Source organism: Flavobacterium anhuiense (genome assembly GCF_004151235.1).
Taxonomy (GTDB): domain Bacteria; phylum Bacteroidota; class Bacteroidia; order Flavobacteriales; family Flavobacteriaceae; genus Flavobacterium; species Flavobacterium anhuiense_A.
Map to the genome: position 1 here is coordinate 1 of NZ_JUIV01000005.1, position 57671 is coordinate 57671.

Here is a 57671-nt window from a genome sequence, read left to right on the forward strand (position 1 = left end):
TTTTGTTACCGAATTATCTAACCTTTACAGAAATGACAAAAAATGAGAATAAAAAACTTTGCGCCTCCGTGACTTTGCGAGATTAAAAACAATCTGCGTGAAATAAAAAACTAAGCTCTCTTAACTCCCAAAATAGCACCTGAATTCATATCTTGAACAAACCCAATAATTTCAAAATCTTGTGCATTATAATTTTTTGGAAGATGAATTGCCGCTGTTCCTTTTTTGGTTTTGTTTAAATCTACAGATTGCAGATTACGAACAATTTGATAATGCGATAAAACCCGATTCGCATTTTCGCCTCTTTTTACGTTGCTTTTAGCTTCTTTCTGAACAATTGCAATCAATAAACGGCTATTTTTTGAAGTGCCTTCTACATTATAATTTACAGAAAGCGAATTAGCATTTTGACTTGACTCTAGATTTAAACTAGCTAGAGCTGGTTTTGAAAGTGCCGATTTGATTCCGTTTCGCACACTCGTTTCTTGAGAACCGATAAAATCTGTTTTTCCGTTAATGATTACCTGAGGCGTATAAATTGGTTCTTTGCCCATAAATTGAGCGTAATCATATTGTCTTTTAGTAAAATCGGCATTGCTGAAAATATCTTTCCAGCCTTGTTTGTCCCAATAATCGACATGATACGCCAATACATAAACGTTTTTATCACGGTATTCGTTCTGAATTTTCCCTAACAATTCATCTGCCGGCGGACAACTCGAACAGCCTTCTGAAGTATATAATTCTAAAAGCGCAAAACCTTTTGAATTGTTTTGGCTGAATATGCTATTTCCAATCAGAAGAAACAGCATTATAAAGCCACTTAATAATTTTATCTTTTTCATAATTCTAATTTGTTAAACCTAACAGGTTTTAAAAACCTGTTAGGTTTGTTAAGAATGGAGTTTTCGCTTCAACTCATAACTCATAATTTATAATTTAAAACTCTTTTTAAAGAATATTAATCTCAACGTTTATATTTCCTCTAGTTGCTTTAGAATACGGACAAGTCTGATGCGCTTGAGCCGCCAAAGCTTCTGCTGTTTGGATATCAATTCCTGGAAGGCTAATGTTTAATCTTGCCTGAAGAGAATATTCGCCTTCGGTTACACATAAATCAACCTCAGCGTCTACCGCAGTTTCAGCTGGAAGTCTAACTCCCAGTTTAGAAGCCGCAATTCCAAGTGCTCCAATAAAACAAGCCGACCATCCCGCTGCAAATAATTGCTCTGGATTTGTTCCCGGACGCGAAGATCCCGGTGCGCTTAATTTGATATTCAATTGTTCATCTGAACTTTGAGAAGCTCCTTCTCTACCGCCTGTTGTGTGTGTTTTTCCTGTGTATAAAATTTTTGTGCTCATGATTTTTTGTGTGAAATGTTATTTATAAAATGTGATATGTTTATTGGTATTGCAATTCAATTTGGAATTTGGAATTTGGAATTTTAAAAAATTGGAATTTATTTAGAAACATCAATTATCGCTTGTGCAAACGCCTTTGGATCTTCTTGCGGAACGTTGTGTCCGATTCCTTTTAAAATTCTGTGTTCGTATTTTCCTGTGAATTTGTTTGCGTACGCTTTTCCATCCGCGAAAGCGCCATCAAAATCACTTCCTATTGTAATAGTCGGAACTTTAATTTCTGGTTTTGCCGCCAAACGCTTTTCTAGATTATCGTATTTTGCTTCTCCCGCCTCAAGAGACTGTCTCCATCTGTAATTATGAATCACAATTGCTACGTGATCTGGATTATCAAAAGACTGAGCTGTTTGATCGTAAGTTGCTTTGTCGAAGTTCCATAATGGAGAAGCGATTTTCCAGATTAGTTTATTAAAATCGTACGTGTTTTGCGTGTAACCTTGTTTTCCTCTTTCGGTTGCGAAATAATATTGATACCACCATCCTAACTCAGCTGTCGGAGGAAGCGGTTTTAAATTTGCTTCTAAATTCACCACCAAATAACCACTTACAGAAACCAAACCTTTTACGCGTTCTGGCCAAAGTGCCGATACTACAACTGCTGTTCTAGCTCCCCAATCGAAACCGCCAATTACAGCTTTATCTATTTTCAATGCATCCATGAAAGCGATAATATCACTAGCCAAAGCCGCTTGCTGACCGTTTCTAAAAGTGTCTTTTGAGAGGAAAGTCGTTGTTCCGAATCCACGCAAATAAGGTGTGAAAACGTGATATCCTTTTGCTACTAAAATCGGAACAACTTCGTTATAACTATGAATATCGTACGGCCAGCCGTGAAGCAAGATTACTGGCGTTCCGTTTGACGGACCTGCTTCAGTATAGCCCACGTTTAATAATCCGGCGTTGATTTGTTTTAAAGTTCCTAAAGAACTATTTACTTCAATTATTTTTTTCTGTGAAGTCTGTGCTTGAGTGAAAGCTGCATTCATAAAAAGAATAGCGATTAGAATATTTGATAGTGTTTTCATAATTTTTATTATTTGATTAGTTGATTATCAGTTAATTTCTTCGTCAAAGGTATCTTGACAATGCTTGTTTTAAAAGGTAAAAAAAGGTGAAGTGGACAAAGTTGCGGGTGAAATGGACAAGCTTTGTTTTTGCATCGCAAAGTGCGCAGAGGTTTTTCGCAAAGAGCACAAAGATTTTTGAGTTGAAACTAAGTTTTTTTTAAGTTCACAAAGATTTATCTTCTAAACTTTACTTTTTTTGCCACAGATTAAAGGATTAAAATGATTAAAATCTGTGAAAATCAATTTAATCTGTGGCTAAAATTTCAACACAAAACTTTGCGAGCTTAATGTCTACTGACATTCTCCTTAAACAGAACTTCGCGTCCTTTGCGAAAATCCCTTGCGCACTTTGCGTTAAAAAACTACCAGCATTTCAACTTGAAACTATTTCTTCATCGTCAAAATAGGTTTCCCTTTTTCTACGATATAAGTTGCTAGTTCTGATGCTTTGGCATTTGTATTGTTTTTAGCAGAATGAACTACTCCTGCCGGAATAAAAAGCACTTCTCCTGCTTTTAGTGTCACTGGTTTTTCACCTTCAATTTGATATTCTAGTGAACCTTCAACAACGTAAATGACTTCTTCGCCTGGGTGAGAATGTTTTCCAAATGCAGAATGTCCGTCAAAATCGATTCTTGCTTGTACCATTTCTTTTCCTGGAGTGCTAAGATCATGTTTTTGCAAATCGATGCGTTTTACTCCTTGTGCTGTAATCTGATTCGGAACTAAAAAGGCAATGATTCCTAAAACAATAATTGCGATTATAACCCATGTTTTTTGTTTTTTCGTTTCCATAACTTCTGATTTAAATTATTTGTTTTTCTGTTAATTTCTTCGTCAAAAGTATTTCGATAACCCTTCGTACGAAATCAGAAAATAGGTGAAACGGACAAACTTCAGGGTGAAATGGACAGGCTGTAAGTTGTGAATTGTGAGATGTAAAATGAGAGGGATTTTTACCGCAAAGGGCGCAAGGATTTTTAATTATAGGACTTTGTAAAAGCACAAAGAACGCAAAGCTTTGCCTTTATTTCTTTTTGCCACTGATTAAAAGGATTAAAAAGGATTTGATAACCTATATTAACCGAAGCTTTATGAACATTGTGTAAATCTGAGCGCTCTTTAAGGTTAAAATAAAAAATCAGGTATAGTATGTTATTACTATCCTGATTTATATAATTGTTCTGTGGCTAATTCTAATTCTCTAATTTCAAATAATTACCATCAAAACTAATCACGACTTTTTCAAATTGGCCGAGAACATCCTGACCGATATTCCCATAGTTTACTTCGCCATAAACGCCATAATCCTTTGGAGCAATTTCCATTTTTGGAAGCTGAATTGTTTTATTTCCGAGTGATATTGGCTGATCTTTTAAAACCAAAACTTCAGTCGAAACAACTTCTGCACCAGCGCTGGAAGATTTTGTCGTTTCTAAAGTACCTATAGAATCAAGATCGGTTTTGAATGTTTCATAAAACGCTTTATTAAACAAACTTACTTTTGCACCGCTGTCAAAATTAAATGGCAGGGTTTTGCTTTTATACTTCAACATTACAATCGCTCTGAGTTCGTCTACAAACAAGTTTTTTTCGTTGGCACTTGATTCTAATTCTTTAGAAAACGTCAATTTATCTTTTTCAAAAGTAATTGTTCCTAACTCTTTTATTATCGGAAAACCAATAATTCCGTTAATCACATACGCTCCATCTGCAAAAGTAAAAGCCTTATCTGGATATACTAAAAACACTGCGTTATGAATTTTCAATTCTCCTAAATTAATCTCCGACGCAACACCAATACGGACTTTATTTTTCTGTCCTGTAAAACTCTCCACCGAAATATTATGGTCTGGAAGTATTTTAACTCCCATTTTTTTCGCTATGCTTTCTGTAATACAGCTAATTCCTGCCCCAGTATCAAAAACAAAATGAGAGACAGTGTCCTTTGCTTTAACTTCCGTTGTAATCAAACCCGCTTTGTCTTTTACAGCGGCAACAGTAATTTTAGTAAACTTATCTATAGATTGTCGTCTAGTACCTCTAAGCGTCTTCCAAATTTGCTGCGTATTTATTTCATCCTGAAGTTCTTCTTTGGTAAAACGCTGCTGAAATTTCATCGTTAAAACTTTAGAAGCCATATAAGCCGAATTGTAACTAAAGAGTTTGATGTAGTTATCATCTTTCAACTTGGCAAATTCATAAGTATTTATAAGTTCATTGTTTTTTAAACTATCTAAATACTGATTTGATAACTTCGGCTTGTTACACACATTGGCATATAATCCCTTATAGAAATAATAATCTTTACCCTTTTCTTTGCTATTAAAACTGTCCATTTTAGCAAACTGATGCTGTTTACTAAGCTGTTTTAAAATAGAATCCGATTTTGTCTGCCCAAATACTATTTGCACCGCAAACAAAAGACCAAGTAAAAGTTTATTAGAATTCATTTATCTGATTTTTGAATGTTAAATATAAGGAAAATCCGAAAAAAAATTAAAGTTTCAAATTCCAATTCTTTGTCTTGAAATTTGAGTTTTCAAAAATTGAAATTTTCAAAAAAAAATCAGGTTTAGCATTTCTGCCATTCCTGATTTTTTTTGAATTAATTAACCTTCACTTATTTATCTTCTTCCTCTAAAACCTCCACCGCCTCTAAAGCCACCACCGCCAAAGCCTCCGCCATTAAATCCGCCACCACTTCTTTGGATATTCTGAAAGTTTCGAGTTTGCATTTCGCCGCGATCTCTTGAAAAAGCTGAGCGGTCTAGATCTCGTGTAACATCAGGATGACCTGCCTCACCAAGCGGTTTATTTGGTTGTCCAAGCGTTTGATCTGCTTTAGGGAAATTATCACGTTGCATTCCGTCTCCCATTCGGGTTTCACCTCCTAAATTTTGACCAGTTTTTGGCAGATTATCACGCTGAATTCTTTCTCCTGCACCATTGGCACCAAGTCCTTGATTATCTCGCTGAATCCTTTCGCCAGCGCCATTTGCGCCAAGTCCTTGATTAGCTCTATTCTGAATTCCTTCACCCCCTTTTTTAGACGAACCCAAAGTTCCTGCCTGCGTCCAGCCACCGTTTCCATTATTATAATGGCTCCAATTTCCGTTGGCATCTCTTTTATAGACGTGACCGTCGTGACCAGCATAAACATTATTATTGGTATGAATCGTAGTTCCTCCGCCTCTTCTATGTGTAATTACACCTTTATTTCCGCTCGAAGTTTCATAACCAATTGCAGTTCCGCGTCGGGTTGTAATATGACCCGTCTGCGCCCACTGATTTCCGTTTGTAGCTGCAGAATGTCCCCATTGCGCATACGCGTTATGCCCTTGATTGGTTCTCGCATAATTACCCGTCCACGGATTATAAGTGCTTGCAGCCGTGCGTCCGCCATACCAGCCTTGTACGCTTGCAGAACGACCATATCTTCCTGTTGCAGGATTATACCAAGCCGAAGTTCCAGCTGCTCCATAAGGTCCATAAACGCGTCTTCCAGCGGCATAACCTCCCGTCCACGGATTGTAAACCGCTCCTCCTCCATACGCATAAGGCCACGGACGATAAATCGGATACAGTCCGCCGTAATACATATAAGGCGGATAATACCATCCTGTGCCATAAGTTAAGATAGCGCCGAATGTTGCACCAATAATAAAAGCGCCTAAATAACCCGCTGTTGCACTGCTTTCAACCGTTGTATCGGTTGTGGTTTGCGTTACGTACGTAACATTATATACTGGCGAACTTGGCGGAATCGTATAAATTTCTTTCGGAACAGAATCGCATGTTTTCCAAGGTCCGTTAGGACTTGTTGACATAAACCAAACCGCTTGAAAACACAAATAATACAAATCACCCACTTTTATAATCTTCTCTTGCGTATTGCTTGCATATTGCATTTTTGTTCCGTCAATAGGTTTAAACTGAGGCGTTCCGCCATCATACGATACTTTTACTTTTGCCTCAGCATCCGATTTCTTTAAAATAGCCGTTGTCGGAACTTGCGATAACATTACCGCATCATTCGCTTCCTGCGTTCCAGGCACAGAGGACAATACATTCGCACGCGGAGAATCCTTAGGAATTTTAGCAAAATCAGCAGGAAGACTATTACTAGCATAACTCCATGGTCCAGTTAATTCTTTAGACTTAAACCATCTTCCAGACAACAATACATAGTACTGGCCTTTGTTTTCATCGGCAAAAACATCATTCTCGGTATTGTCAATATATAACAATTTAGTTCCTGGGATTTTAACAAACTTCGGACTTCCGTTTATGGCAATCAATTCTGCAGGTTTATTGCTGTAGAAAACCTCTGGTGCTCCACCAGATGAAGGCGGCGGAATCATTTTCTTAACATCATCAAAATTCTGTCCCGAAGGCAGATTGCTCAAACCCGAAGGCAATTGGGTTGTTTTAGTCCATTTGCCCGCTAAATTTTTCGAAGTCAGCCAAATATTCTCCACCAATAAATAATAATCCTTTGTGGTTTTATCAAAAAACAAATCCCAATTGGTATTCACCACATATTGAATATCTGTTTTTTCGACAGGCACCAAAACCGGTTCGCCTTGCACAATAAGCAAAATCGACGGATTGGTACTGTAAAAAATAGTTGGAGGATCGTTTTTAGCTGCAATTCCCTTTGGCGGACTTTTAGTATGACTTAAATCAGCCAAAATGCGATCTACCGAAATAGGATCTCCACTCTGAGGCAGCGTTTCTTTAAACAGCTTTTCCATTTCAGGAACTTTCTTTTTGTCCAGAGCAGGAAAACGTATATCGGTTACTTGAAGATTTTTAATAAAAGCGCTTCGATTGTCTTTGTCTACCAATGTTTCAGCTTTCAAAGAAGCCACGCCCAAAACCTGTTTTCCATCTTTTGGAGTCAGCGAAAAAGCCACTCGCGCTGTAAGTTCTTTAAAATCTTTCCAGTCGTCTACCTGAGGCTGATAATAAACCAATTTCGTCCCGTTGTTTTCAGCTTCACGAGGCCAGCCACGATCGGCAATTAATGTAGAGTCGGCAGTTTCAGACTTTCCAGTTTCAGAACTTGACTGCTCAACATCTTTATCTTTTTTGCAGGAGAACAAAACTGCACTCAAACAAACTCCAAATATTAGAAAAGCATTTCTCATAAATTTAAAAGTTAGATTATTCATTGAAAACTTATTTTCTCGATCGTCTTATAAAATTCTTTCGTATAAAATTAAATTCACCGCATAAATAAAACTACAAATCAGCCACTTACTTTGTTTCACATTATAATTTGAAACCAAATAAGCACCTAAATGCTCGTTCTTTTCTCTAACTGAGATTTTAAATCTGTTTCTAAATAAGTATTATAAAGTCAAGCATTGATATTAATTAGGAGCTGTTTCCTGCTATCCGCTATATCTTTTCCTTGCTAAAGAAGCAAGAAAAAGGATGCCGCTCCTATCAGGGCTAGGGCACTCATTTTCATAAGGAAGTTTTCGAAAAATTATTATTTAAAGTCTTTTGCGTTCTAACCTCAATCAAACCAATACTTATAAATTATTTTTATAAATACTAAAAATTATTAATTTGATTAATAAACACCTTCCCTATACCTTTGTCTCATCAAAATCAAAGAAATGATTTGAACATCTTAAAAAATAACTTAAAAAAATAGAAATCATGAAATTTACAAGAAGAGCAAACGCAAACTGGAAAGGTACAGGAATGGAAGGAAAAGGAACCATCAGTACACAAAGCACCACTTTAGATAATGCACAATTATCATTCAAAACTCGTTTTGAGCAAGGTGTTGGAACCAATCCTGAAGAATTAATCGCAGCGGCACATTCTGGATGTTTTACTATGCAATTAAGCTTTTTATTATCTGAAGCGGGTTTTGTTCCAGAAGATTTAGACACAACGGCTAAAGTAACTTTTGAGGACGGAACTATCACTTTAATTCAGTTAGAATTGACTGGAAAAGTACCTGGAATTTCTGCAGAAGAGTTTCAGCAAACCGCACAAAAAGCAAAAGAAATTTGTCCAATTTCTAAATTGCTGAATACTGAGATTACTTTATCAATCACTTTACTTTAAATAAATCCCAATACAAAAATTCCAAATTCCAAGTACCCACAATCTTGTCATTTCGACGGAGGAGAAATCTCCACAAGATGCTCCACAAAGATTGGCGAATTTCCAGACGTAGTTACTCGCGGAGATTCCTCGTTCCTCGGAATGACAAAACTGTGAGGAAACGGAATTTCAACAAATAATCTAAAATCAACAATCTAAAAATTTATAAAAATGAAAACAATATTTAAAAGCTTTTTAGCATTCGCAGTACTAATTTTTAGTTTAGCATTCACAAACGTAAACGCACAAACTACTCCTAAAATTAAAAATGTCGTATTAGTTCACGGTGCCTTTGCAGATGGCTCTGGATGGCAAGGTTTATACAAGGTTTTGACTAAAAAAGGTTATAATGTAACCATCGTTCAGAATCCGTTGAGTTCTTTGGAAGATGATGTTAAAGCCACAAATTTAGCTTTAGACAAACAAGACGGACCAACAATTTTGGTTGGACATTCTTGGGGCGGAACGGTAATTACAGAAGCTGGAAATCACCCAAAAGTAGCGGCTTTGGTTTACGTAGCGGCTTTACAGCCTGATAATGGCGAAAATTCTGTTCAATGGTTGCAAACTGCTCCTCCAGCCCCTGAAAATGGTGTATTGCCTCCAGACGAAAAAGGAATTGCGTATTATGACAAAGCTAAATTTCACGCTGGTTTTGCAGGAGATTTGAGCAAAGAACAAGCCGATTTTATGTATGCTTCGCAAGGTGCTTTTCATGCGCAAGGTTTTTTAACACCAATTACTAAAGCCGCTTGGAGAACTAAACCTTCTTACGGAATCGTAGCGACTGAAGACAAAAGTATTGTTCCGAGTATTCAGTACGCGATGTACAAACGCTCTAACACAAAAATCACTGAAATTAAAGGTAGCCACGTGGTATTTATTTCTCAGCCAGAGAAAGTGGCGAATGTGATTATTGAAGCGAGTAAATAATTATGAATTATGAGTTATGAATGATTAGTCGCTAGTTTACAACGCCCAGTTTGTCATTTCGAGGAACGAGAAATCTTCGCAAGAAACTCTACAAAGATTGGCGACATTCTACACGGAGCTACTTGCGTGTTCTTCGACTTCGCTCAGAAGGACAAAAACTATAATATTTGTCATTTCGACCGAAGGGAGAAATCTCCGCAAGTAACTCTACAAAGATTGGCGACATTCTACACGGAGCTACTTGTGGAGATTTCTCCCTTCGGTCGAAATGACAAACTGGACGTAAAAATTCCAATTGATTAGGACGAAATTCCAAATAAAAAATTCCAAATTCCAATTACTGTATAGCTTGGAATTTGGAATTTTTTTATTGAAAATTTTTAAAGCTTGCTAATCGCTTTAATAAAATAAGGCGAATCGTTCCAGCGGATTTTCTTATACGAGAAATCTTTTTTTAATGACTCAGGAAGGCAATTCCAGATGGCTTCATTCATTTTCTCTAGTAATAATTTCTTGGAGAAAGAATCGGAAACTACAAGACTTATTTCTCTTACTGGAACAGGTTCTTTGAAAGGTTTAAAAAGTGCGCCTGATTCATTTAAGGTCGAAAGTTTAGGGATAATTGCAAATCCTAAATGAGCTCGAACTAGATTTTTTAAGGTTTCGATCGAATTAATATCGTACGTAAATTGTTCCTTTATTTTATCTGATGTTTTTAGTCCGCAGATGTCTAATAATTGGGCGTTGTAGCAATATTCGTGATGCAGTAATAACAATTCGGTTTTGTCGCCGGGCTGCATTTCGTAAAATTCATCATTCGCCATAGGATGCGTCTGATTTAAATAAGCAACAAACGGTTCTTTAAAAACAACATGTTCGATTAAATTCGGATTTCCTGTTGGCGTAGCCATAATCGCAACATCAATTGCACCCGTTTCCAAATCGCGCATTAAATGCCCCGTATAGCCTTCTTTAATAATAAAATGCACATTTGGCGCCACTTCTTTCATGGCCTGAATAAACAGCGGAATCAAGTAAGGCGATAAAGTGGAAATAATGCCAAGTTTCAACTCTCCTTCCAGCAGATTTTTTTCGTTGATCACAAAATCACGAATTTCATCGACTTCGCGAAGTATCTTTTTGGCTTTATTAATAATTTCAATTCCTAAAACGGTTGGTGTCAACGGCACTTTATTTCGATCAAAAATCTTAATTCCGATTTCTTCTTCCAGATTTTTTAACTGAATAGTAAGTCCGGGCTGCGTTACCATACAAACTTCGGCAGCTCTTGCAAAATGCCGTTCTTCGTCTAAGGCAACAATATATTTTAACTGCTGAATGGTCATGTTTTCTAGTTTCTAAGGTACTGAGATGCTAAGATACTAAGTTGCTGCGTTTTTCTTTTTAGTTTCTAATGAAAAACTTTGTGTTGGTTATTTCTGAATTATGTTTTTTAAAATAGACTAGAATAACAAAAGCGATCATAAACGGATCGCTTTTGTTGTTTAATGATAAGGATTTCTCAAAATACCCTATTCTATTACTTTTTTGTCTTTTAGAGGTCTTTGTTATTATTTCTCCCTGTCTATATTTACCATAATACCGCACTAAAAATACTGCGCATATACCAGCAGTAAATCCAACTACATTTTAGAAATCCCATTATTCTCCTCTATATCAAAATAAAGGATCGCAAAACTATTGCATCAAATTAACCTAAAACAAACATAATGAGCTTCCTAGCAAACTATAAATCAACAAAGAAAATGTAACAGCACGATCAAATTCAAACGCTATTATCAATAGAACTTACTGCCAAACAATTGGCTTTTGACGATGTCAAATTCTTAAAAAATAGATTTCAATTTAACCAATCAATACCTTATTTAAATTTCTAAAAAATGTCAAAATTCACAGAACAAGTACATATCACTATAGAAGGCTTTACCCAAAATGTTATCTATTACAATCTTGAGCTTTCTCAAAAAATGGCAGCCCATCACCATTTTTCTTTCTTTTGGCAATACACAGGAAAACCTATTATTGCCCCACAAGATCAGGAGAAAGCTTTTAGCAATTACATTGGCAGCGAGGTAATTTTCACCTTCAAAGTAAACGGAATACGCTTAATGTCTAAAGGCAGAATTACAAAATTAGGTTCTATCGATCTGCACGGAAGCCCTGCTGGATTACATGTAACAGGAACAAGTCATACCATTGCTCTTGATGATATGCCAAAATCCAGAATCTTTCGCGAGAAGAACCTCCAACAGATTGGACTTGAGATTTTTGCAGAAGAAAATTCAGGAGAATTTTATCAGAGAGAAGCCATTGTGCCTACTTATACAAAAGAATTCAGTTTTAAAACGCAATACAACGAAACAAGTTTTAATTTCCTTAAACGCCTTTCTGCACGTTATGCCCAATGGTTTTATTTTGACGGAATGCGTATGCAGTTTGGTCAAATTAAAAACACCGAAATAAAACTTATAAACGAATCTTCGCTGCATAACTTTAGCATCGAAGCTAATTTGGTTTCACATAAAACTTCGTTCAGCAGTTATGACTACAATAGCGCTTCTAGTATAAAAAATGGCGCAGAAAAAACCTCTGAAGGAAGCCGAGACCGATTTGCCACGCTAGCTGTTTTTAAACAGCCTTATATTGTAAGACCCGGACTCGAAAACGGCGCATATACCAGCAATGCTCAAAACAAGGACGAGATTGACGAAATGGTGAAAATGCAGACCGCAGGACGCGATGCCAACAGCATATTCTACAGTGGCACCTCCTATTTGCCTATAGGTTTGGGACAGACTTTTTCTATTGAAAATAAAAACGTAGAACACCATTTACTAGCAGTTGAAATTATTCACTGCTCTGAAGTAAACGGAAATTATACGTGCAAATTTAAGGCAATTCCTGCCGATGTTGCAGCACCGCACTACACAGACGTAAATGCATTTGCTTCTGCCGAAAGCCAGCCCGCAATAGTAATTGACAATAATGATCCCGAAAAAATGGGACGCATAAAAGTGGAATTCTTCTGGAATGGCTGGGCAACTAAAAGCGATTGGATGCGTGTCGTTCAACCTTATGGAGGCTCAGACAAAGGACTTTATTTCAGACCCGAAATTGGCGAAGAGGTTCAAGTAAGTTTTGAAGCCAACAATGCGGAACGCCCGTATGTTTCTGGCACCTATTATAACGGAAAAGAAATGCCCGATTTCTTTGATACCGAAAACCGAATTAAAGGCTGGAAACTCCGTTTTGGACAGCTTTTCAAGTTTATTGAAAAAGTGGGCATCTGGCTTTCTGACCCGAGTGGGAATGAAATTCATTTAAATGAGGAAACTAAAAGCACAACAATCACTGTACCTGAAACACTAACGCTTAACTGTAAAAATCTAATTATAAATGCTTCCGAGAGTATTACAACTACTGCGGGAATGAATATTTCTGAAAATGCTACAGTAGATAAATCTACAATGGTTGGCGGAATGCTACATACTAATGTTACTGGCAATAGTATGTTTTATGTTGGCGGTAATCATGATGAAAATATAGAAGGTAATTTAAATTCAGATGTCAAGAAGGACAAAAATTATATTGTTGCTGGAAAAGATACTTCAAATAGTGAAAATGGACATGAGTTTCATTCCGATAAAACTATAAAAAATAATAGTGCTGAAGATACGAGACAAAATTAATTGACAGAATTAGTAACTAAAAATTATGACTAAAACTAGACGTGTCGGTGGTAATGCCACTTATAATGTAAGGGGAACTACAAGAATTTTTGCCAACGAAATAGAAATAAACTCCAATGGGCGCATCGATTATTATGCGCCCGAATATACTTATGGAGAACCTGAACCAAGACCAGTTAAAGAAGAACCTGAAATTGCTTTTGCAGGCTGTTGGACATCGGATTATGAGGGAATGAGAAATTTGGAAAAGGATGCCACTAAGTCTAGGTCAAATCTCGGAGAAACGGTATACTATCAATTAACTGTAAGTAATGATATACCAATTGGTACAAATATAACATTTAAGCTTTGGGATGAAGATTATGGAGATAGCTTAAAATGGCTTTTGTCCGACGATGATACATTTGACGGTAAAAAAGTTTATCGAAATGCCGTTGTAAGAGAAGTAAACGGAACTCATAAAATGACAGTTAAATTATTTCTCAATCCAAAATGGTATGATGATTTAGTGGCTGACCTTGGACGCTTTAAGAATGGCTGTCTAGACTTTTATTGGACCTGGGAATATAATGGTAAACCCTGGACTTCAAATACAAATATACTTAATGTATATCCTTCAAAAACTACTTTGTTTATAAAGCCAGCTTATGAAGGTTATGGTTTTCCAGAAATTAGAACTGCAGACGGAGAGCTTATTGTTTTCTCTGCAGGAATCGTAGCGACTGTAGAACCATCTAAAGAATTAGAAAAAATAATGGATACTATTCTGGATGACATTCAAAATAATGCCATTACAGATGTTCGCGAAAAAATGGTCAAATACAGCGATAAACTGAGGTATTCTATAGCGGTTAATAAACTTAAAAAAGGATATCTAGTTAACAATTTGGGCAAAATAGAATTTAGTAAAAGGCTTTATACCAAACCGGTATTTGATAACAGCGGTCAACTTTATGAAATTACCCAAGCAGTCAATTTTGGTTATAGAAAAGAAGGAAAACTTATAACAACTAAAGGAATAAGTCAATTGGATTATTTTAAACAAGTTGGGGTTCGTAATGCTGTTTTAAAAAATGTAGAAAAACTAGATTATGTCTTGCAAACTTTAGATCTATTAAGTTTTGCAATGGATGAAAAAAAAGTAGAGACCATCACTACCATGTTTGCTCCTTTAGACTTTTTAAATGCTATTGTTTATCCAAGCATAAGCAAACCTATTGAAAAAGTTTGGGATGGAATGGTTGTAGACGCTGTTGAACAAGCTAAAGACAATGGTCTTAGAGGCATATCTGATCTAGCAGTAGCAAAATGGTTTAGCAGAGATACATACGGTGATTATCAATATATTAAAATAAACCAAGATATGTTAAATAATTTATTGAAAGGAAAATATAAGACACTAAAAGATTTAGAAAATAATCTAGAAAATTTTAGAAAATCAATTAATAATTATGATTATCAAACTAGTTTAATTTATACTGTTTTTTATTATACAAAAAAAAACGTGGAAATAGATGAAAAGATAGCATATATAGAGACCATTTTTATAAACTAATTCAATTATGAAACATACCTATATCATTATTATAATTTCTCTATTATTTTTTTCATGTGAATCTAAAAAGCCAATTGAGATTAAACAAACTACTTCTAAGGAAATGGTAACATTTGAAGATAATTTTATGGATCGTAGACAAATAAAAGATAGTATTCGGATTAGTTTTCCGATAGAATTTAAAATAGAAATTAATTCTTCAATTGAATATATTGCATGGATTTATCGAGTTAATAATAAAACTCTTGAAAAAGATTATTTCGATTATGAAGTTTATAATAAACATAACAAGACAAAGTCAATACGCCAATTAGATTTTGATAAACCAGTCAATAGTGCATCAATAGATATCATTGTAAAAGAAAGAAATCATTTAATTTCCAAAAAAGATGCTCAACAAGTATTGAAAAAATACCACATAAATAAATCACTAGATAATTTAAAACCTACTGACACGATAAAATTGGTAGCTTATGATAAGTTTAGAGAAGAAAACAAACTAATCATTCAAGAGCTTAATAAGATTAGTGATTCCATTCATTTTAGAGCTATGAAAAAGGATGGAAGTTTTTTCTATGTAAGCAAAAAAATCAATTGGTAAAAATCAAAATAATGAGTAAGTCTACTTGATTGTATTGTGCAGGTTGGAGCTGTTAATGCGCTATTAAAAAATGCAGAAAAACTAGATTATGTCTTGCAAGCTTTAGATCTATTAAGTTTTGCAATGGATGAAAAAAAAATAGAAACAATCACTACTATGTTTGCTCCTCTAGATTTTTTAAATGCAATTGTTTATCCAAGCATTAGTAAACCTATTGAAAAAGTATGGGATGGTATTGTGGTACATGATGTTGAACGGGCAAAAGACATAGGAATTCGAGGTATTTATGAGTTAGCGCGTTCTGAAATGTTTAATACAGATAGATATGGGGACTATAAGTGTTTAGAAATTGACCAAAAAATATTAGATAAATTATTAAAGGGTGAAATCAAAACTTTAAAAGAGTTGACCGATTTAAAAGAGAAACATTATATAGAAAGTAATTATGACAAAAGTAAATTTATATTCACCTTATTGCATTACACAAAAGAAGATGAAAACACCCATAAATATTTAACATACGTAGATACTATTTTTATAAACTAATAAACAAACAGAACCATGAAAACAAGATATAGATTTTCACTTTTAATTCTCTTGGCATTATTAGTCTCTTGTCAAACTAAAAAACCTATAGAAATCAAACAAATAGATTCAAAAGAAATGGTAACACTTATACCAAGTTTGAAAAATCCTTCAATGAAAGACAGTGTAGTTTTAAGTATTCCTACTGAATTTAGAATTATTATAAATTCTTCGAATGTGGGTTACATAGTTTGGCGTTATCGTGCAAATGGGAAAGTTTTTCTAGACGACATTACTGATTATCAGGTTTGCAATAAAAAAAACAAATTAAAACTAATTTATAATTTAAATTTTGATGAAATTCCAAAGGACAATTTTATCGATATAATTATTAAAGAAAGAAATCGTCTAATTTCCAAAGCTGAAGCTTATAATTTACTTAAAAAGTATAAAATTAATAAATCAATTGATCATTTAAAAATTGGTGACACTGTAAAATTAGTAACGTATGATAAATTTAGAATTGAAAACAAGGATATAATAAATAGTTTAAATAAAGTTCAAGATTCAATTGATTTTAAGGCAATGAGAGGTAAGGATGAGAATTTTTATACTTCAAAAAAAATTAATTGGTAAAAAGCTACGTAAAATTTATCATGCTACTAAGCAGAATTAACAACAATTCGGCAAAATATCGTAACACATTTTGCAAAATAAATTAAAGACTAAAAAATATGAAATTTATAATTGTATTCGTGTTTTTAACACAACAGTTCGTTTTCTCTCAACAAAAAGATATTGATTTCTCACCCTTAAATAAAGAGAATTTTCAAGTTAGACTTAACTCAGTAACTTATAAGTTTTCTGTTCTGGCTAGTAAATATAAAAACCGTTATGATCTCGCTCGAGACACAATATTAAAAGAAGGAAATTACATAATTAAATACGACGATTTTTTTACAAAATTTTCAATAAATAAAGCTGGCAAAATTGACGGAAAACTTGATGAAAAGTTTATGAAGAGTGGTGAAACATATACGATTAAATACATAGTGACAGATGGTTTTGTAGATAAAGCTACTTTATATGATTTTAAGAATAGTTTGATTCATGACAGTGATGTTTATTATTGCGGAGACATTATTGAAATAGTTAGAATTACAGCAAATGGTGAGAAAACAATAACAATTGAAACTCCCCACACTACGGAAATTAGAAAATATGATAAAAATGGCGCTTTTTTAGATGAAGAAATATGGAATAAAGCAGGGATAGGTGGTCCTAATAAATAAATTCCCAAGATTAATAATAAACAAAAACACTTAAATTCCAGTTTGATAACCCGTTGTGCTAGTAGATTAAAATAATGATGTACTTGTGAACATGATGTTCACGCAAATGATATTAATAAAAACAATGATTACAGAGAGAGAAATTGACATATTGAAAAAATCTATTCTACTTATTAATAGTTTCGAAGACAATGTTAATAATATAAATTCGGGAAAAGAATTTATTTTTATTCACAATCGCAATGTAGAAACAATTGAAAAGATAGCCACTGATCGTAACTCAGAATATCTAACAACAAGACTAGAAGAATATCCAAACATAACGGCTGCACAAATAGATGAATATATTAAAATTCAGAAAAACGAATTTAGCCTATTAAATTTTTTGCTAGTCTTTCTGTTTGGCATCTTCATCGGTTTATATTATATCCTTTTTGAAAGATTTTTAAAAACAGGAAAAATTACTGGCAAGCAAATAAAATCCAAAGTGTCAACAATAATAGAAGTTAATACATATATCCTAGAAGTCATAGAAAATCCATATATGGAAAAGTTGCGTTTAAAATAAAGGAGCTTATATTTTTCTTGCTAAAATAAACATACTTACCTAGAGCGATTTAATCCACGAGTTTCATTCTGATAAGGATATCAAAAACAACAGTAGTGAGAAAACAAGACAAAACTAACTAAGATGGCAATAAAAACAATCTGCGGTATTACCATAATGGGAAGCATTGGCAATTGCAGTTTTCATAACTCCAAAAACAGCGCTCATTTTTCATTGAAAGACAGCAATGTTAGTTATCGCGATCCCTATGGAAATTACATGACCAATCATGCCTGTCATATACGAATTAATTTCGAACTTTTTAGATTAGAAAAAATGGGCGATGAAATTAGAAAATCAGATGGTAGTCTAATTATCATGATGCCAAAAGAACAAATAGAAGAAATTGCCAACAAAACCTTTTATGCAGATGGGCAGTTTCATGCTATAGATTTTTTAACCTACACTATAACCGAGGAAAAACAATTTTAAGAATTATACTACTTTTAATACTATTAAACCAACTTCTTTTTTAATATATTTGCGCTTCCTAAATTACAGAATTATGATACTTAAAAAACTTCTTGCCCATGTGGTATGGTGGCGGCATTGGAAACAACCGTAACGCTTCTGTAAGCGTAGGACACCTAAGCTACATGGGTTTTATATTTCCTAAATTACAGAGTTATGAGTACCAAAACCCTTTCAAAAGAAGCCGAAATCGGTCTAATGAATTTCTTCAACGACAGAATTGACCCACTCGATATGGCGAGAGCCATAAGACAGGTAAATCTAACCCTCGCATTGGGCGTTCTAAACGATCAAGAAAACATTCAGCTAAACGCTGCCAAACTTGGAGACAGCTTCTATTGGCTCAATGAACTAGCCGAAATTTTAGATCCTTATCTGGATTTGGAGTAAAGGTTTATTCTTTTTTGAAAAAATTAAAACCCTTGGTCTTCGAAAGAAGATTGAGGGTTTTGTTTTTTTTTGTTTTATTTAGGGAAAATACCGTGTAAATACTCATTATTCTGTTTCATATTATTATTAGAATTGCTAAAAATATTATGACAGTTTACGGATTTCCATAAAAATAACATCCACAAAAGAAAAATCTTTGTACAAACAAGATAAAAACATTTAAATTATGAAAAATCTACTTTTAACCAGCTTAATTCTATTTTCTATTTTTTCATATGCTCAAAAAGAGAACATAGAATCTACAACAAGACAATTTATCGATAAAGCTCAATTTACTCGAATCAACAAAGATTGGAACACAACAGCTGAATTTAAATCTGGAATTGGTGAAGTGGTAAACTTTTATCCAATTGAAGTTATTGACTTGAAAGCAGGAACAAAAGTAAATGCTTTGCAAATAGATATGTATATTAAAAACCCTGATATTTATAAAACAGCCTGGATTGGCATCGATGAAATTGAAGAATTTATAAATTTTGTAGAAGATAATGTTATTCCAAATCTTGACTTAAAACTTAAAGACAAATCTTCTGAATTTATTTTCAAAGCAAAGGAAATGACAATGTATTATTTTGTTAATGAAAGAACCAGAAGAATCACAATAAAACTGAATAGCTACGATAATGATAAAATTTTAAATTATACATTTTGGACTGAAACTCAGGTTGATAAAATCCCTAAGCTTTTGACTGTTTTAAAGAAAATTAAATAGTCTTTAATAATTGATTATTATTGTATAAACAATTATCTTTTTAAAAGTAACCATCGATTTCAATTATCTCTATAATGACAAAAACTTTACTTACAAGAATCAGTATTTTAAGCCAATATAATTCTATAAATAGAACCATCCTGTGGGGAGATCCTGCTAGTAATCGCTGGGATAATATATATGGACAACTAAAAGAAAATGATAACGCAATTTTTATTTCAAATGATAAATTACTTATAGGAAAAATAAGTGAAGTTAACTATGGAAAGAGTTTATTATGTATAAATATTGAGGAAATTAATTGCCAAAATGATCAATTTCTAAGACTAAATAGTGCATACCCAGAACTTATTTCAAGGGTTAAGGCCAACTTTCAGCCTTTCATCCACCCTTTACAGTTAGATCTAAATCAGCTTATAGCCGATGCAAAAAAACAAAATTTCATTAACTTTTACATCTTATCATCACAAGAAAAATATAATGCATTATCTCAAACTTTTAAAGAACATGATCGTGTTGTTATATTGGATGTTAATTCTGGTTTTCAAAATGTTAAAAGTAATTCTAAAGAAGGCTTAATTGACTTTCCAAAAGAATTAGACATTAACATCAGCATAGAAGGACTGTTAATTGATGAAGTACTTCAGAAAAATAAAAACTATAAACGTAAAAGTCTTAAATCGAACAATGTCTCAAGGATAGAAAAAATAAAAAAAGAGATTAATGATAATGGAATATTCAAGTTCACCTCTTTCTTTACATATCATGATACCTTATTCAACAAACGTGTTTATCAGAAAAAAGATGGGAAATCTAAATTGAATGTAGTTGATTTAAATGATAACGAATCTATTTTTAAAGTTTCAATGAGTCCAAAGGATATTGATGATAAAGCCTTTACTTACTTTAACGACAACTATTTAATCATAGTTCATAGTCAAACTAAAGCAAAAGGAGTTTCGTCCCAAACGCAGGGAGAGACATTTGAAAAAGAAATGAAAATAGGAGATTACTTCTATATGTGCAGAGGTAACAGCAATTTAGAAGTAATAGGCAGAATAACAAGCGATGCTACCTATTGTGAATATGAGGATTATGGTGATGATGGCTGGCTACAGCGCTCCTACGAAATTATTTCGGAAGCAATTAAAGAAGAGCCTTATAATGATGATAAAAAATGGTGGACACCCAATGATAATTCTACATGTATTATCATACCTACTAAAGAAGTAAAAGAAGCAAATGCCAAATTATTCATACCCTATTTTGATACTCAATTTGAGCTAAAAAACAATATTATGACAAGCACAAATATAAATAAAATTATGTCTGAAAATTTAAACCAAATTCTTTACGGCCCACCTGGAACTGGAAAAACCCATAAATTAAAGCATGATTTTTGTTCGCAATTTATTGAGAACAGTAAAGCTATTTCAAAAGAAGAGTTTTTAATAGAAAAAATAAGCAAATTAACTTGGTGGCAAGTTATTGCACTTACATTATATGTGGAAAACAAATTAATGTCAGTTCCACAAATCAAAGAACATCAATTTATAAAAATAAAACTTAATGCTTCCAATACTGAAAGTATTGACCAAACTTTATGGGGACAACTTTCACAGCATACAATAAAGGAGTCCAAAACGGTTGACTATACAAAACGTACGGATCCACTAATTTTTAATAAATTTTCTAATTCACTTTGGAAGATAATTCCAGAAAAAAAAGAACTTATTACTGATATATGCGAATTAGGTAATGAAATTAAAAATTTTAAAAATAAACGAGAAACAAAAAACAACTTTGAGTTTGTAACCTTTCATCAATCCTTTACATATGAAGATTTTATAGAGGGAATAAAGCCAAGATTAAATGAGGAGAATCAAGAAAATTCTGATTTAAGCTATTTTGTAAGAGATGGTATTTTTTACAAATGTTGCGATGAAGCTGCTAAATTAGCGGGTTTTTCAAGTTTATCAGACTGCATTTTAAATTACACTAAAGATCAAAGAAGAGAAAAATTTAGTGGCGCTTCGCCTTTTGGATTATTCATTGACGAAATTAACAGAGGAAATGTTTCATCAATATTTGGTGAATTAATTACACTTATCGAATCAGAAAAAAGACTAACCCAAGATGAAATAATTGTAAAACTACCGTATTCTGAAAGATATTTTTCAGTACCTCCTAATTTATTTATCATTGGTACCATGAATACAGCAGATAGAAGTATTGAAGCTCTGGACACAGCTTTACGAAGACGTTTTTGTTTTGAAGAAATGCCTCCTCTTTACGATTTAAAAGACTTACAAAATAATATTTATGGATATTCAGCTTCTGATATACTTCAAACTATTAATTTAAGGATTGAGAAACTACTGGACAAAGATCATAAAATAGGGCATTCTTACTTACTTAATAAAAATGAGAATTCAATAATAGAATCCTTTTATAAAAATATTATTCCTTTATTACAAGAATATTTCTTTGGGGATTACAATAAACTAGGTTTAGTACTAGGAAAGGGATTTGTTCACTTACAAGAAGAGAAAGCCTCAACAAATATTTTTGCTGATTTTTATGATGCTCCAGATGATTTCGACAACAAAAATATTTATGAAATTATTGATTACAGAAAAGACAAGGAGATTATATTTAAAGATAAACATGGAGAAATTATGAGTTTTGAAAAAGCTCTTAAAATTCTAATGAATAAATAGTTTGGCTGAAATAAAAGAAAATATTGTTGTATTTGAACATGAAACTCTTCGTTTTGATAAAGGTGAAAAGAAAATCACCAAAGATCAATTTGAAGCTTTAGAACGTTATTATGGTAATGGAAAACCTTTTTATAAATTGGTCTACAATGGCGTTCAATTTAATGAACATGTTGGCGTTATTCAAGTTGGTAATACATTAATAGAAGTATTGCCAAAGGCAGACAAAATTCCTCACTCGAAAGAAGAAGACAAAAAATGGCGTAATTTATTAATTGGAATGCTAAGGACTGTAGGAAGTTTTGATATAAAATCTACGAGTAACAGCAACCTAAAAATAAAGCCTAATACTATTCTTGATTTGTATTTTGAATTATTTATTAAAGAAATAGAATATCTATTTCATAATGGATTGGTCAAAAAATATAGAAAAAAAGAAGAAAATATTACTACTTTAAAAGGGAGTTTACAGTTTAGCAAACACATTCAACAGAATCTAATTCATAAAGAACGTTTTTATGTTCGTCATTCTACATATGATGTTGAACACACTTTACATTTCATTATTTATAAAGCTTTAAGATTACTAAAAAAAATCAATAGCAATAATGACTTACACAGTCGAATTGGTGTTTTATTATTGAATTTTCCTGAAATGCCAGATATAAAAGTTTCAGATTCTACTTTTGAAAAATTAATATACAATAGAAAAAATAAGCATTATCAAATAGCCATTGAAATTGCAAAGTTATTACTTCTCAAATATCATCCAGATGTAACCAAAGGAAAAAACCATGTCTTGGCTCTGATGTTTGATATGAATCTTTTATGGGAACAATTTATATATGCAAGCTTAAAGAAAAACACAACTGATTTCATTAAAGTAAAAGCGCAATCGTCAAAGTTTTTTTGGAAACCTCAAAATGGCAGAAGAACTGCAATAAAACCTGATATCTATATTGAAACTTATGATGGAAATATTGTATTAGATACGAAATGGAAAAATCTAAATGGTTTTAACCCTTCTCCAGATGACTTAAGACAAATGTACGTCTATCATGAATATTACGATGCTAATAAAGTAGCTTTAGTTTATCCAGGAGATAATAAAAATAGTAAAGCAGGAGTATATCTAAAAAAAGATGGCAAACATGATAATAAAATATGTAGTGTTGTTTTGATTAATGTAGAAGATCAAGTATTAAAATGGCAAGAAGAAATTAGAAGAATTATTAAACAATTTATTAGTACAAAATAGATTTTTATAAGAGAAAGAGCTTGTTTTCTACAAGCTCTTTCTCATTCATCAAAAATTCAAAAAAAATCACCCCAAACTCATCCCACCATCCATAATAACATCAGCTCCAGTCATAAACACCGCAGCTTCACTACTCAAATACGAAACCATTTTAGCCACATCTTCTGCCCTTCCCATTTGTTTTAGCGGGACTTTTTCTACTACCACATCCATAATGCCTTTTACGGTGGTTTCGTCTAAACCTACTTTGTTCATGACTTCGGTTTGGGTTGGTCCTGGGCTAACCGAATTAACACGAATCTTTCTTGGCGCTAATTCTAAAGCTGCCGATCTCATAAACGAATTCAAAGCCGTTTTACTCGCCGAATAAACCGAAGATCCTGGACCTGGCATACTCGCAGTATTCGAAGAAAGAAATACTACCGAAGCGCCATCTTTCAAAATCGGGATAAATTTGCTTAAAGTGAAAAAAGCGCCTTTTAGATTCACATTCATAATATTGTCGTACAATTCTTCTGTGGTTTGTTCGATCATTCCTAAACCTGCGATTCCCGCATTGATAAACAAAATATCAACCGAAACGAAATCGGCTTTTACTTGAGCTGCCAGTTTTTCAATATCTGAAATATTCGATTGATCTGCTGTAATAGCTGTAACGCCTAGTTCTAAAGCTGCTTTTTCTATGGCTTCTTTTCTTCTTCCTGTAATAATGACGTTTGCTCCTTGTTCTTTTAATTGTTTGGCTGTTGCGTAACCTATTCCGCTGTTTCCCCCTGTTATAACGGCTGTTTTATTTTTTAGATTTTCCATCTTTTTGATTATTTAAAATTTATTTAGCAAATTTAAATTCAAAATGGTATAACTTTGTAACCAGTATAATGGAGTATACCAAACTAATTTTAAGCAAGATGGAAAGAAACCAGAAAGAAGAAGTACAGGCGCTTCAGGACACGCTGCATGTTTTGGGCGGAAAATGGCGTTTGCCGATCATCAATTCGATCTGCAACGGAAATCATCGTTTTAGGGAAATCGAACGCAGTATTCCGGGAATCACGACACGCATGCTTTCGCGAGAGCTCAAAGAAATGGAATTGAACATGCTCATTAAAAGAACCGAAGATCGCGATGCCGAAATTCAGGTGAAATATGAATCGACGCCGTATTGCAAATCATTTGGTCCTGTAATTGAAGAAATGATCAAATGGGGAAAATCGCATCGAGAGGAGATTATTCGAAACTCTTAAAAAAGTCTTCCGCAGATTGCGCAGATTTTGCAGATTATACAAATCAAAAAAAACTGCTTTATCAGCGGAATCTGCCAGAAAAAAAAGAGAGACGCTAAAATTGTTTTAAACACATAGAAACATAGATGCAGATTGCGTATAAAAGGCGTTTCACTTTCATTAATTCACATAGTTACTATGTGTTAGAAACTAGTTTCTTTTTTTCTCTTTAAGGGTTAAAAAAAATCTATGTCTCTATGTGTTTAAAATTATTCGACAAGAAAGTCAAAGTTTAAGCATTAAAGAGAATAATCACATCGTTCGGAAATCATTAGAAATTCCTAGAAAAAAGTCAATCCAAAACTCCATCCTATCCATCCCAGAATATCTTTGCTGTTATTTTTGATTATAGTAGAGTGTTTAGTACGATCTTGAACAAATGTCGAAGTATTTAAATTACCGTCTTTATCTTGTTTCTCAGACCAATAAAAATTCAGAGAAGGACCTGCGGATATTGCTACGCCTTTGCACAATTGAAAAGAAAAAGAGGAATCAAATTTGGATAAGGAATTATAGATATCCCAATTTCCTAAATAAAGATACTGTGTGCTAAATTCGGGATTAAAAGTGAAGCGTTTCCCTAACGGAATGTTCTTTCCTAGTCCAATTCCAAAAGAAAAAAGATTTTCTTCGTCTTTTCGATCGCTTCTTCCCGCCATCAAAATAGTATACATTTTATGATCTCCTGTTTTTACAGCAAGATTAATATCTGAAATTTCGTTGCTTGTAACACTGATTTTCTTGTAACCGTCTTTTTTAAAGTTTAAGAGACCAAAACTATAACCAGAAGGCGAATCTGTAATGTTGACTAATCCAAATTGGACTCCTTGTAATTCTTTAGCATAATTAAAAAGTCCAGTAATTTGAGCACCACGCACTGTGTCTTTTCCGATATTGCAAATCCCTGAAAACTGTAATCCGTTTTGCGACCCCTTTACAGTGTTGCTAATTCCTGCAATTTGAAGCCCTTTTGAGTCTTTATATACATTGTTATAGATACCCCCCATTTGCAAACCAACTTGCGAACCTTTCACACTATTATGAATACCGCTTATCTGCAATCCTCTTAAATTGCCAAAAACATTATTATAGATTCCGGCTAACTGAATTCCGTTTACAGATCCTCCAACGGTGTTAAATATTCCGGCCATTTGAAGCGCATCAACATTCATACGGTTAATATTATAAAGTCCAGCCATTTCTAATCCGCGAACTCCAGCATTATAACCTCCTAATATATTTAGCGAAAAATTATTGACAATCTGCGTATTCAGCATTCCTCGCGTGCTGATACTCGGAATTAAAGAAGCCTGCACGGGAACTTTAGAAATAAATCCGCCCAGATTGAGCGCTTGTATTTTTTGTTTGGAAGAAATAAAGAAACGGCCAATTCCTGATCTTTCAATTTCAGAAAAATCACCATCAATATAATCTGTTTTATTCTTCTTGTCTCCCATCTGAATTTTAATTTCAGAAAGAAATACCATCGTCACCGTTTTATAATTCTCCTTAACTGCTGTCAATTCTATGGCTTGAGGTGCATTTTTTAATCGAAGTTCAAAAAAACCATCTTTATTGGTCAATGTAGACAGCAGTGCATTTTTCTCCAATACACTCACATTCTCAAGGCGATTGTTCGTTTTTGTATCTATAATATAACCGATTACAATTTGCTGTCCGTCACTCATAACGGTATTTTTCTCCAATACAAGAGCCAATTCTAAAGGAGCGTAACGCACAATAATATATCCTGGAGATTCTTTATATTCATATTTGGCCCCCAGCAACTGGTCTAAAACTCCTTTTATGGAAGTATTATCAGCATGAATGCTAACGATGCTATCTTTTACAGCCAGTTTGCCATAATACGCAAATCTAAAACTTCCTTTTTCTTCCATTAAATCCAAAACATTGCTTAATGGTTTCTTGTCTGCATGAACAGATATTTCGTTTTCTAATATGGACTGCGCATTTACTTTAAAAAAGATGCTCGAAATGATAAAGAAAATGACTGTGAAAACAAGCTTTGCGTTACTTGGCATATAAAAGGGATATGATAATTTAATGAATCAAATCTTGGATCCAATAATTGAGTTTTCAAAAATACCTCAATTCATATATTTTCAATAATCATTTTTATAATTTTTTACTTCTTTTTTCTTACTAACATGAAGCTGCTTTAAAAAAAAGTATTCGCAAATGGCATTAGCAGTATTACAACGATTTAGTTGAAAAACAGCAATAATAAGCGTAATTTTTACACATAAAAAGTATCACAATAAAGACCAAAAGTGAACGATTTTACCCCTCATTTTTCAGCATTTTTCTCTAACTTAGCGGTCTACATTTTGAAATGTAAGATTAAAATAACCATTGTTTTGCTGCAAAACATTGAATGAAAAAGAATTACCATACTTTCTCTTACTTTTTGCTGCTAAAACATTTCTTCTAATAATTTAGTTAATTGAAAACTATGAGCAAATTTGATTTTGGAATTGTAGGACTCGGTGTAATGGGCCGTAACTTACTTTTAAATATCGCCAGCCATAACTTTGCGGCTGCAGGTTTAGACTTAGACACCGAAAAAGTCAATTCACTTCAACAAGAAGCCGACGCCAATCACACTATTGAAGCAACGACAGATGTAAAACATTTTGTGGAGCTTATTCAGCAGCCAAGAGCGATTATGTTATTGGTTCCTGCTGGAAAACCAGTTGACAGCGCTATCGCTAGTTTATTGCCTCACTTGGATAAAGGAGACATCATTATCGACGGCGGAAACACTTATTTTACAGATACTGACAGAAGATTTTTGGAACTGTCTGAAAAAGGAATTCACTTCTTCGGAATGGGAATTTCTGGAGGTGAAAAAGGAGCACGTTTAGGTCCTGCTATGATGCCGGGTGGCGATCAAAAAGCTTATGAAAGACTTCGTCCTATTTTTGAAGCGATTGCAGCAAAAGTAGACGGCGAACCTTGCGTTGAATATTTAGGAAACGGTTCTGCTGGAAACTACGTAAAAATGGTTCACAACGGAATTGAATACGGAATCATGCAGTTGATTTCTGAGATTTATGACTTAATGAAAAGAGGTTATAAATTGGATGATGAAACGATTCAGAAAACTTTTGCTGAATGGAATCAGACAGATGATTTAAGATCGTATTTGATTGAAATTACCGGAAACATCTTAAAACAAAAAGATGAAGACGGAACGCAATTAATCAACAAAATCTCAGATTGGGCAAGATCTAAAGGTACAGGAAAATGGACTTCGCAAAATGCAATGGATTTACAAGTTCCAGTTCCAACTATCGACGCAGCAGTTAACATGCGTGATATGTCTAAAACAAAACCTGAAAGAATTGAAGCAGCTAAGAAATTAGTTTGGAATGCTGATGAAACAAACGTTTCTCAAAGCGAAGCTATTGCTGCTTTAAAATCGGCTTTGTTTTTTTCTATCGTTGTAACTTATGCTCAAGGTTTAGCTCAGCTTCACACGGCTTCTAAAGAATACAACTACGGATTAAATCTGGAAACGGTTGCTAAAATCTGGCGTGGCGGATGCATTATTCGTGCGACAATTTTAGAAGATTTCAGAAAAGCATACGTGGCAAAAGCAGATTTGCCAAACTTACTTTTGGATGGCGGAATCGCTTCAAAATTAGTAGACAACCAATCAGGAATGAGAGCGGTTATTCAGTTTGCAGTTCAAAAAGGATTGCCGGTTTCAGGATTAATGAATTCATTATCGTATTTTGACGCTTACCGTTCTGCTAATCTTCCAACTAACTTAATTCAGGCACAGCGAGATTATTTTGGAGCGCATACTTACGAGCGTATCGACAAAGAGGGCGTTTTCCATACACAATGGACTGAATAACAACATAAAGCAACACAACTAAACCACACAATGACTAAAAATAAACTAAAGAATCCAACCATCATTGTTATTTTTGGAGGAACCGGAGACTTGGCAAAGAGAAAACTCTTTCCCGCTTTTCAAAATCTGTATCTTGACGGACGTATGTCTGAACAGTTTCAGATTATTGCTCTTGGAAGAGCTGAAAAAACCAATGAAGATTTTCGCGCTTATGTGGCAGAAAATCTAAATTTATTTTCAAGAAGAAAAGGGGTTAATGATCCTGAGACAGAAAAGTTTCTTTCGCACATTACCTACCACAGTCTTGACATTGACAAAGAAGAATCGTACATCGGATTAAACGAGAAAATCAACAATTTTGATCTGGCTTTTGGCGAACGCTCTAATCGTCTTTTCTATCTTTCGATTACGCCTTCTTTTATTTCGACAATTTCGAGCAATATCAAGAAAATTGGTCTGGCGGCAAATCCAAAGCAAGACCGTATTATTATTGAAAAACCTTTTGGTTACGATAAAGCTTCTGCAATCGAGTTGAATGAAATGCTTTCGCAAACTTTCAAAGAAGAGCAGATTTACAGAATCGATCATTATTTAGGAAAAGAAACGGTTCAGAATATTTTGGCTTTCCGTTTTGGAAACTCGATGTTTGAGCCATTATGGAGCCGTAATTTTATTGATTTCGTGCAAATTACCGTTGCAGAAGAAGTCGGCGTTGAAGAACGTGGCGGATTCTACGAAGGTGTTGGCGCTTTAAAAGATATGATTCAGAATCACTTGCTGCAGATTTTATGCATGACGGCTATGGAAGCTCCTGCTTCTTTAAATGCTGATGACATTCGTAATAGAAAAGCAGATGTTTTAAAGTCAATTCGTCGTATTAAACCGGAAGAAGTTGATCATTATATTGTAAGAGGTCAATACGATGCGGGTGAAATAAAAGGAGTTCCAGTTCCAGGCTATCGTCAGGATAAAGGCATTGCACCAGATTCTAATACAGAAACTTATGTGGCAATGAAAATCTATTTGGACAACTGGAGATGGCAAGGAATTCCGTTCTATTTGCGTTCTGGGAAAAGAATGGAAGAAAAACAATCTTCAATCATTATTCAGTTTAAACCAGTTCCGCATTCTTCATTTTCTTATGGAAAAGAAGGAATGACACCAAACCGACTGATTATCAACATTCAGCCTTCAATGGACATTAAACTGCAGTTTATGACCAAAAAACCAGGTTTATCAATGTCTTTAAGACCTGCTGAAATGGTTTTTGATTATTTTGCTTGTTCAACCATGTCGCCAGAAGCATACGAAACCTTAATTGCAGATGCACTTTTAGGAGACCCTACTCTATTTATGCGTTGGGATCAAGTGGAAGAAGCTTGGGATGCAATTGATACGATTCAGCAAGTTTGGAAAACAACTGCTCCTAAGAATTTCCCAAATTACAAAGCAGGAAGCTGGGGACCAGAAGAAGCTGACGAATTGTTGGCGCGTCAAGGCCACAAATGGATTCCGAATACACAAACAAAAGAAGAAGTTTTAAATGATACAGATTTATAATAATACAGAAGAAATTAATACTACAGCTGCAGATCTTTTTGTAGAATCGGCTCAGAAAGCAATTGCTGCAAAAGGCAAATTTACAGCTGTTCTTACAGGAGGTTCTTCTCCTGCTGGAATTTACAAATTATTAGCTTCTGATGTTTACAAAAACAAAATAGACTGGAGCAAAGTTTATATTTTTTGGGGTGATGAAAGATGGGTTCCGTTAAATGATGATTTGAGTAATGCAAAAATGTCTTATTCAACTTTATTGAGCCATGTTCCTATTCCGCAAGAGAACATTTTTGAAATGTACAAAGATGGCGTAACTCCTGAGGATTATGCCGCTGAATACGAAAAGTCTATTAGAACTATTTTAGGCGAAGAAGGAAAATTTGATCTGATTTTACTAGGAATGGGAGACGACGGACACACGGCTTCTCTTTTCCCAGGCGAAGCAGTTCTAGAGGAGCAAACTAAATGGGTTGATGCTTATTATTTAGCTCCACAAAAAATGTATCGTATTACACTTACTGCTCCACTAATCAATAAAGCGGCAAAAATTGTTGTAGTGGCTTTTGGAGAAAAGAAAGTTCACGCTTTGAAAGAAGTGACAACTGGCGAATACAATCCGACTTTATACCCAATGCAATTGATTAAACCCGTTTCTGGCGAATTATTGTTTTTGGTAGATAAAGTTGCTGCCGGGACAAACTAAGAAATTGTTTTATAACTATAGAAACTAAGGTTTATGCTGAAAAGTATAAACCTTTTTTTGTTTCACGCAGATTTTAAAAAGATTTAAGCAAATCAACACAGATTTTTTTATTTTTTTTCTCGCAGATTTAGCAGATATGGCAGATAAAATTTTAAAAAGAAAAAAATCCGCTGAATCTGCTAGATCTGCGGGAGTAAACTTTGTAGCCAATGCATAACTTTTTTATTTTTCTCTCTCGCAGATATGGCAGATGAAATTTAAAAAAAAAATCCGCGGAATCGGCTTAAATCTTTTTTAATCTGCGTGAAACTTTAAAATATAGACAAAGCACACAAAAACCATAGAACACTGAAAAACAATAATTTAAACAAATCACATTCATTTTTTACTTAATTTTGTTTAATACTCTCCGAATCATCTAAATCATTCTACTTACAAAGCTTTTACACTGATTATCCAATTTTAATTACATTTTGCGATGAAATATAATTACTTCCTAATTGGTGTTTTTCTTCTTTTGGTTGGTTGTAAAGATAAAAACACAGAGCCCAAATCTGTTAAAGTTAATGCCACACAAGGCTGTTACATTCCGAAAACGAACGATAAAGATTGGTACAGCCAAAACAAAAAAGCGCCAAAGTTTAAAGGTCTTGATGGTGTGAATTTTAAAATTACAACCAATAATCCAGAAGCACAGGAATATTTCAACCAAGGAATGATGTTGGCGTACGGATTCAACCATGCTGAAGCTGCGAGATCCTTTTACGAAGCTTCTCGTTTAGATCCGAATTGCGCTATGGCGTATTGGGGTTTTGCTTATGTCTTAGGTCCCAATTACAATGCTGGAATGGAAGAAGATAATTTTCAGCGTGCTTATGACGCGGCTCAAAAAGCTAAAAAACTTTCTGCCAAGTGTTCTCCTAAAGAAATCGCTATGATTGATGCATTATTAGTTCGCTATGCTAAAAATCCTCCTGCTGATAGAAAACCGCTTGACATAGCGTATGCCGAAGCAATGAAAAAAGTATATACTCAGTTTCCTTCAGATCCAGATATTGGTGCGCTTTACGCGGAATCTCAAATGAATCTCCATCCGTGGGATTTGTATGAAAAAAGCACTGGAATACCTAAAAAATGGACTCCAGAAATACTGGCTGTTTTAAACGAATTAATTAAAAAAAATCCGAAGCATCCTGGCGCGCATCATTTTTTGGTTCATGCTGTGGAAGCTTCCACTCATCCAGAAAATGGACTTAAAAGTGCTAAATTACTAGAAACTTTAGTTCCGGGTTCGGGACATTTGGTGCATATGCCATCTCATATTTACATTCGAACAGGAGATTATCATGAAGGCACGCTTTCCAACATTGAAGCGATTCGAATTGATAGTTTGTATTCCACTGCCTGTAATGCACAAGGCGCTTATCCTCTAGCCTATTATCCGCACAATTATCATTTTTTAGTGGCTACAGCGGCTTTAGAAGGAAATTCAAAATTAGCTTGGGAATCGGCACAAATATTACAGCAACATATGTCACCTAAAATCATGCGCGAAGCTGGCTGGGGAACTTTACAGCATTATTATAGCATTCCGTATTATATCGCTGTAAAATTCTCGATGTGGGATAAAATTATGGAGATTTCGCAACCTAAAAATGATCTCGTATATCCAAACGCGATTTGGCATTATGCCAAAGGAATGGCATATCTCGGGAAAAATGATATTGTCAATGCCGAAAAACAGCTTGCTTCTCTGAACCAATTAGCCAAAGACAAAACCTTAAAAGAAGTTACCATTTGGAATATCAATACCACGTATGATCTTGTTCAGATTTCTGCCAATGTTCTTTCAGCAGGAGTTGAAGCAAAAAAGAATAATCTGGATAAAGCGATTGTTCTTTTAAACAAAGCAATAGCAATTGAAGATCAATTAAACTACAACGAACCGCCAGATTGGTTTTTCTCCGTTAGACATTATTTAGGAACTGTTTTACTAAAAGCTGGAAAATATGCCGAAGCTGAAAAAATCTACAGACAAGATTTACAAACGCTTCCAAAAAATGGCTTCGCCTTAATCGGACTTTATAATGCTCTAACGCTACAGAAAAAAGAAAAAGAGGCTTTACAAATTAAAACCTCTTTTGATACTGCTTGGCAATATGCTGATTTTGAGATTAAGGATTCTTCTAGTATTGTGGAGTGATTTTACTTTTTAAGATGTCATCGTAAAAAGCCGAAGACTTTTATTACGTTTAGAAATTCTAAGACAAAAAATGCGCAAAGTCTAGAGACATTTGCGCAGCTTTTCAGTTTTAGAACTCTTTGCAGATCGAGAGCCCGATATGTTTATATTACTAAACTTTATACATTTTCAACGTTACTAAAATTTATAAACCAACTTAATTTTTTTTTAATTTTAATAAAGCAGTATTATACTCTTCCACATTAATTTTTAATTTAACCCTATTTGATTTTAATTGACCATTAAAAAACTTTATTCCTTTATTAGAAATAGAATCTCGTTTTTCTTTAGACAATCTTTCATTAATAAATTTTTCTCCTTGTAAATAATTTATTTGTAAATAATACTCATTTCGTTTTAACACATAATATTTAAAAGTATTATCGTCTAAATAGTTAACAAAACTTAACGGAATTTTAAAATGTAATATTTCATTAGGTTTAATTGTAAATAATTTTAAATTCCCACATATACTTCTACTAATCCCTAAAATCTTATTGAAACCATTTGATTTTTCATCTTTACTAAAATCAGTTGAACCGTTATTTGTAAATATTAATTCATTCACTTGCATATTATCTTTATTGTACAATTCAATCATAGGTGAAAAAAAAGAATTCTTATAATAATATTCTGGATATTCTACACAAGAGAATGAAATATCAATTAAGAAACAATAGCTTTCCTTCGTATTATTTTTAATATCGAACATTATAGAATCACCTGCTTTTAGAGATTTATTTAATATTTTAAAATCAAAATCATTTCTGTTTTGTGTAAATGCTAAACAAATTACAACTATAACTGCTATATAAAGTTTATTCATAATTAATTAAATCCATTTAATAATTTATTCCAAAGTCCAACTTCGATTCTATAAGAATCATATGCTGGAATATTTACTGGAGCACCAATAGTATTAAGTTGCCAAGTATAAGCCCCCAGCTCTCCGAAGTCTTCCCTGCTAACGCTGCGCAAATGTCTCTGACTTTGCGCCACCTTAAACGCTTTTAAAAAACAAAAGCATCTAGAAAGTCTCTAACTTTAAAATGAATACAAGTATAGAGATTTATTAATTTTAAATCTAAAATCTACTACTTAAATATCAGCTTTTTCAAAATACATTAAGCATAAATCATTTACATAATAACTTATAGCGAAACAAAAATAATCAACCCTCTAAAAACCAACCCCAATTATTATCAAATTTTTAAATCTCATAGTTTTTAGAATAATTTTAAGAAACCTTATTTTTCAAATTACTATATTTGGCGCACTTTAAAGAATAATTAACCCCACTTTTTAAGGACCAAAATTGTAATTCCTGCTGTAGTTGTATGAAACCCACTAAGTTCATATATATCGTTCTACTTTCGTTGCTTTGTTTTTTCAGAGGCACCGAAACGTATTCGCCGATTTATACTTTCAGCAGCTGTATTACTTTAGATAGCGTTGCCGCAGACGACACGCAGATTTTTTCTTCCGACTTTTCTTCTTCTAAAAATTTAGAAGTTCATTATAAGCTCAAAAAGAAAATGAAATGCAGAGCGACTACTTTAGAACAAAGTACGATCAAAGCTCCGTATTTCAGCAATTTGGTTAATTTCAAGCTTTATAAAGAAAGCTTAATCTATGGTATAGCTTCAATATACCATATCGAAAGGCATCCCCATCTTCATTTGTACCAACTTTTCTAGGCTGCAAAATTTCGTCGTTTTTATATTCTAGTATTCTGGAACAATACCTCATTTACGTATGTGATTGAGCTGATATTGCTATAAAAACATTTCTCTAAAACGGTACTTTTTCAAAAAGAGAAGCATCTGTACGCCTTATTATTTTCAAAATCCAAATTCAGACTCCCGATATATTAGTATCAAGGGAGTACATCTATTTATTCAAAAATTTAAACCTAATGATGAGCATTTATAAAAATCCATTCCTTTTATGCACCTTGGCTTTATTCGTTTTAGTCTCGTGCGGAGATAAAGCAAAAAAAGATTTAAACAACATAAAAACAGTTCCTGTTTATAAGGTAACTCTAAAAGACACCATAGTTTCGAGCAAATTTGTTGCCGATGTACATGCTAAAAACAATGTAGAAATTCACGTTCGCATTCCTGGTTTATTAGACAAAGTTTACGTTAGCGAAGGACAAAAAGTAAAAAAAGGACAGATCCTTTTTAAAATAAGCGACGTTGAACTTCAGATTCAATTGCTAAAAGCCGAAGCCGTTTACAAAAGTGCAAAAGCCGATTTAAGAATTGCAACGGTAGAATTGGAACAGGCTCAAACCCTTTTCAATAAAAAAGTAATTGCAGATAAAGAATTAGAATTATCTAAAGCAAAATATGAAGCTGCTTCCGCGAAAGTAGCACACGCAGTTGCCGAAAGAAAAGCTATCAACCAACAAATTAGCTTTACCACAATTCGCGCTCCATTTGACGGAACAGTTGACCGTATTCCGTTCAAAGAAGGAAGTTTAGTTGAAAACGGTTCATTATTGACCACTGTTTCTCAATTGGACGACGTTTACGCTTATTTCTCAATTCCTGAGAATACCTATTTCCAAATGATGGAAGACAAAACTTTAAACACGCATGGCGATATCAAATTGGTATTGCCAAACGGACAAGTTTATGATCAAAAAGGAGAATTAAGAACTGCCGATGGAGAAATCGACAGACAAACGGGTTCTATTCAATACAAAGCAAAATTCCATAACCCGCAAGGATTTATCAAACATGGAACTTCTGGAAAACTGATTATTTCAGAACCCAAAACCAATGCAATTTTAATTCCGCAGAAAGCAGTTTTTTCTATTCAGGACAAACAATACGTTTTCCGCGTGAACAAAGATGGAGTAGTTAAAATGACAAATGTTACAATCGAAACGACTCTAGATGATGTGTATATCTTGAACGAAGGTCTAAAAAGCGACGACCTAATCGTGCAAGAAGGCACGCAATCATTGAGAGACGGCGATAAAATCAACATGAAACAAATGTAGATTATCGATCTGTAAAACAGTTATTTAATTATTTATCTAAAACATTTAAAATGATAGAGCTATTTATCAGGAGGAAAATATTGTCATTAATCATCTCGGTTATGATAGTCCTTCTAGGATTGCTGGCGTTGTTTCAGCTTCCTATTACCCAATTCCCAGACATTGTACCACCGTCTGTAACCGTTACAGCAAAATATACAGGAGCAAACGCAGAAGTTTCGGCCAATGCCGTCGCCCTTCCGTTAGAAAGAGCCATAAATGGAGTTCCCGGAATGACGTATATGTCAACCGTAACTTCCAACGATGGTTTAACTTTAATTCAGGTTTTCTTCGAAGTAGGAACCGATCCCGATCTGGCTGCCGTAAACGTGCAGAACAGAGTTACCACGATTCTTGATGAACTTCCAGAAGAGGTAATTCGTGCCGGAGTTACAACCGAAAAAGAGGTAAACAGTATGTTAATGTACTTGAACATTACGAGTACCGACAAAACTCAGGATGAGCAGTTTATCTTCAACTTTACCGATATTAATATCCTTCAGGAATTAAAACGTATTGATGGTGTCGGGCGTGCCGAAATCATGGGGCAGAAAGAATATTCGATGCGTGTTTGGCTAGATCCACAAAAGATGCTTTCGTATAATATTTCAGCAAATGAAGTTATTAATTCACTTCAAAAACAAAACATTTCTGCCGCGCCGGGTAAAGTCGGTGAAGGTTCAGGACAAATGAACAATCAGCTTCAATACGTAATTAAGTACGGCGGAAAATTCTTTGAACCAAAACAATACGAAGAAATTCCGTTGAGAGCCAATCCAGACGGAACAATCTTAAGATTGAAAGACATTTCGAAAATTGAATTTGGTGCGATGAGTTACGGAATGGTTTCTAAAACCGACGGAAAACCTTCGGCATCGATCATGCTAAAACAGCGTCCGGGTTCTAACGCTTCTGAAGTTATTGCCAGCGTAAAAGAAAAAATGGCTGAATTGAAAGTCTCTTCTTTTCCTCCTGGAATGGAATTTAACATTGCGTACGACGTTTCGCGTTTCCTTGACGCTTCGATTCATGAAGTTTTGAGAACATTGGTTGAAGCTTTTATTTTGGTGGCATTCGTCGTTTTCCTTTTCCTTCAAGATTGGAGATCGACTTTAATTCCAGTATTAGCAGTTCCTGTAGCGCTTATTGGTTCGTTTACCTTTATGTCGATGATGGGATTCTCGATTAACTTGCTGACGCTTTTTGCTTTGGTACTTTCCATCGGAATTGTGGTCGATAACGCGATTGTCGTCGTCGAAGCCGTTCACGTAAAAATCTCCGAAGAACATATGTCGCCAATGGAAGCTACCATTAGTGCCATGAAAGAAATTACAGGTGCCGTTATCGCAATTACGATTGTAATGGCTGCCGTGTTTATTCCGGTTGCATTCTTGAGTGGTCCTGTTGGAGTTTTCTACAGGCAGTTCTCATTGACAATGGCAATTAGTATCGTGATTTCGGGTATTAATGCCCTTACGCTTACTCCTGCCCTTTGTGCGATTATGCTAAAAGCGCATGATCCTAACAAAGAGAAAAAATCATTATTAGACCGTTTCTTCCATAGATTCAATCATTGGTTTGACAACATTACCTCAAAATACATCAAAGTATTGGTGAAATTTGCTGATCGCAACACCGTTACTGTTGGTTTATTAGTACTTTTTTGCGTATTAACTTGGGGAACAACCAAATTCTTAGCGTCAGGATTTATCCCTACTGAAGATCAGGGAATGGTTTACGTGAGTGTTACAACACCTCAGGGAGCAACCGTAGAACGTACCGAAAAAGCTTTGGACGAAGTAACCAAAATTGCTCAAGGAATTAAAGGTGTCGACAACGTAACGACTCTTGCGGGATATAGTATTGTAACCGAAATCGCGGGAGCTTCGTACGGAATGGGAATGATCAACTTAAAAGACTGGAGCGAACGTGATATTTCGGTTACCGAGTTTATGGCGGAACTTACCGAAAAAACAAAAAACATTACCGATGCACAAATCGAGATTTTTGCACCGCCAACCGTTCCTGGTTTTGGTAACACCAGTGGTTTCGAGCTTCGTTTGCTGGATAAATCTGGAGGAAGCATTACCAATACCGATAAAGTAACCAAAGAATTCATAAAAGAATTAAATGCTTCGCCAGAAATTCAGAACTCATTTTCGAGTTTTGATGCTACTTTCCCGCAATATTTAATTCACATTGATTATGATTTGGCAGCGAAAAAAGGAATTTCGGTAGACAATGCCATGAGCACTTTGCAGACGATGTTAGGTTCTTTTTATGCAACCAACTTTATTCGTTTCTCTCAAATGTATAAAGTAATGGTTCAGGCAAGTCCACAATTCCGTCAAAATCCAGAAAGTATTTTGGATATGTATTTGAAAAATGATGCAGGCGAAATGGTTCCGTTTTCTACTTTCATTAAATTAGAAAGAGTTTACGGACCAGAAGTTTTAACGCGTTACAACATGTACATGTCGGCTATGATTAACGGTGAACCAGCCGAAGGTTACAGTTCTGGAGATGCCATTGCCGCTGTTGAAAAAATTGCTGCAGAAAAACTGCCTAGCCGTTTTGAATTAGAATGGTCTGGTATGACACGTGAAGAGATTTTATCAGGAAACCAAACCATCTACATTTTTGCGCTTTGTATACTATTTGTATACTTATTGCTTGCTGCACAATACGAAAGTTTATTGCTTCCTTTCCCAGTATTATTAAGTCTTCCGGTTGGAGTTTTCGGTTCTTACATCGCACTTGTGATGGTCGGACTGGATAATAACATTTACGCGCAAGTAGCACTCGTCATGCTGATTGGTCTGCTCGCCAAAAATGCCATTTTGATTGTCGAATTCGCCATGGCGCAAAACAAACTCGGACGTGATATTGTCGAAGCCGCGATTGAAGGAGCCAGACTTCGTTTCCGACCAATTTTGATGACCTCTTTTGCTTTTATTTCAGGATTGATTCCGCTTTGTATCGCTTCTGGTGCGGGTGCAATTGGTAACCGTTCGATCGGAACTGCTGCTGCGGGCGGAATGTTAATCGGAACCGTATTTGGTCTTTTAATCATTCCTGGACTTTACATACTGTTTGCAAAATTGGAAAAACGAATGAGTAAGTCAAACAATTAATTCGTTGAGCAAAATCGAGTAAATAAATCTAATTTGATCTGCAACAATCTTTTAAAATCTGCGTGAAACATTTTTTGTGCATAGATTTTTTCACGCAGATTAATACAGATTAAAGCAGATTTACACAGATTAATCTAAACTAATTAATACGATTGAAAAATGCTTAGCAGATAGAACAAATAAAATTAAACAATGAAAAACATATTAAATCAATATAAAAATACTGATGTGATAAGGACAACCAAAAGTGCCGTTATAATAACCGGGATTTTACTTTTAACGGCTTGTTCTGCACCAAAAGTCAGTAACAAACTAGAGGCTGCAAAACTTCCAGAGAATTTTGATGCACAAAGAAAAGAAACTTCAAGCAAGAATTTCATTCCGTTAAAAACGGAAACCTTTTTTAAAGACCCGAAATTAGAGGAATTATTAAAGAAAGCCATTGCCAAGAATCCTGATTATTTAATCATGCAAGAAAGAATTCTGATTGCCAATTCGCATTTAAAAGTAGCAAAACTGGCGCTTCTTCCCTCTTTAGATTTTGTTGCCGATGCATCTGGAACACATTACGGAAAATACACGATGGAAGGCGTTGGTAACTTCGATACTAACTTTTCTCAGAATATTACAGACAAGCAAAAAATCAATGAAAATGTTTCTCCTAACTTTTTTCTGGGAGCGAAAGTTTCTTGGGAAGCTGATATTTGGGGAAAACTGAGCAATCGTAAAAAAGCGGCACAACAACGTTTTTTTGCTTCTCAGCAAGGAATGCGTTTGCTTCAAACACGTCTTTTAGGCGATATTGCCGACTTATATTTCAAATTGATCGCTTTAGACAAACAAGCTGCTATTTACGATAACAACTTGAAAACGCAAGAAAAAGCATTGGATATTGTTTCGGCTCAAAGATCAGTAGGAAAAGCGACAGAATTGGCTGTACAGCAGTTTAATGCGCAAAACAATAACATTCATGCCGAAGCTTCAGAATTAAAATTAAGCATCGATCAGACTGAAAAAGCTTTATTGACACTTTTAGGTGAATATGGTGGAAAAGTTGACAGAAGTAGCGACTTTCTAGCGGGACATTTAGAAGTTTTAAACCAAAAAATAAGCGTAGATTCTATCATTCATAAAAGACCAGACGTATCTGAAGCTTACTTTGAATTGCTTGCCAGCAATGCTGATGCAAAATCGGCTCGTGCTGCGTTTTTTCCGACTGTAAATCTAGGCGGTTATGCAGGTTTCAATTCGTTTTCATTCAACACCCTTTTTGATGCAGGTTCTTTCGCTTGGCAATTATTGGGCGGATTAACGGCTCCTGTTTTTAACAAAGGACAAATCAAACAAGAATTTTATGTTTCTAATAGAAGACAGGAAATTTCATTTCTTCAATATCAAAATGCCGTAACAACCGCTTTTAACGAGTTAAGTGCTTTACTGCATAGAAATGAAGCTTACGAAGATGTTTTAAAATACAAACTAAACGAAATTGATCATCTCGAAATTGCAGTAAATGTCTCAAACGATTTGTATTTGAGCGGTTATGCCAATTATCTGGAAATCATCAATGCGCAAAAAAATAAATTGCAAGCCGAATTGGATTTTGTTGACATCCAACTTCGAAATGCAAACTCACAAGTATTGCTTTACAAAGCTTTAGGCGGAGGAATAAATTAGTTTATATGTTGGTCAAAAATGGCTTCTGTTTATAATAGCTCATCGCAGAGGCTATTTTATATCCCATTTCTTTTGAAATGGGATTTTTTTTTAAAACAAACACTCATTTTACTGTTTACTTTTTACCTTTATTCCAAAATACTAAAATTCCGTTGATGGATATTTCCAAAATTCTTGATCACATACACCAACTTCCTGAGCAATCTAAGTTCGCTTTGCAAAACAATGTTACAGAAATAGCGTTTTCTAAAGGACATATTTTGCTAAAAGCCAATAAAATAGAACCGAATATTTATTTTATAAAAAAAGGACTGGTTAGAGCTTTTATAGAACGAGATAATGAAGTTACTTTTTGGTTTGGAAAAGAAGGCGAAACCGTCATTTCGATGAAAAGTTATGTTGAAGACCAACCCGGATATGAAACTATCGAACTTTTGGAAGACTGCGAGTTGTACGAACTCAAAACGGAAAACTTAAGAAAGCTCTTCAGCGAAGACGTTCACATAGCTAATTGGGGAAGAAAATTTGCTGAAAAAGAACTCATAAAAACCGAAGAACGTTTGATTTCTAAACAATTCAAAAATGCTTCTGAACGCTATTTAGAATTAATGAAAGATCATCCCGAACTGCTACAAAGAGTTCAATTAGGACATATTGCCTCTTATTTGGGAATTACACAAGTCAGTTTAAGCAGAATACGTGCAGAATTAAAATAACTTCATTTTTTATCATTTGTTAATTTTTTTCTGCATTTCATAAAGGAACTTTGCACCACAAAATTTTAACTATATGAACTGGATTATTTTAATCATCGCGGGTCTATTTGAAGTAGCATTCGCCTCATGTCTCGGAAAAGCAAAAGCAACAACTGGAACTGAAATGTATTATTGGTATATCGGATTCTTTATTTCATTAACTTTAAGTATGCTTTTACTAATGAAAGCCACAGAAACGCTTCCTTTAGGAACTGCTTACGCTGTTTGGACAGGAATTGGTGCTGTTGGAACAGTTTTAGTCGGTATTTTTGTTTTTAAAGAACCTGCAGCTTTCTGGAGATTGTTCTTTTTGGCGACTTTAGTTGGTTCTATTGTTGGTTTAAAAGCAGTTTCTCACTAAAAAATATATTTTACGAATTGAATATAACTTTGTCAAAGTTTTGAACTTTGACAAAGTTTTTTGTTTTTAAAGACATCGCATTTTCCACAATCTTGTCATTCTGAGGAACGAAGAATCACACGCGGGATTCGACAAAGATTGGAGAAATTCGATACGGAGTTACTAGTGTGATTCTTCGTTCCTCAGAATGACAAACCGTTTCTTGAACTTTGTCAAAGTTTAAAACTTTGACAAAGTTTTCGACTTCACACACTAATGCAATTTCAGCATCACATGATAAAAAAATAGCATTTTACCTCATTATTCTCTCTTTTATCTTTGTCAAAAAAATAAAAGCCTAAAATAAAAAATGACATTTAGCCATTCCATTAAATCTTTTGATGAATTAACTAATCACGAATTATACAATATGCTACGTTTAAGAAGCGATGTATTTGTCGTCGAACAAAACTGCCCTTACCTTGATTTAGACAATAAAGACCAAAAAGGTTTTCATTTATTGTATTATGTCGATAATGAATTGGCAGGTGTGACACGTTTGCTTCCTAAAGGAGTTTCTTATGAAGAAATTTCTATAGGAAGAGTTGTAATTGCAAAATCTCACCGTGGATTAGGTTTAGGAGTAAAACTAATGGAAGCTTCGATTGCAGGCTGCGAAGAAAAATTTGGAAAAAATCATATCCGAATCAGTGCGCAATACCATTTATCCAAATTCTATCAATCGTTAGGTTTTGTAGAACAAGGAGAAGTTTATGATGAAGACGGAATTCCGCATATTGGAATGCTAAGAGCTTAACGATTTATGGAATAATCAATTTTAAAACATTGGAAAGCACGGGATTATGATCTTCGGTTCTCCAATTGACATATAAATCGGTTTCTAGCGGCAATTTTATAAATCGAATTCCTGGAATTTCATGAAAGACATACGAATCGGGCAAAATTGCGATTCCAAGTCCTTTTCGAACCAAAGCAATTATAGAAGAACCAAATTCAGATTGAAGATAAGGTTCTGGTGCGTTCTCCAAAGAATTGAATAATCTCTGAATAAGGTCGCTGTAACTGCTTCCGTCGTCATTAGTTGGCAAAATAAATTTCTGAGAAGCGAGGGTTTCTTTAGTCAGATCTTCAAGTTTTTGGTAAGGATGATTCTCTGGAACGACAACTGCTAAGTGATCGGTATAGATTTTTTGAGATTGAATATCTTTTGCATTATTAATATCTCTGGTAATCGCCAGATCAATTTTATAATTTCGCAGAAAATCCTGCTGATTCTCGTACAGCACCTGAACCAGTTTGATTTTTAGTTTTGGAAAAGCTTCTGAAATACGCGACAAAATTTCGGGCATGAGAGAAGCCGAAATAGAATCGGGATGAGAAATGGTAATAGTACCGCTCTCCCCCAACTGAATCTGGCGAGCAGATTGATGAATAAATTCCAATTTACTCAATTCTACCTCCCATTTTTCTTTTAAGAATTCGCCAGCGGCAGTCAGTTTAACATTGCGTTTATTCCGCTCAAACAACTGAACGCCTAGTTGATTCTCAAGAGACTGAATCTGACGGCTGAGTGCTGATTGTGTAATATTCATTTTTCCGGCGGTGTTCCAGAAATGAAGTTCGCGGGCCAAAGCCAAAAAATATTTTATCTGCTGTAAATCCATTGATGCAATTTACGCATTATCACAAACAAAAAATAGCTTTTAACGCATTAAAGAAATAAAAAATGGACACTTTAAAAATAACCAAAGCCACAACAGATGACATTTTAAAGCTTCAAGCAATTGGCAGACAAACCTTTTCTGAAACTTTTGCCGATGTCAACAGCGAAGAAAATATGAAAAAATATCTGGACGAAAGTTTCGCTACAGCAAAACTGACAGCAGAATTAAACAATCTTTCATCTTATTTTTATTTAGCTGTTTTAGACGAAAAAGTCGTTGGTTATTTGAAATTGAATACTGCAGAAGCTCAAACCGAAAAAGAAGATTTAAATGCCTTAGAAATAGAACGTATTTATGTCGCAAAAGAATTTCACGGCAAAAAAGTCGCACAAGCATTATATGCTCAGGCAGAAAAAATCGCCGAAGAAATTAAGGCAACCTATATGTGGCTTGGCGTTTGGGAAAAGAATTTTAGAGCCGTTAGCTTCTACACTAAAAATGGTTTCGTACAATTTGACACACATATTTTTAGATTAGGAGATGACGAACAAACCGATTTAATGATGAAAAAAGCATTGATTTAAAATGGAAAGAAGACAACTTTTATTGTTTTTATTAATTCTTGGCACTGCATTTTGGGGAGTATCTTACTCTGTTACCAAAATGGCAATTGGCAACTATTCGCTAAACGTATTTCTATTTTATCGCTTCCTTCTCGCTGTAATGGTATTGAGTATCATTTTTTGGAAATATGTGAAAGACATCAATCGAGAAGCTATTAAAACAGGTTTTATTTTAGCTGTTCCAATGTTTTTAGGCATTCAATTACAAACTGTTGGACTTAAATATACAGATGCTTCCCAATGCTCTTTTATTGCAGGATTAACCGTAATTATTATTCCGTTATTAAAACTAGCAATTTATAAAACCAACGCTTCACTAAAAATCTGGATTGCCGCTTTGACGGCTTTAACTGGGTTATTTATTATTGCCATTCAGGATAAATTTACCATAAACTTCGGAGATTTATTTACCATTGCGGGAGCCTTTGCTTTTGCAGTTTATTTGATTGCTGTTGAAAAACATTCGGCCACCAAAAACCTCTTATATTCTATTGTTCCAATGTTTGCGTTTTGTGCGCTTTTTACTTTTTTTATTGCACTAACAGACAGTACATCAGAATGGTTTCCTCAAAACAATACGTTTTGGATGGGCGTAATTTATTGTGCTTTGTTTTCTACCGCTTTTATGTATACGGTTTCAAACATTTCGCAACGTTATTTATCGGCAGAACGTGTGGCGGTAATTTATTTGTTTGAACCTGTTTTTGGCGCAATTGGAGCTTTCTTTATTTTGGGAGAAAACCTTTCTTGGCGACTGCTTTTAGGCGGAACTTTAATTTTTTCTGCCACTATTATTTCTGAGGTGAATTTTAAAAGTGAAAAACTAAAGCTGTTGATTAGAAAAAACTGATATTTTAAAATATTTCACGCAGATTTAAAAGGATTTAAGCAGATAAACGTAGATTTTTATTTTAATAAATCTTTTTAAATCTGCAAAAATCTGCTGAATCTGCGTGAAAAAAAATACATCTTTTATATCAATCCTCAATCAAGCTAATCTCAAAAACCGTTTTTCCATTTTCACTTTTATGCGAAATATAACCGCCGTGTGCTTCAATAATATTTTTAGATAAAGTCAGTCCAATTCCTGCTCCTTCTGTTCTGGTGGTGAAAAACGGAAGAAATATCTTTTCTTCAATCTCTTTTTCAATGCCTTTTCCTGAATCTGAGACTTTTATAAAAATACGGTTGTTTTTTGCTTCCGCCGAAATCGAAATTTGTTTCTGATTGCTATTTTCTAAAGCATTAATCGAATTTGTCAATAAATTAATCAATACCTGTTCAACTTGTTGCGAATCTATATTTATCAAATAGTTTTGAGTAACACCATTAATCACTTCAATATTATTTTTCCTAAACAACGGATTCATAACTTGAATGCAATTTTCAACGAGTTGCTGTAATGACGTTTTTTCTTTTTTAGGCGAAGGAAGCATAGCCAATTTTCGATATCCTTCAACAAATTTCTGTAAATGATCGCTTCGTCTCAGCATCGTCTGCACGCTGTGTTTTATGTCTTCTAAGTCTTCTGTCGAAAGCGGTTCTTGTTCTACCAAATCTTCCAAATTCTGGCAGATCGAGCGAATTGGCGTGATGGAATTAAGCAATTCGTGCGAAATCACTTTCATCAAGTTAATCCATGCATCTTTTTCTTTTTTCTCTACCACATTCTGAATCGAATCTAACAAAACAATAAAATAATCCTGTCCAAAAATTTCGGTTCTTGAAGCCTGCAAAACAAACGTCTGTTTGCTTTGTTCATTTATGCTAAGTTCAATTGAAGTTTTAATTTCATGAAAATCATCTTCTTCTATAATTTCGCATAAAGACGGCAGCTGGTTCTTAAGATATTTCCACTTGGAAACTTTCGGAACATTAAAATGGCTCGAAAAATAATCGTTCATCAAAAAAATACTCCAATCACTTTCTTGTTTCTGCAAAATAATAACACCCGATTCTATATTGTTTAAAATCGAACGGTAAATAATATCTCTCGTAACCTGTTCGTTTTGTTTGTTTTTTAAGGTTTCATACAAAGTAAAAAGCTCGTTATATGTACTGTTGAATTTATGCTTAGAAAAATCGGAACTAAAATCATCCTGAAGTATTGATGAAATGGTTTTATTGTAGATTAAAACCATATTTCTAACATAAAAATACATTTCTCTTCCCAACAGAAAAACCATGCAGAGACCAAAAATACCTGTAAAGAGCAAACCAATTCTAAAGAAACACAGCGACAATTCGATTCCGATAACGATAAAAATTAATCGCAGAAAAAGGAGTTTGTAAGTTTGTAAAGCCCTTAACATAATTAGTCGATATTTATATTAAATTTCTCCAAACGTCTGTACAGCGCACCCCTTGAAAGCCCTAATTCTTCGGCTGTTTTACTGATATTATTGTTGTTTTTAAGAAGTGCTTTTTCAACTGCTGCTTTTTCAACTGAAGAAAGCTGAATATCATCTGAGTTTTCCTCATAAGGCGTTATAGTTTCTAAATCCAAATCAGAAACTGTGATGGTGTTGTTTTCGCAAAGAATAACCGCACGTTCGATCTTATTTTCCATTTCTCGAATGTTTCCATTCCATGCATGTTTTTCAATCTGTTCCAAGACTTTTTTATCAAAAGTGATTTCGTCACGGCTATATTTCTCAATCATTTTATCTAAAAGATATTCGGCAAGCGGAATTTTATCTTCGTGTCTTTCTCTTAGCGGAGGCAAAACAATTTCCATCGTATTGATGCGATAATACAAATCTTCACGAAAGTTTTTATCGGCAACTTCTAGTTTTAAGTTCAAATTGGTTGCAGTAATAATTCTAACATTCAACGGTCTTGCTTTCGTTTCTCCTAATCTTGTTACTGTTTTCGTCTGAATCACTTGAAGCAATTTTGATTGCAAATGAAGCGGTACATTTCCAATTTCGTCTAAGAAAATGGTTCCATTTTGTGCCATTTCAAAACGTCCGGCTGTATCCGTTTTTGCATCGGTAAAAGCGCCTTTAGCATAACCGAATAATTCACTTTCGAAAATATTAGAATTTAAAGAACCCAAATCAACCGCAATAAAAGGCTGATTTTTTCTTTCTGATTGCGAATGGATATGATGTGCGAGAACAAATTTTCCTGTTCCATTTTCGCCCAGAATCAAAACATTTGCATCTGTTTTTGCCACTTTATCTGCGAGCGAATAAGCCTTTTTTATAATCTCAGAACTTCCTACAAAAAATTCTTCTTTTATCTCAACTTCCTTGCTTTTCTTCTGTTCTTTTCGAGCTTTATCTACAGCTTGTTTTACTGATTCTAGCAGCTTTTTATTTTCCCAAGGTTTTAGGATATAATCAAAAGCACCCGATTTTAAACCTTCAACAGCTGTTTCTACTTTTCCAAAAGCAGTCATTAGAATTACCACCGTTTTAGGCGAAAGCGTTTTTATTTCTTTCAATAAATACAAACCTTCTCTCCCATCTTCAAATCCTAATCTGTAGTTCATGTCTAAAAGGACAACATCAATGGCATTTTTTGCCAATAATTCGACAATATTTTTCGGATTATTGAGCGTATAAATGTTTTCAAAATACTTTTTCAGATAGACTTTTGATGCAAAAAGAATGTCTTCCTGATCGTCGATGATTAAAATAGATGCATTGGTCTTTTTCATTATTGTTCAGTTTTGGACGAAAGGTGTCCATTATTGGACAGTTTGGATTTTTATCGAAAAATAATTCCTTAAAAATAAGGCGTTTACAAGGTTTAATTTACTGGCACGAAAATCACATTAGAACTTGTAAATCGTTAATAATTAACCTCTTTCGGAAGTAAAAATAACAAAATAAATAGCGATTACACATTGTAAATATTTTAAAAACCAAAAAAATAAAACAACCAAAATTATTATCTTTTATGACCACTAATCATTCCACAATTCAATCTAACTGGTTCTCAAAATTTTATTTAAGTTTTCTCGCAATTGTTGGCGGAGTAAACGCTTTACTTTTTGTGATATTGCCTATTCTTCCGTATAATCTCACAAAGTTTATAAATGCAGCTGGAATGTTGAGTTTATTGGCAGCAATTTTATTTTCGCTTTTCTTTTCATTTTATTGGAACTATAAAGAAAAAAGAAATAACATAAACTCCGAAAAATACAAAACTCTACTTATCGTTTTGTTACGATTTTGGATTGCCTTTCATGTTTGCATTTTTGGTTTTGAAAAGATTATAGACGTTAATTTTTCTTTTTCATATCACATAAATGATTCTTTGGCAAGTGCTCTTACAGGTCAAGAACTTACTTGGAAATACTATGGCTATTCTTATGGTCTTTCTATAATAGTTGCTCTATTACAAATTGCGGGAGGTATTGCATTATTATTCAGACGATCTATTTTACTCGGATTAGTATTGCTTATGCCGGTAATGTTCAATATTTTACTGATTAATCTATTTTACAATATTGGTCCCATTACCTGTTTTACCTCAATAATAATTATGCTTGGTTTAACATATTTGTTATGGCAGTATAAAGAAAATATAATTGCTTTATTTAATCATTCTTCAAAAGCTTATTCTATAGTAAAAAATAAAGCATTGCGTATTGCTGCAAGAGCCTTTTGCATCATAATACCATGTTTATTTGTACTTTATTACAGCCATAAAGTTCAGCTTTCTAAAAGATATTTTGGAAAATGGAAAGTGGAAACCATATCGCGCAATGGCAAAATAATTCATGACAATGCCTGGAAAAAAGATAGTTCTGCATGGAAAACTATTTATATTGAAGAAAGAGAAAAGATGTTTTTCTGCCCAAATCCAAATATGTATGTCGACAGTGCCTCTATTTATATGAAATATCGATTTGATGATGTAAAAAATACCTTTAAAGTAATTTCGTATGAAAGAAACTTGCAAAATCCTGATACAATTCCTGTTCAAATTAATAATTTCGACAGCAATTCTATGCAGTGGAATATGGTATTGTATAAAGACACAATCAAAATGCAATTAAAAAAAATCAAATAATCAATCAATCAAAAATTAAAACAGTCAAATTATGATTACCATTACAAAACTTTCAAAAGTATTTAGAACTGAGGAATTAGAAACTAAAGCATTAAGCGAAATTTCGTTAACCATCAATCAAGGCGATTTTGTCTCTATTATGGGACCATCTGGAAGCGGAAAATCGACTTTATTGAACATCATCGGACTTTTGGACAGCGCTTCAAGCGGAAGTTACCAGCTTCTTGATCAAGAAATGGTGGGTTTGAAGGAAAAACAAAAATCGCAAGCTAGAAAAGAAAACATCGGATTCATCTTCCAGAACTTCAACTTAATTGATGAATTATCAGTTTTTGATAATATCGAACTGCCTTTAATTTACAGCAATGTTCCTTCTGCCGAAAGAAAATCGCGAGTAAACGAAATGGCAAAAATCTTGGGAATCGCACATAGATTGAAGCATTTTCCCCAGCAGCTTTCAGGCGGACAGCAGCAGCGTGTAGCCGTTGCAAGAGCTTTAATCAATAATCCGAAAATTATTTTGGCAGATGAGCCAACAGGAAATCTAGACAGCAGAAACGGAAATGAAGTTATGGAATTACTAACCGATCTTCATGCCAGCGGATCGACAATTTTGATGGTAACACACTCCGATTACGACGCTTCTTTTTCGCAGAAAACCATCTTTATGAAAGACGGTGTAATCCTTTCTGAAAAAGTGAATCATAGAAATGTGGATGTTTTAGTAAATTCTAACTACTAAAGTCATGTTGAAGAATTGGACAAACATATTTATATATCATATTAAGAACAACAAATTCTTTACAACTCTTAATATATTGGGATTGAGCATTGGAATTGCAGGTCTAATTTTTGCAATTCTATACTGGAACGATGAACACGCTTACGATCAATGGAATCCTGAGAAAGATAAAATTTTCATTGCAATGAACGATTTTGGCGGTGGAAATATCTGGACAACAAATTCTCCAATTCCAGGTAAAATGCTTAATGCAACTACTTCATATTTGGATAAATACTGTTATTTCAGAGTAAATTATACCACGGAAACTATTCAGTACAAGGGAAAAATTGAATTGGTTGACAAAATCTTTTCAGCCGAAAGGAGTTTCTTTTCTTTCTTTCCTTTTGAATTTATTCAAGGCAGCGCCAAAACGGCTCTTCATGATCGCAACAGTATGGCAATTTCTGAAGAAGCAGCTGCTCAGATTTTCAAGAATGAAAATCCAATGGGAAAACAAGTAAAATATGCCGATCAGATTTTTGTGATTCGCGGTGTTTATAAAATGCCTGAAAAATCATCTGTAATGCCTGCTGTCGTCACTCCTATAATTGAAGAAGAATTAGAAAAAAATAAAGACAACTGGGGTTTCAGTTACGGATTAATGCTTAAGATAAAAAGACCAAGCGATACAACAGCAGTTATTCAAAATTTAGATAAAATATTTCTTGAAGATAATTACAAAAAACAGGCAAAAGCTGAAGGCTTGTCAATTGAGCAGTTTATTAAACAATACGGAGATCCTATAAAATCAAGGCTTCTTCCGTTTACAAAGGCAAGACTTTATCAAGGAAATTCTGCTTTTCCAGAACTAAACGCCAATTTGCAGTTCTTAAAAATTATAGTGGGTTTATCTATCTTAATTTTAATACTTTCGATTGTAAACTATATCAATATGGCTACTGCAAATGCCGTAAGACGTGCTAAAGAAGTTGGAGTGCGTAAAATTATTGGAGCATCGAAAAATCAAATTATAGCGCAATTTGTTTTTGAAACCACATTGATAACTTTGTTTTCTGTCCTGCTAGCTATGGTTATTGTTGAACTTTCGCTACCTTTTTACAATTCGTTTTTAGGGAAAAATCTAATGCTTATTGGCGCTCAATTTTACTTGCAGCTTGTCTTGATTTTCTTTTTTGTCATTATTGTTTCGGGAGTTTTTCCTGCCGTGTATATTTCAAATTTTGAAACACTTAAAGTATTGAAAGGAAACTTCTCAAGAAGCAAAAGGGGCATTTGGCTCAGAAACGGAATGCTTGTTTTGCAGTTTTCTATTGCTACGCTTTTTATTATCGGGTCGTTTATTGTTTACAAACAGGTAAACTTTATGATGGCGAAGGATTTAGGTTTTAATGGATCTCAGGTTATGGATATTTTATTTAAACCGCAAAAAGGAAAAAATCAATATGAAAGGTATAAAATCATTAAACAGGAACTGTTGAAAATTAAAGGTGTTGAAGCAGTTTCTGCAGGGATGTTTTCTATAGGAAGCAATGACAATTCTTGGCAAGGTCTTCACTACAAGGCAAACAAAGAAGTAATTACCCAACAAATGCCAATGGATTTTGGACAACTGAACCTTTTAGGCATCAAAATACTTAAAGGAAGAGATCTAGACCCTAAATTGGCGACAGACAGCATTTCGAGCGCTTTATTGAATGAGGTTGCCGCAAAAACACTTCAAGTTAAAGATCCTGTAAATCAAGACATCACTTTTGGAGGACAGAAATTTAAAGTTGTCGGTATTGTCAAAAACTTCCATTACGTCGGAATGGAGTACAATATCGCTCCAATGATTTTCTTTCATATCAATGCTTTTGACTGGATGTCAAATGACATGAGAAATGTTTCTGTCAAAATATCTCCTGAAAGAATGCCTGAAACGATCGCAGCAATTGACAAATTCTGGAAATCTAAAGTCGATCAGGAATATCCGTTTGAGTATGGTTTTGTAGATAAAAACTTTGCTCGAACCTATAAAAAATATCAAGATCAAAGAAATTTGTTTGCTCTGCTGAATGTTGTGGTCATATTAATTGCCGTTTTCGGATTGTTTGCTTTGGCTTCTTTTTCTATGGAAAGAAGATTACGAGAAATCGCCATCAGAAAAACGCTTGGCGCCGAAACCAATACTTTGCTAAAAGAATTATCCAAACAGTATGTCGTTTTCTGCATAATTGGTTTCCTTATCGGAATTGTCCCTGCCTATTTATTTATGCAGAAATGGCTTGAAAACTTTGCTTCTCGAATCGACATTCCGTTTCTGCCATTTCTAATGGCTTTTGTTTCGTTGTTATTTCTAACGCTGAGCATTGTTTTAGCAAAAGCTTATCAGGTAACAAAAGTCGATGTGCTGAAATATTTAAAATATGAGTAATTAGTTTGAGTTTTTGTAAAAAGCTGTACAAGTCTGAGCCCTTGCACAGCTTTTTTATGAAATTATATTCCGTTAGGAATATCTCGTTGGTAGAAAAAAAATAGTTACGTGTTTGCAAAGTGTCCTGTAGGGACACCTGTTTTGCGGAATACATGTTGTGAAGATAATCAAACGTTCCTACGGAACGTATTCTGTGAATCCATTAAAAATTCTACCAATCAGACATTCCTACGGAATGAATAGGAACGGAATTAATTCTGTTCCTATTTAATTTTATATTGCCAATTGAGTCTTCCTTTTACAGGACAATACATCTATTAAGAATAAAATCGTTTTAAAATTTCTTTTGCATTATCTGAAGCTACGATTAAACCACCGCTCATCATGATAATGTCTTTGAGAACCAAACGGCCTCCAACTGAAAGATACGGAAAACCAAACTCTGGTGTTGGAAAATCGCCTCCTAAATTCGGAACGTAAACTTCGGGTGTTGTGATTAAAAATGATAAAGTTACAAATGCCATTCCGAATGTCAGAAGTCCGCCAACAAAACCGATTTTAGGAAACCAAATTCCTAAAAGAACCAACAAACCTATAGTGACAATAACGGTTCCTAGTCCGTAAGAGAAAATATAAGTTCCGTTTTCTTCATGCCATTTAATGTTTTTCTCAACCGTTTTTCCTTCAAGGTTTTTATGGAGCGTATAGGCTTTTACCGTCTTTCCTTCATCATTTACAATTTGTTTATTGGCATCTTTATAAAAGAAACTCATAAACGGACTATTCGCGACAAGCGGAACTATTCCGTCTGCTTCATATTTAAAGGCTTTTAATCCGCCAATCCATGCCATTACAATAAATATAGCAATTCTTAAAAAGTGAATAAAATTGTTTTGTCCACCAGCAATAAATCTTATAAAATTTTCCATTTTGATTATGTTTTAAATACATACCAAAATTACGTTACAGTTATCTGGATAAAAATGGACGTAAAGGAGTTTTCATGGACTATTTTGCCACGATAGAAATACCGACTTCTTTTCTGAATTCTTTAGGCGAAATACCTACACTTTTCTTAAAATAGCGGCTGAAATAAAATTCGTCTTCAAAATTAAGATCGTCTGCGATTTCTTTTATCGTTTTGGTTGTCAAATGCAACAATTTCTTAGCTTCCAAAACAATTCGGTCTTGGATAAGCTGAGAAGGCGATTTTCCGAAATGTTTTTTGATTCTTTTACTGAAAGTATTCACGCTCAAATTGTATTTAGAAGCATAAAAAGCGACTTCTTTTGCTTCTAGAAAATGCGTGTCCAACAAATGCTGAAACTTCAAAATATCAGCATTTCCAATAGATTCCTGAATCTGTGGTGACATTTTCAACTGTTTTTCTTTACTGCTTAAAGCCAAAATGACTTGCAAGTAGGATTTTAGAATCGAGTTGTCATAATCCTGTTCAGAGTCTTCTACCCTTTTCATTCTTTCCATAATGCTCATAATTTCCTCGTAAATAAAATCGGAAACAGTCACAAAAGGTTCGCTATAAATATCATTGAATAAAATTCCGTTGCAGGCCACTTCTTTTTTATGGTATTCGATGCAATAAAAATCTCCATGAAAGCTTAAAGCGTTAATAAAAGTCACTGTAGAGCTTTTCCATTGCAATAACTGGTACGGCGTTAAAAACAAAAGACATTTTCCTTTGCATTCATAATTAGTTAAATCGACAGAAAAAACAGCTTCTCCGTCAAACATCAAAATGTAGTAATAAGGTTCGTTGATTTCCTTTTGAAGAAAAGAAGATTGCTGCAATTCGATTTTCATATTACTAAATTACGGTTTTGTTTCTCTTGTTTCCTTCAAAAAAACTAAACCGTCTAAGTTTAGTTTTTTATTCTTTCTTAGTAAATCCTTTTCTGGTCATTTCGCCCCAGCCTTTGGTTCCCATAATTTTTTCCTTATAGCCAATTAACGCCGCATAAACCGTAAGTGGATGAAAATAAAAAGGTTCAATAAAAGCAGCCATTAAAAGTTTAAAAAAATCGGCTTGTTTTGGGTATTTATGATAGGTTTTTTCCTCGCTGTATAAAGCAATTACAGAGAACAAAACTGCAAACGAATACACAAAAAACAATAACAAGAAGAAAAAATGCCAGTTTAGAAGACCAAATATTATAAAAATAGCGGTAATGACTAAACCAATAAATTCTATTGCAGGAGCGAGAAATTCAAACAAAGTCCAATACGGCACACTTAACATTCCCAGTAATTTATATTTTGGGTTAAGAAACATTCTGCGATGAATGCTCAAAGTCTCAATAGTTCCTCTCATCCAGCGGGAACGCTGTTTTTTGAATATTTTGAAATCTTCAGGCGCTTCAGTCCAACAAAGCGGATCGGGAATGTAACTGACAGAATAAGGCAGTTTATTATCCAGCATATAACGGCGCATTCTTACTATAAGTTCCATATCTTCTCCAACCGTTTTGGTGCTGTAACCGCCAGAAAGTATGGCAATTTCTTTATCAAAAGCACCAAAGGCGCCGCTAATCAACAACAATCCGTCTAGTTTTCCCCAAGCCATTCTTCCCAAAAGAAAAGCTCTCAGATACTCTAAAACTTGAATTCTTGACAGCATTACATCTGGAACATTTACTTCGACCAAGCGTCCGTTTTTAATGATGCATTGGTTTGCAATTCGTACTACTCCACCAGTTGCTATAATACGTTTTCCGTAGGATTCTAAAAAGGGTTTTGCGAGTTTTAAAAGCGAATCTTTATCTAAAATACAATCGACATCAATACAAACCACATACGGATTTTGAGCAATATTAAGTCCGACGTTTAGTGCATCGGCTTTGCCTCCATTCTCTTTATCAACAACAATTAGTTTTTTGAAAGCTGCATTTCTAGAAGTATAAATTCCTCTAATCTTTTTGGTTTCAATTTGTGGATGAAAGTCTAAATCGGTTAAAACCAAATCGTAGGTTTTGGTTAAGATTTCCATCGAATTGTCTTTGCTTCCGTCGTTTACCACGATAACTTGATAATTGTTGTAATTCAGCGAAAGCAACGATTTTACATTTTCTTCAATTGTAAGACCTTCATTATAGGCAGGTGCAATAAGCGAAAGTTTTGGAGCAAACTCACTAGTTAGCAAGACTTCATAATCTACAAAGCTGTTTCGTTTTAGATATTTTCTAAGCTCTTTTGTAGAAATATAAGCCAACATTAAATAAGAAGACATAATTAATATGGCGTAACCCAATATCAGGAGTATATATACATCCAAAAACCACGATATTTCCGTATTAAAAAAAGTCATTTTTTCTTAAAATTATGCTGTTAAGGTCTGTAAAATACTCTGCGCTTCGTATTTGATGATTACATTTGTTGTTTGAGATGCCAATTGCGCCACATGAGGAACTTTCTGAGACAATTTAAGCTCTTTAATCAATTTTAATCCAAGCGTAACCACTGTCGTGTTTTGCGATTCCAGCAAATGTTCAATTCCAACTGTATCGCCAATATCGTGCTTTTTGAAAGCGCCAATGATATTTAGCTGCATCCAATCGTCTATGGGATCTGAATGGTCTACCAAATATTTTATGCTCTCGGTTCCTTCAAGTTTGATAGCGGCATTTAGGGCAACAATCTTCAATGTTTTTTTTCTGGCTTTGGAATAACCAATAATCTGATCAAATGCTTCTTTAATATTAAACTCTGCCAGTTCGGTAATTCCTTTGCATTTTACTTCCCATTTCAGACTTTTAAGCTTTCGGAACGAAGATTTTATTAATCCCGAATCTTTATAAAACTGTTCTAATTTCTGAGCATAAATTCCTTCGTAGTTTTTATGCAAATTGATAAGCGATTCGGTCAAAACTTCTCTAAAAAAAGAAGTATCAAAAAGTACTAGAAAATTTTTGTCTTCTTTAATTTCAGAAAACGGAACATTCTCAAAAATAACAGCCGACATTATTTTGTCTATCGTTGTACTGTACTCTTTACTAAGTCTTTCTTTTTTAATTTTGCTGTTTCTGCTTCCTACAATAATGAGATATAGAATAAATGATGCCGCTACGAACAGATATATGGAAAACGTGAGAAAAGGGACTTCCCACTGGCCATTTTTATATAGTTCCCAGAATTCTGTCATCTTAAAAGCGTTTTGTTACAATTAGCTGCACATTAAACTTATTTCTGTATTCGCTAGGAATATATTCTTCATATTCATAAAGAAAAATAGGGCGCACAAAAAACGAATCGCCAAAACGATGCTGATATTGAAGTCCGACACGATAGGCTTTTAATGGCTGTGTAAAATTATTGTAGAGATACAGATACGGAACATTTCCGTATTGCAGTTCCAATCTTATTAGGCGTTCTTTTTCTTCATTTACGCGCTGAACGCTTAAAACATGAGAAAAAAGTTCGTTCGAAATATCATAATAAGGTCTGTAGGCAAAAGTATAAATTCCTGCATTATAGGCAACTTGTCCAGTAAGCAGCGTAATGTCGTCTGTATCAAAATGCATAAATCTTCCTCCAAGAGAAAAATCAAAATGTTTCTGTGGCTTAAAATAATATTCTAAACCAGCTTTGGCTACAGGAAATATAGTTTCTCCTGTTGATACTCCTGCATTTGCATACAAATAGCTTTTGTTTGAAAAGGTTTGATAAAAATCGGTTTCAAAAAGCATTTGGGTTTCGCTCCCGATATTTCCAATATTTGCTCTTCCTACGATTGCCGATTTGCTGAATTTATGCGAATACTCAACATATCCGTAATGAAATGGCTGCTGACCAGGATCTGATGTCGAGATATTTAAATAGGAAGCCGAAACTGTATTTTTTGCTTTACGTCCAATAAGTGTGCGTATTCCACTAAAGGCTTGAGTACTATTATCAATGTAAGAAGCTTTTTCTATTAAATCTAACGCTTCTTGATCGCGATTTAATTTTTCCAGACAAGTGGCTTTAATTTTCAAAACCTCAACCGATTTTGAATCAATAGCAAGGTATTTATCGCAATACGAAATACATTTTTCGTAATCTTCTGTCCAGAAATACACATTTATAAGTGCTTGCAATGCCTCAGGATTGGGATT

The 57671-nt window shown here is 34.1% G+C and carries 50 protein-coding genes (1 of these 50 running past the window's edge); 31 read left to right on the forward strand and 19 right to left on the reverse strand.

What is annotated here, in order from left to right; genetic code table 11:
- Positions 1-110 precede the first annotated feature (110 nt).
- From NU08_RS08655 to NU08_RS08680, 6 genes are all read right to left on the reverse strand, one after another.
- Positions 111-845 (reverse strand): DUF1223 domain-containing protein, encoded by a 735-nt coding sequence (locus NU08_RS08655; RefSeq protein ID WP_129746745.1) that lies wholly within the window; start codon positions 843-845, stop codon positions 111-113.
- Positions 846-951: 106 nt separating this feature from the next.
- A complete protein-coding gene (locus NU08_RS08660; RefSeq protein ID WP_129746746.1) occupies positions 952-1362 on the reverse strand; it encodes an organic hydroperoxide resistance protein in 411 nt (136 codons plus the stop codon).
- 98 nt (positions 1363-1460) lie between these two features.
- A complete protein-coding gene (locus tag NU08_RS08665) occupies positions 1461-2447 on the reverse strand; it encodes an alpha/beta fold hydrolase (RefSeq protein WP_129746747.1) in 987 nt (328 codons plus the stop codon).
- Between the two features lie 426 nt (positions 2448-2873).
- Positions 2874-3284 carry a cupin domain-containing protein gene (locus NU08_RS08670; protein ID WP_129746748.1) on the reverse strand — a complete coding sequence of 137 codons (411 nt, stop codon included), beginning with the start codon at positions 3282-3284 and terminating at the stop codon, positions 2874-2876.
- Between the two features lie 401 nt (positions 3285-3685).
- On the reverse strand, positions 3686-4942 hold the full coding sequence (locus NU08_RS08675; RefSeq protein WP_129746749.1) for a retropepsin-like aspartic protease: 1257 nt from the start codon (positions 4940-4942) through the stop codon (positions 3686-3688).
- A gap of 174 nt (positions 4943-5116) precedes the next feature.
- Complete coding sequence (locus tag NU08_RS08680; RefSeq protein ID WP_242502514.1) at positions 5117-7642, reverse strand: hypothetical protein; 2526 nt, start codon at positions 7640-7642, stop codon at positions 5117-5119.
- 520 nt (positions 7643-8162) lie between these two features.
- On the opposite strand from NU08_RS08680, the gene NU08_RS08685 reads away from it, so the two are divergent.
- Together NU08_RS08685 and NU08_RS08690 are read left to right on the forward strand one after the other, a co-directional pair.
- Positions 8163-8579: an OsmC family protein gene (locus NU08_RS08685; RefSeq protein WP_095929114.1), complete on the forward strand. Its 417-nt coding sequence runs from the start codon at positions 8163-8165 to the stop codon at positions 8577-8579.
- Between the two features lie 210 nt (positions 8580-8789).
- Positions 8790-9551: an alpha/beta hydrolase gene (locus NU08_RS08690; RefSeq protein WP_129746751.1), complete on the forward strand. Its 762-nt coding sequence runs from the start codon at positions 8790-8792 to the stop codon at positions 9549-9551.
- A 380-nt stretch (positions 9552-9931) separates the two neighbouring features.
- Here the strand turns inward: NU08_RS08690 and NU08_RS08695 are convergent, their stop codons facing one another.
- Entirely contained in the window at positions 9932-10897 is a 966-nt protein-coding gene (locus NU08_RS08695; RefSeq protein WP_129746752.1) for a hydrogen peroxide-inducible genes activator, read from the reverse strand.
- Between the two features lie 555 nt (positions 10898-11452).
- Between NU08_RS08695 and NU08_RS08700 the strand changes: the two genes are divergently transcribed.
- From NU08_RS08700 to NU08_RS08755, 12 genes are all read left to right on the forward strand, one after another.
- Positions 11453-13261, forward strand: a complete 1809-nt coding sequence (locus NU08_RS08700) for a type VI secretion system Vgr family protein (RefSeq protein ID WP_129746753.1) — start codon at positions 11453-11455, stop codon at positions 13259-13261.
- 25 nt (positions 13262-13286) lie between these two features.
- Positions 13287-14816: a hypothetical protein gene (locus NU08_RS08705; RefSeq protein ID WP_129746754.1), complete on the forward strand. Its 1530-nt coding sequence runs from the start codon at positions 13287-13289 to the stop codon at positions 14814-14816.
- 7 nt (positions 14817-14823) lie between these two features.
- Positions 14824-15417, forward strand: a complete 594-nt coding sequence (locus NU08_RS08710; protein WP_129746755.1) for a hypothetical protein — start codon at positions 14824-14826, stop codon at positions 15415-15417.
- 36 nt (positions 15418-15453) lie between these two features.
- Complete coding sequence (locus NU08_RS08715; protein ID WP_129746756.1) at positions 15454-15963, forward strand: hypothetical protein; 510 nt, start codon at positions 15454-15456, stop codon at positions 15961-15963.
- 15 nt (positions 15964-15978) lie between these two features.
- A complete protein-coding gene (locus tag NU08_RS08720; RefSeq protein WP_129746757.1) occupies positions 15979-16578 on the forward strand; it encodes a hypothetical protein in 600 nt (199 codons plus the stop codon).
- A gap of 98 nt (positions 16579-16676) precedes the next feature.
- Entirely contained in the window at positions 16677-17234 is a 558-nt protein-coding gene (locus NU08_RS08725; protein WP_129746758.1) for a hypothetical protein, read from the forward strand.
- Between the two features lie 124 nt (positions 17235-17358).
- Entirely contained in the window at positions 17359-17802 is a 444-nt protein-coding gene (locus tag NU08_RS08730; protein WP_129746759.1) for a hypothetical protein, read from the forward strand.
- 123 nt (positions 17803-17925) lie between these two features.
- On the forward strand, positions 17926-18273 hold the full coding sequence (locus NU08_RS08735; RefSeq protein ID WP_129746760.1) for a hypothetical protein: 348 nt from the start codon (positions 17926-17928) through the stop codon (positions 18271-18273).
- 195 nt (positions 18274-18468) lie between these two features.
- Complete coding sequence (locus tag NU08_RS08740) at positions 18469-18702, forward strand: hypothetical protein (protein WP_095931884.1); 234 nt, start codon at positions 18469-18471, stop codon at positions 18700-18702.
- A gap of 226 nt (positions 18703-18928) precedes the next feature.
- Complete coding sequence (locus tag NU08_RS08745; RefSeq protein ID WP_129746761.1) at positions 18929-19474, forward strand: hypothetical protein; 546 nt, start codon at positions 18929-18931, stop codon at positions 19472-19474.
- A gap of 74 nt (positions 19475-19548) precedes the next feature.
- On the forward strand, positions 19549-22194 hold the full coding sequence (locus tag NU08_RS08750; protein WP_129746762.1) for an McrB family protein: 2646 nt from the start codon (positions 19549-19551) through the stop codon (positions 22192-22194).
- Between the two features lies 1 nt (position 22195).
- Positions 22196-23449 (forward strand): McrC family protein, encoded by a 1254-nt coding sequence (locus tag NU08_RS08755; RefSeq protein ID WP_129746763.1) that lies wholly within the window; start codon positions 22196-22198, stop codon positions 23447-23449.
- A gap of 66 nt (positions 23450-23515) precedes the next feature.
- Here NU08_RS08755 and NU08_RS08760 read toward each other — a convergent pair whose 3' ends face one another.
- A complete protein-coding gene (locus NU08_RS08760; RefSeq protein WP_129746764.1) occupies positions 23516-24259 on the reverse strand; it encodes an SDR family oxidoreductase in 744 nt (247 codons plus the stop codon).
- Between the two features lie 98 nt (positions 24260-24357).
- On the opposite strand from NU08_RS08760, the gene NU08_RS08765 reads away from it, so the two are divergent.
- A complete protein-coding gene (locus NU08_RS08765; protein WP_008463411.1) occupies positions 24358-24693 on the forward strand; it encodes a winged helix-turn-helix transcriptional regulator in 336 nt (111 codons plus the stop codon).
- Positions 24694-25013: 320 nt separating this feature from the next.
- Here the strand turns inward: NU08_RS08765 and NU08_RS08770 are convergent, their stop codons facing one another.
- Positions 25014-26774 (reverse strand): hypothetical protein, encoded by a 1761-nt coding sequence (locus tag NU08_RS08770; RefSeq protein ID WP_129746765.1) that lies wholly within the window; start codon positions 26772-26774, stop codon positions 25014-25016.
- 431 nt (positions 26775-27205) lie between these two features.
- On the opposite strand from NU08_RS08770, the gene gndA reads away from it, so the two are divergent.
- From gndA to NU08_RS08790, 4 genes are all read left to right on the forward strand, one after another.
- The gene (gene gndA / locus NU08_RS08775; protein ID WP_129746766.1) at positions 27206-28615 is read left to right on the forward strand and encodes an NADP-dependent phosphogluconate dehydrogenase; all 1410 of its coding nucleotides are present in this window, start codon (positions 27206-27208) and stop codon (positions 28613-28615) included.
- A 30-nt stretch (positions 28616-28645) separates the two neighbouring features.
- Entirely contained in the window at positions 28646-30175 is a 1530-nt protein-coding gene (gene zwf, locus NU08_RS08780; protein ID WP_129746767.1) for a glucose-6-phosphate dehydrogenase, read from the forward strand.
- On the forward strand, positions 30159-30875 hold the full coding sequence (gene pgl, locus NU08_RS08785) for a 6-phosphogluconolactonase (RefSeq protein ID WP_129746768.1): 717 nt from the start codon (positions 30159-30161) through the stop codon (positions 30873-30875). The genes zwf and pgl overlap by 17 nt, the downstream gene beginning before the upstream one ends.
- A 478-nt stretch (positions 30876-31353) precedes the next feature.
- Positions 31354-33078, forward strand: coding sequence for a tetratricopeptide repeat protein (locus tag NU08_RS08790; RefSeq protein WP_129746769.1), 1725 nt, complete (start codon positions 31354-31356; stop codon positions 33076-33078).
- A gap of 196 nt (positions 33079-33274) precedes the next feature.
- Here the strand turns inward: NU08_RS08790 and NU08_RS08795 are convergent, their stop codons facing one another.
- A complete protein-coding gene (locus tag NU08_RS08795; protein WP_129746770.1) occupies positions 33275-33943 on the reverse strand; it encodes a hypothetical protein in 669 nt (222 codons plus the stop codon).
- 2 nt (positions 33944-33945) lie between these two features.
- Entirely contained in the window at positions 33946-34116 is a 171-nt protein-coding gene (locus NU08_RS22300; protein ID WP_165352438.1) for a hypothetical protein, read from the reverse strand.
- 338 nt (positions 34117-34454) lie between these two features.
- Here NU08_RS22300 and NU08_RS08800 point away from each other — a divergent pair, with 338 nt between their 5' ends.
- The 7 genes from NU08_RS08800 to NU08_RS08830 all read left to right on the forward strand — a co-directional run bounded on the left by NU08_RS08800 (position 34455) and on the right by NU08_RS08830 (position 42889).
- The gene (locus tag NU08_RS08800; protein WP_129746771.1) at positions 34455-34814 is read left to right on the forward strand and encodes a hypothetical protein; all 360 of its coding nucleotides are present in this window, start codon (positions 34455-34457) and stop codon (positions 34812-34814) included.
- 218 nt (positions 34815-35032) lie between these two features.
- Positions 35033-36127, forward strand: coding sequence for an efflux RND transporter periplasmic adaptor subunit (locus tag NU08_RS08805; RefSeq protein WP_242502516.1), 1095 nt, complete (start codon positions 35033-35035; stop codon positions 36125-36127).
- A 50-nt stretch (positions 36128-36177) separates the two neighbouring features.
- Positions 36178-39300 carry an efflux RND transporter permease subunit gene (locus NU08_RS08810; RefSeq protein ID WP_129746772.1) on the forward strand — a complete coding sequence of 1041 codons (3123 nt, stop codon included), beginning with the start codon at positions 36178-36180 and terminating at the stop codon, positions 39298-39300.
- A gap of 192 nt (positions 39301-39492) precedes the next feature.
- On the forward strand, positions 39493-40977 hold the full coding sequence (locus NU08_RS08815; RefSeq protein ID WP_129746773.1) for a TolC family protein: 1485 nt from the start codon (positions 39493-39495) through the stop codon (positions 40975-40977).
- A 155-nt stretch (positions 40978-41132) separates the two neighbouring features.
- Positions 41133-41693, forward strand: coding sequence for a Crp/Fnr family transcriptional regulator (locus tag NU08_RS08820; protein ID WP_129746774.1), 561 nt, complete (start codon positions 41133-41135; stop codon positions 41691-41693).
- 73 nt (positions 41694-41766) lie between these two features.
- The gene (locus tag NU08_RS08825) at positions 41767-42093 is read left to right on the forward strand and encodes a DMT family transporter (RefSeq protein WP_129746775.1); all 327 of its coding nucleotides are present in this window, start codon (positions 41767-41769) and stop codon (positions 42091-42093) included.
- Between the two features lie 349 nt (positions 42094-42442).
- On the forward strand, positions 42443-42889 hold the full coding sequence (locus NU08_RS08830) for a GNAT family N-acetyltransferase (protein WP_129746776.1): 447 nt from the start codon (positions 42443-42445) through the stop codon (positions 42887-42889).
- Between the two features lie 4 nt (positions 42890-42893).
- Here the strand turns inward: NU08_RS08830 and NU08_RS08835 are convergent, their stop codons facing one another.
- Positions 42894-43757 carry a LysR family transcriptional regulator gene (locus tag NU08_RS08835; protein ID WP_129746777.1) on the reverse strand — a complete coding sequence of 288 codons (864 nt, stop codon included), beginning with the start codon at positions 43755-43757 and terminating at the stop codon, positions 42894-42896.
- Positions 43758-43819: 62 nt separating this feature from the next.
- Between NU08_RS08835 and NU08_RS08840 the strand changes: the two genes are divergently transcribed.
- On the forward strand, positions 43820-44341 hold the full coding sequence (locus NU08_RS08840) for a GNAT family N-acetyltransferase (protein ID WP_129746778.1): 522 nt from the start codon (positions 43820-43822) through the stop codon (positions 44339-44341).
- 1 nt (position 44342) lies between these two features.
- A complete protein-coding gene (locus tag NU08_RS08845) occupies positions 44343-45230 on the forward strand; it encodes a DMT family transporter (RefSeq protein WP_129746779.1) in 888 nt (295 codons plus the stop codon).
- A gap of 127 nt (positions 45231-45357) precedes the next feature.
- On the opposite strand, the gene NU08_RS08850 is transcribed toward NU08_RS08845, so the two are convergent.
- Entirely contained in the window at positions 45358-46692 is a 1335-nt protein-coding gene (locus NU08_RS08850) for a sensor histidine kinase (RefSeq protein ID WP_129746780.1), read from the reverse strand.
- Positions 46693-46694: 2 nt separating this feature from the next.
- Positions 46695-48044: a sigma-54-dependent transcriptional regulator gene (locus tag NU08_RS08855; RefSeq protein ID WP_129746781.1), complete on the reverse strand. Its 1350-nt coding sequence runs from the start codon at positions 48042-48044 to the stop codon at positions 46695-46697.
- Between the two features lie 242 nt (positions 48045-48286).
- On the opposite strand from NU08_RS08855, the gene NU08_RS08860 reads away from it, so the two are divergent.
- Genes NU08_RS08860 through NU08_RS08870 form a run of 3 tightly spaced genes read left to right on the forward strand, consistent with a single transcriptional unit; the run spans position 48287 to position 52563 of the window.
- On the forward strand, positions 48287-49405 hold the full coding sequence (locus tag NU08_RS08860; protein WP_129746782.1) for a hypothetical protein: 1119 nt from the start codon (positions 48287-48289) through the stop codon (positions 49403-49405).
- A gap of 31 nt (positions 49406-49436) precedes the next feature.
- On the forward strand, positions 49437-50147 hold the full coding sequence (locus NU08_RS08865; protein WP_129746783.1) for an ABC transporter ATP-binding protein: 711 nt from the start codon (positions 49437-49439) through the stop codon (positions 50145-50147).
- A 4-nt stretch (positions 50148-50151) separates the two neighbouring features.
- Positions 50152-52563 carry an ABC transporter permease gene (locus NU08_RS08870; protein WP_129746784.1) on the forward strand — a complete coding sequence of 804 codons (2412 nt, stop codon included), beginning with the start codon at positions 50152-50154 and terminating at the stop codon, positions 52561-52563.
- Positions 52564-52880: 317 nt separating this feature from the next.
- Here the strand turns inward: NU08_RS08870 and NU08_RS08875 are convergent, their stop codons facing one another.
- From NU08_RS08875 to NU08_RS08895, 5 genes are all read right to left on the reverse strand, one after another.
- Entirely contained in the window at positions 52881-53492 is a 612-nt protein-coding gene (locus tag NU08_RS08875) for a DUF417 family protein (RefSeq protein WP_129746785.1), read from the reverse strand.
- 79 nt (positions 53493-53571) lie between these two features.
- A complete protein-coding gene (locus tag NU08_RS08880; RefSeq protein WP_129746786.1) occupies positions 53572-54384 on the reverse strand; it encodes a helix-turn-helix domain-containing protein in 813 nt (270 codons plus the stop codon).
- A 67-nt stretch (positions 54385-54451) separates the two neighbouring features.
- Positions 54452-55885 (reverse strand): glycosyltransferase family 2 protein, encoded by a 1434-nt coding sequence (locus NU08_RS08885; RefSeq protein WP_129746787.1) that lies wholly within the window; start codon positions 55883-55885, stop codon positions 54452-54454.
- Between the two features lie 12 nt (positions 55886-55897).
- Positions 55898-56719 (reverse strand): hypothetical protein, encoded by an 822-nt coding sequence (locus NU08_RS08890; RefSeq protein WP_129746788.1) that lies wholly within the window; start codon positions 56717-56719, stop codon positions 55898-55900.
- A 1-nt stretch (position 56720) separates the two neighbouring features.
- Positions 56721-57671, reverse strand: the 3' portion of a protein-coding gene (locus tag NU08_RS08895) for a tetratricopeptide repeat protein (protein ID WP_129746789.1). Its footprint extends 264 nt past the window's final position; only the last 951 of its 1215 coding nucleotides appear in the window; its start codon lies off the right edge, out of view; it ends in the stop codon at positions 56721-56723.

What these genes read in the sequence shown, in the direction of transcription:
- NU08_RS08655 (WP_129746745.1), bottom strand. Translation starts at nt 845, where the DNA reads ATGAAAAAGATAAAATTATTAAGTGGCTTTATAATGCTGTTTCTTCTG.
- NU08_RS08660 (WP_129746746.1), bottom strand. Translation starts at nt 1,362, where the DNA reads ATGAGCACAAAAATTTTATACACAGGAAAAACACACACAACAGGCGGT.
- NU08_RS08665 (WP_129746747.1), bottom strand. Translation starts at nt 2,447, where the DNA reads ATGAAAACACTATCAAATATTCTAATCGCTATTCTTTTTATGAATGCA.
- NU08_RS08670 (WP_129746748.1), bottom strand. Translation starts at nt 3,284, where the DNA reads ATGGAAACGAAAAAACAAAAAACATGGGTTATAATCGCAATTATTGTT.
- NU08_RS08675 (WP_129746749.1), bottom strand. Translation starts at nt 4,942, where the DNA reads ATGAATTCTAATAAACTTTTACTTGGTCTTTTGTTTGCGGTGCAAATA.
- NU08_RS08680 (WP_242502514.1), bottom strand. Translation starts at nt 7,642, where the DNA reads ATGAGAAATGCTTTTCTAATATTTGGAGTTTGTTTGAGTGCAGTTTTG.
- NU08_RS08685 (WP_095929114.1), top strand. Translation starts at nt 8,163, where the DNA reads ATGAAATTTACAAGAAGAGCAAACGCAAACTGGAAAGGTACAGGAATG.
- NU08_RS08690 (WP_129746751.1), top strand. Translation starts at nt 8,790, where the DNA reads ATGAAAACAATATTTAAAAGCTTTTTAGCATTCGCAGTACTAATTTTT.
- NU08_RS08695 (WP_129746752.1), bottom strand. Translation starts at nt 10,897, where the DNA reads ATGACCATTCAGCAGTTAAAATATATTGTTGCCTTAGACGAAGAACGG.
- NU08_RS08700 (WP_129746753.1), top strand. Translation starts at nt 11,453, where the DNA reads ATGTCAAAATTCACAGAACAAGTACATATCACTATAGAAGGCTTTACC.
- NU08_RS08705 (WP_129746754.1), top strand. Translation starts at nt 13,287, where the DNA reads ATGACTAAAACTAGACGTGTCGGTGGTAATGCCACTTATAATGTAAGG.
- NU08_RS08710 (WP_129746755.1), top strand. Translation starts at nt 14,824, where the DNA reads ATGAAACATACCTATATCATTATTATAATTTCTCTATTATTTTTTTCA.
- NU08_RS08720 (WP_129746757.1), top strand. Translation starts at nt 15,979, where the DNA reads ATGAAAACAAGATATAGATTTTCACTTTTAATTCTCTTGGCATTATTA.
- NU08_RS08725 (WP_129746758.1), top strand. Translation starts at nt 16,677, where the DNA reads ATGAAATTTATAATTGTATTCGTGTTTTTAACACAACAGTTCGTTTTC.
- NU08_RS08730 (WP_129746759.1), top strand. Translation starts at nt 17,359, where the DNA reads ATGATTACAGAGAGAGAAATTGACATATTGAAAAAATCTATTCTACTT.
- NU08_RS08735 (WP_129746760.1), top strand. Translation starts at nt 17,926, where the DNA reads ATGGCAATAAAAACAATCTGCGGTATTACCATAATGGGAAGCATTGGC.
- NU08_RS08740 (WP_095931884.1), top strand. Translation starts at nt 18,469, where the DNA reads ATGAGTACCAAAACCCTTTCAAAAGAAGCCGAAATCGGTCTAATGAAT.
- NU08_RS08745 (WP_129746761.1), top strand. Translation starts at nt 18,929, where the DNA reads ATGAAAAATCTACTTTTAACCAGCTTAATTCTATTTTCTATTTTTTCA.
- NU08_RS08750 (WP_129746762.1), top strand. Translation starts at nt 19,549, where the DNA reads ATGACAAAAACTTTACTTACAAGAATCAGTATTTTAAGCCAATATAAT.
- NU08_RS08760 (WP_129746764.1), bottom strand. Translation starts at nt 24,259, where the DNA reads ATGGAAAATCTAAAAAATAAAACAGCCGTTATAACAGGGGGAAACAGC.
- NU08_RS08765 (WP_008463411.1), top strand. Translation starts at nt 24,358, where the DNA reads ATGGAAAGAAACCAGAAAGAAGAAGTACAGGCGCTTCAGGACACGCTG.
- NU08_RS08770 (WP_129746765.1), bottom strand. Translation starts at nt 26,774, where the DNA reads ATGCCAAGTAACGCAAAGCTTGTTTTCACAGTCATTTTCTTTATCATT.
- gndA (WP_129746766.1), top strand. Translation starts at nt 27,206, where the DNA reads ATGAGCAAATTTGATTTTGGAATTGTAGGACTCGGTGTAATGGGCCGT.
- zwf (WP_129746767.1), top strand. Translation starts at nt 28,646, where the DNA reads ATGACTAAAAATAAACTAAAGAATCCAACCATCATTGTTATTTTTGGA.
- pgl (WP_129746768.1), top strand. Translation starts at nt 30,159, where the DNA reads ATGATACAGATTTATAATAATACAGAAGAAATTAATACTACAGCTGCA.
- NU08_RS08790 (WP_129746769.1), top strand. Translation starts at nt 31,354, where the DNA reads ATGAAATATAATTACTTCCTAATTGGTGTTTTTCTTCTTTTGGTTGGT.
- NU08_RS08795 (WP_129746770.1), bottom strand. Translation starts at nt 33,943, where the DNA reads ATGAATAAACTTTATATAGCAGTTATAGTTGTAATTTGTTTAGCATTT.
- NU08_RS08800 (WP_129746771.1), top strand. Translation starts at nt 34,455, where the DNA reads ATGAAACCCACTAAGTTCATATATATCGTTCTACTTTCGTTGCTTTGT.
- NU08_RS08805 (WP_242502516.1), top strand. Translation starts at nt 35,033, where the DNA reads ATGATGAGCATTTATAAAAATCCATTCCTTTTATGCACCTTGGCTTTA.
- NU08_RS08810 (WP_129746772.1), top strand. Translation starts at nt 36,178, where the DNA reads ATGATAGAGCTATTTATCAGGAGGAAAATATTGTCATTAATCATCTCG.
- NU08_RS08815 (WP_129746773.1), top strand. Translation starts at nt 39,493, where the DNA reads ATGAAAAACATATTAAATCAATATAAAAATACTGATGTGATAAGGACA.
- NU08_RS08820 (WP_129746774.1), top strand. Translation starts at nt 41,133, where the DNA reads ATGGATATTTCCAAAATTCTTGATCACATACACCAACTTCCTGAGCAA.
- NU08_RS08825 (WP_129746775.1), top strand. Translation starts at nt 41,767, where the DNA reads ATGAACTGGATTATTTTAATCATCGCGGGTCTATTTGAAGTAGCATTC.
- NU08_RS08830 (WP_129746776.1), top strand. Translation starts at nt 42,443, where the DNA reads ATGACATTTAGCCATTCCATTAAATCTTTTGATGAATTAACTAATCAC.
- NU08_RS08835 (WP_129746777.1), bottom strand. Translation starts at nt 43,757, where the DNA reads ATGGATTTACAGCAGATAAAATATTTTTTGGCTTTGGCCCGCGAACTT.
- NU08_RS08840 (WP_129746778.1), top strand. Translation starts at nt 43,820, where the DNA reads ATGGACACTTTAAAAATAACCAAAGCCACAACAGATGACATTTTAAAG.
- NU08_RS08845 (WP_129746779.1), top strand. Translation starts at nt 44,343, where the DNA reads ATGGAAAGAAGACAACTTTTATTGTTTTTATTAATTCTTGGCACTGCA.
- NU08_RS08850 (WP_129746780.1), bottom strand. Translation starts at nt 46,692, where the DNA reads ATGTTAAGGGCTTTACAAACTTACAAACTCCTTTTTCTGCGATTAATT.
- NU08_RS08855 (WP_129746781.1), bottom strand. Translation starts at nt 48,044, where the DNA reads ATGAAAAAGACCAATGCATCTATTTTAATCATCGACGATCAGGAAGAC.
- NU08_RS08860 (WP_129746782.1), top strand. Translation starts at nt 48,287, where the DNA reads ATGACCACTAATCATTCCACAATTCAATCTAACTGGTTCTCAAAATTT.
- NU08_RS08865 (WP_129746783.1), top strand. Translation starts at nt 49,437, where the DNA reads ATGATTACCATTACAAAACTTTCAAAAGTATTTAGAACTGAGGAATTA.
- NU08_RS08870 (WP_129746784.1), top strand. Translation starts at nt 50,152, where the DNA reads ATGTTGAAGAATTGGACAAACATATTTATATATCATATTAAGAACAAC.
- NU08_RS08875 (WP_129746785.1), bottom strand. Translation starts at nt 53,492, where the DNA reads ATGGAAAATTTTATAAGATTTATTGCTGGTGGACAAAACAATTTTATT.
- NU08_RS08880 (WP_129746786.1), bottom strand. Translation starts at nt 54,384, where the DNA reads ATGAAAATCGAATTGCAGCAATCTTCTTTTCTTCAAAAGGAAATCAAC.
- NU08_RS08885 (WP_129746787.1), bottom strand. Translation starts at nt 55,885, where the DNA reads ATGACTTTTTTTAATACGGAAATATCGTGGTTTTTGGATGTATATATA.
- NU08_RS08890 (WP_129746788.1), bottom strand. Translation starts at nt 56,719, where the DNA reads ATGACAGAATTCTGGGAACTATATAAAAATGGCCAGTGGGAAGTCCCT.